The sequence below is a fragment of the Streptomyces sp. NPDC044571 genome (genome assembly GCF_040647115.1).
GTDB lineage: Bacteria > Actinomycetota > Actinomycetes > Streptomycetales > Streptomycetaceae > Streptomyces.
This window is the reverse complement of sequence record NZ_JBEZBN010000017.1, coordinates 43,651-98,765: the sequence shown is the minus strand read 5'-3', so window position 1 is coordinate 98,765 and position 55,115 is coordinate 43,651. Positions and strand designations below refer to the sequence as shown.

At 72.6% G+C, this 55,115-nt stretch carries 52 protein-coding genes (1 of these 52 running past the window's edge); 27 read left to right on the top strand and 25 right to left on the bottom strand.

Features of this window, described 5'->3' with window-relative positions:
• The 10 genes from AB0B01_RS12020 to AB0B01_RS11975 form a co-directional block, all read left to right on the top strand.
• On the top strand, positions 1-990 hold the 3' portion of the coding sequence (locus AB0B01_RS12020) for an FAD-dependent oxidoreductase (RefSeq protein ID WP_361716214.1). Its footprint begins 204 nt before the window's first position; the window shows 990 of its 1,194 coding nt (coding positions 205-1,194); the start codon falls outside the window, past its left edge; its stop codon occupies positions 988-990.
• A gap of 45 nt (positions 991-1,035) precedes the next feature.
• Positions 1,036-1,689: a thermostable hemolysin gene (locus AB0B01_RS12015; RefSeq protein ID WP_361716211.1), complete on the top strand. Its 654-nt coding sequence runs from the start codon at positions 1,036-1,038 to the stop codon at positions 1,687-1,689.
• Positions 1,679-3,307 carry an AMP-binding protein gene (locus AB0B01_RS12010; RefSeq protein WP_361716208.1) on the top strand — a complete coding sequence of 543 codons (1,629 nt, stop codon included), beginning with the start codon at positions 1,679-1,681 and terminating at the stop codon, positions 3,305-3,307. Before AB0B01_RS12015 ends, AB0B01_RS12010 begins: the two co-directional genes overlap by 11 nt.
• Complete coding sequence (locus AB0B01_RS12005) at positions 3,304-4,212, top strand: TauD/TfdA family dioxygenase (protein WP_361716205.1); 909 nt, start codon at positions 3,304-3,306, stop codon at positions 4,210-4,212. The genes AB0B01_RS12010 and AB0B01_RS12005 overlap by 4 nt, the downstream gene beginning before the upstream one ends.
• A 70-nt stretch (positions 4,213-4,282) precedes the next feature.
• Entirely contained in the window at positions 4,283-5,794 is a 1,512-nt protein-coding gene (locus AB0B01_RS12000; protein ID WP_361716202.1) for an MFS transporter, read from the top strand.
• A 58-nt stretch (positions 5,795-5,852) separates the two neighbouring features.
• The gene (locus AB0B01_RS11995; protein WP_361716199.1) at positions 5,853-6,440 is read left to right on the top strand and encodes a cupin domain-containing protein; all 588 of its coding nucleotides are present in this window, start codon (positions 5,853-5,855) and stop codon (positions 6,438-6,440) included.
• A 106-nt stretch (positions 6,441-6,546) separates the two neighbouring features.
• Positions 6,547-7,014 carry a nuclear transport factor 2 family protein gene (locus AB0B01_RS11990; protein WP_356846248.1) on the top strand — a complete coding sequence of 156 codons (468 nt, stop codon included), beginning with the start codon at positions 6,547-6,549 and terminating at the stop codon, positions 7,012-7,014.
• A 225-nt stretch (positions 7,015-7,239) separates the two neighbouring features.
• Entirely contained in the window at positions 7,240-8,733 is a 1,494-nt protein-coding gene (locus AB0B01_RS11985; RefSeq protein ID WP_361716196.1) for a DHA2 family efflux MFS transporter permease subunit, read from the top strand.
• A gap of 143 nt (positions 8,734-8,876) precedes the next feature.
• Positions 8,877-9,479 (top strand): dTDP-4-dehydrorhamnose 3,5-epimerase, encoded by a 603-nt coding sequence (gene rfbC, locus AB0B01_RS11980; protein ID WP_361716193.1) that lies wholly within the window; start codon positions 8,877-8,879, stop codon positions 9,477-9,479.
• Positions 9,476-10,123 carry an NAD(P)-binding domain-containing protein gene (locus tag AB0B01_RS11975; RefSeq protein WP_361716190.1) on the top strand — a complete coding sequence of 216 codons (648 nt, stop codon included), beginning with the start codon at positions 9,476-9,478 and terminating at the stop codon, positions 10,121-10,123. Before rfbC ends, AB0B01_RS11975 begins: the two co-directional genes overlap by 4 nt.
• Before the next feature lie 107 nt (positions 10,124-10,230).
• Here the strand turns inward: AB0B01_RS11975 and rfbD are convergent, their stop codons facing one another.
• The 3 genes from rfbD to AB0B01_RS11960 are packed head-to-tail and all read right to left on the bottom strand — an operon-like array spanning position 10,231 to position 13,174.
• Positions 10,231-11,121: a dTDP-4-dehydrorhamnose reductase gene (gene rfbD, locus AB0B01_RS11970; protein ID WP_361716187.1), complete on the bottom strand. Its 891-nt coding sequence runs from the start codon at positions 11,119-11,121 to the stop codon at positions 10,231-10,233.
• On the bottom strand, positions 11,118-12,110 hold the full coding sequence (gene rfbB, locus AB0B01_RS11965) for a dTDP-glucose 4,6-dehydratase (protein WP_361716184.1): 993 nt from the start codon (positions 12,108-12,110) through the stop codon (positions 11,118-11,120). Before rfbB ends, rfbD begins: the two co-directional genes overlap by 4 nt.
• Positions 12,107-13,174: a glucose-1-phosphate thymidylyltransferase gene (locus AB0B01_RS11960; RefSeq protein WP_361716181.1), complete on the bottom strand. Its 1,068-nt coding sequence runs from the start codon at positions 13,172-13,174 to the stop codon at positions 12,107-12,109. Before AB0B01_RS11960 ends, rfbB begins: the two co-directional genes overlap by 4 nt.
• Before the next feature lie 162 nt (positions 13,175-13,336).
• On the opposite strand from AB0B01_RS11960, the gene AB0B01_RS11955 reads away from it, so the two are divergent.
• On the top strand, positions 13,337-13,756 hold the full coding sequence (locus tag AB0B01_RS11955; protein WP_361716178.1) for an ester cyclase: 420 nt from the start codon (positions 13,337-13,339) through the stop codon (positions 13,754-13,756).
• A 77-nt stretch (positions 13,757-13,833) separates the two neighbouring features.
• Here the strand turns inward: AB0B01_RS11955 and AB0B01_RS11950 are convergent, their stop codons facing one another.
• Complete coding sequence (locus tag AB0B01_RS11950; protein WP_361716175.1) at positions 13,834-14,799, bottom strand: Gfo/Idh/MocA family oxidoreductase; 966 nt, start codon at positions 14,797-14,799, stop codon at positions 13,834-13,836.
• Positions 14,796-16,196, bottom strand: coding sequence for an NDP-hexose 2,3-dehydratase family protein (locus AB0B01_RS11945; protein WP_361716172.1), 1,401 nt, complete (start codon positions 16,194-16,196; stop codon positions 14,796-14,798). Before AB0B01_RS11945 ends, AB0B01_RS11950 begins: the two co-directional genes overlap by 4 nt.
• Positions 16,197-16,387: 191 nt before the next feature.
• On the opposite strand from AB0B01_RS11945, the gene AB0B01_RS11940 reads away from it, so the two are divergent.
• Entirely contained in the window at positions 16,388-17,560 is a 1,173-nt protein-coding gene (locus tag AB0B01_RS11940) for a nucleotide disphospho-sugar-binding domain-containing protein (protein ID WP_361716169.1), read from the top strand.
• 292 nt (positions 17,561-17,852) lie between these two features.
• Here the strand turns inward: AB0B01_RS11940 and AB0B01_RS11935 are convergent, their stop codons facing one another.
• Complete coding sequence (locus tag AB0B01_RS11935; protein ID WP_361716166.1) at positions 17,853-19,478, bottom strand: condensation domain-containing protein; 1,626 nt, start codon at positions 19,476-19,478, stop codon at positions 17,853-17,855.
• Between the two features lie 162 nt (positions 19,479-19,640).
• Here AB0B01_RS11935 and AB0B01_RS11930 point away from each other — a divergent pair, with 162 nt between their 5' ends.
• The gene (locus AB0B01_RS11930) at positions 19,641-20,231 is read left to right on the top strand and encodes a TetR/AcrR family transcriptional regulator (RefSeq protein ID WP_361716163.1); all 591 of its coding nucleotides are present in this window, start codon (positions 19,641-19,643) and stop codon (positions 20,229-20,231) included.
• Here AB0B01_RS11930 and AB0B01_RS11925 read toward each other — a convergent pair.
• The 3 genes from AB0B01_RS11925 to AB0B01_RS11915 all read right to left on the bottom strand — a co-directional run bounded on the left by AB0B01_RS11925 (position 20,215) and on the right by AB0B01_RS11915 (position 24,755).
• Positions 20,215-20,673, bottom strand: a complete 459-nt coding sequence (locus AB0B01_RS11925) for a DUF2871 domain-containing protein (RefSeq protein WP_361716160.1) — start codon at positions 20,671-20,673, stop codon at positions 20,215-20,217. The two genes, AB0B01_RS11930 and AB0B01_RS11925, sit on opposite strands and share 17 nt — an antisense overlap.
• Positions 20,674-20,782: 109 nt before the next feature.
• Positions 20,783-21,202, bottom strand: coding sequence for a hypothetical protein (locus tag AB0B01_RS11920; protein WP_361716157.1), 420 nt, complete (start codon positions 21,200-21,202; stop codon positions 20,783-20,785).
• Between the two features lie 67 nt (positions 21,203-21,269).
• A complete protein-coding gene (locus AB0B01_RS11915) occupies positions 21,270-24,755 on the bottom strand; it encodes an AMP-binding protein (protein WP_361716154.1) in 3,486 nt (1,161 codons plus the stop codon).
• Between the two features lie 1,264 nt (positions 24,756-26,019).
• On the opposite strand from AB0B01_RS11915, the gene AB0B01_RS11910 reads away from it, so the two are divergent.
• Positions 26,020-26,145, top strand: coding sequence for a hypothetical protein (locus tag AB0B01_RS11910; protein WP_361716151.1), 126 nt, complete (start codon positions 26,020-26,022; stop codon positions 26,143-26,145).
• Between the two features lie 87 nt (positions 26,146-26,232).
• Here the strand turns inward: AB0B01_RS11910 and AB0B01_RS11905 are convergent, their stop codons facing one another.
• Together AB0B01_RS11905 and AB0B01_RS11900 are read right to left on the bottom strand one after the other, a co-directional pair.
• Positions 26,233-26,556, bottom strand: a complete 324-nt coding sequence (locus AB0B01_RS11905; protein ID WP_361716148.1) for an acyl carrier protein — start codon at positions 26,554-26,556, stop codon at positions 26,233-26,235.
• A gap of 165 nt (positions 26,557-26,721) precedes the next feature.
• Positions 26,722-26,931 (bottom strand): hypothetical protein, encoded by a 210-nt coding sequence (locus tag AB0B01_RS11900; RefSeq protein ID WP_361716145.1) that lies wholly within the window; start codon positions 26,929-26,931, stop codon positions 26,722-26,724.
• 382 nt (positions 26,932-27,313) lie between these two features.
• On the opposite strand from AB0B01_RS11900, the gene AB0B01_RS11895 reads away from it, so the two are divergent.
• From AB0B01_RS11895 to sigJ, 5 genes are all read left to right on the top strand, one after another.
• A complete protein-coding gene (locus tag AB0B01_RS11895) occupies positions 27,314-28,537 on the top strand; it encodes an aminotransferase class V-fold PLP-dependent enzyme (protein WP_361716142.1) in 1,224 nt (407 codons plus the stop codon).
• Between the two features lie 120 nt (positions 28,538-28,657).
• Positions 28,658-30,232 carry an acyl-CoA carboxylase subunit beta gene (locus AB0B01_RS11890; protein ID WP_361716139.1) on the top strand — a complete coding sequence of 525 codons (1,575 nt, stop codon included), beginning with the start codon at positions 28,658-28,660 and terminating at the stop codon, positions 30,230-30,232.
• Positions 30,229-30,447 (top strand): acyl-CoA carboxylase epsilon subunit, encoded by a 219-nt coding sequence (locus tag AB0B01_RS11885; protein WP_361716136.1) that lies wholly within the window; start codon positions 30,229-30,231, stop codon positions 30,445-30,447. Before AB0B01_RS11890 ends, AB0B01_RS11885 begins: the two co-directional genes overlap by 4 nt.
• Before the next feature lie 389 nt (positions 30,448-30,836).
• Entirely contained in the window at positions 30,837-31,223 is a 387-nt protein-coding gene (locus AB0B01_RS11880; RefSeq protein WP_361716133.1) for a hypothetical protein, read from the top strand.
• 63 nt (positions 31,224-31,286) lie between these two features.
• Positions 31,287-32,171: an RNA polymerase sigma factor SigJ gene (gene sigJ, locus AB0B01_RS11875; protein ID WP_361716130.1), complete on the top strand. Its 885-nt coding sequence runs from the start codon at positions 31,287-31,289 to the stop codon at positions 32,169-32,171.
• A gap of 123 nt (positions 32,172-32,294) precedes the next feature.
• Here sigJ and AB0B01_RS11870 read toward each other — a convergent pair whose 3' ends face one another.
• Positions 32,295-33,458: a hypothetical protein gene (locus AB0B01_RS11870; protein ID WP_361716127.1), complete on the bottom strand. Its 1,164-nt coding sequence runs from the start codon at positions 33,456-33,458 to the stop codon at positions 32,295-32,297.
• Between the two features lie 155 nt (positions 33,459-33,613).
• Here AB0B01_RS11870 and AB0B01_RS11865 point away from each other — a divergent pair, with 155 nt between their 5' ends.
• Positions 33,614-34,366, top strand: a complete 753-nt coding sequence (locus AB0B01_RS11865) for an HAD family hydrolase (protein ID WP_361716124.1) — start codon at positions 33,614-33,616, stop codon at positions 34,364-34,366.
• A gap of 81 nt (positions 34,367-34,447) precedes the next feature.
• On the opposite strand, the gene AB0B01_RS11860 is transcribed toward AB0B01_RS11865, so the two are convergent.
• Entirely contained in the window at positions 34,448-35,461 is a 1,014-nt protein-coding gene (locus tag AB0B01_RS11860) for a ScbA/BarX family gamma-butyrolactone biosynthesis protein (protein ID WP_361716121.1), read from the bottom strand.
• Positions 35,462-35,577: 116 nt separating this feature from the next.
• Here AB0B01_RS11860 and AB0B01_RS11855 point away from each other — a divergent pair, with 116 nt between their 5' ends.
• The 3 genes from AB0B01_RS11855 (at position 35,578) to AB0B01_RS11845 (ending at position 37,902) form a co-directional block, all read left to right on the top strand.
• Positions 35,578-36,213, top strand: a complete 636-nt coding sequence (locus AB0B01_RS11855; protein ID WP_361716118.1) for a ScbR family autoregulator-binding transcription factor — start codon at positions 35,578-35,580, stop codon at positions 36,211-36,213.
• 67 nt (positions 36,214-36,280) lie between these two features.
• On the top strand, positions 36,281-37,051 hold the full coding sequence (locus AB0B01_RS11850) for an SDR family oxidoreductase (RefSeq protein WP_361716115.1): 771 nt from the start codon (positions 36,281-36,283) through the stop codon (positions 37,049-37,051).
• A gap of 242 nt (positions 37,052-37,293) precedes the next feature.
• The gene (locus AB0B01_RS11845) at positions 37,294-37,902 is read left to right on the top strand and encodes a sigma-70 family RNA polymerase sigma factor (protein ID WP_361716112.1); all 609 of its coding nucleotides are present in this window, start codon (positions 37,294-37,296) and stop codon (positions 37,900-37,902) included.
• A gap of 64 nt (positions 37,903-37,966) precedes the next feature.
• Here the strand turns inward: AB0B01_RS11845 and AB0B01_RS11840 are convergent, their stop codons facing one another.
• Positions 37,967-38,572 carry a TetR/AcrR family transcriptional regulator gene (locus AB0B01_RS11840; protein WP_361716109.1) on the bottom strand — a complete coding sequence of 202 codons (606 nt, stop codon included), beginning with the start codon at positions 38,570-38,572 and terminating at the stop codon, positions 37,967-37,969.
• Positions 38,573-39,225: 653 nt separating this feature from the next.
• Here AB0B01_RS11840 and AB0B01_RS11835 point away from each other — a divergent pair.
• Positions 39,226-39,993 (top strand): response regulator transcription factor, encoded by a 768-nt coding sequence (locus tag AB0B01_RS11835; protein WP_361716106.1) that lies wholly within the window; start codon positions 39,226-39,228, stop codon positions 39,991-39,993.
• Between the two features lie 164 nt (positions 39,994-40,157).
• Here AB0B01_RS11835 and AB0B01_RS11830 read toward each other — a convergent pair whose 3' ends face one another.
• Complete coding sequence (locus tag AB0B01_RS11830; RefSeq protein ID WP_361716103.1) at positions 40,158-41,300, bottom strand: MFS transporter; 1,143 nt, start codon at positions 41,298-41,300, stop codon at positions 40,158-40,160.
• Between the two features lie 131 nt (positions 41,301-41,431).
• Here AB0B01_RS11830 and AB0B01_RS11825 point away from each other — a divergent pair, with 131 nt between their 5' ends.
• Positions 41,432-41,830, top strand: a complete 399-nt coding sequence (locus AB0B01_RS11825; protein ID WP_361716100.1) for a MerR family transcriptional regulator — start codon at positions 41,432-41,434, stop codon at positions 41,828-41,830.
• 46 nt (positions 41,831-41,876) lie between these two features.
• Here AB0B01_RS11825 and AB0B01_RS11820 read toward each other — a convergent pair whose 3' ends face one another.
• The 10 genes from AB0B01_RS11820 to AB0B01_RS11775 all read right to left on the bottom strand — a co-directional run bounded on the left by AB0B01_RS11820 (position 41,877) and on the right by AB0B01_RS11775 (position 51,864).
• Positions 41,877-42,776 carry a fumarylacetoacetate (FAA) hydrolase gene (locus AB0B01_RS11820; RefSeq protein WP_361716097.1) on the bottom strand — a complete coding sequence of 300 codons (900 nt, stop codon included), beginning with the start codon at positions 42,774-42,776 and terminating at the stop codon, positions 41,877-41,879.
• A gap of 76 nt (positions 42,777-42,852) precedes the next feature.
• A complete protein-coding gene (locus AB0B01_RS11815) occupies positions 42,853-44,157 on the bottom strand; it encodes a pyridoxal phosphate-dependent aminotransferase (protein WP_361716094.1) in 1,305 nt (434 codons plus the stop codon).
• Between the two features lie 153 nt (positions 44,158-44,310).
• Positions 44,311-45,966 (bottom strand): AMP-binding protein, encoded by a 1,656-nt coding sequence (locus tag AB0B01_RS11810; protein ID WP_361716091.1) that lies wholly within the window; start codon positions 45,964-45,966, stop codon positions 44,311-44,313.
• Entirely contained in the window at positions 45,963-47,081 is a 1,119-nt protein-coding gene (locus tag AB0B01_RS11805; RefSeq protein ID WP_361716088.1) for a Glu/Leu/Phe/Val dehydrogenase dimerization domain-containing protein, read from the bottom strand. The genes AB0B01_RS11810 and AB0B01_RS11805 overlap by 4 nt, the downstream gene beginning before the upstream one ends.
• 65 nt (positions 47,082-47,146) lie before the next feature.
• Complete coding sequence (locus tag AB0B01_RS11800; protein ID WP_361716085.1) at positions 47,147-47,710, bottom strand: gamma-glutamyl-gamma-aminobutyrate hydrolase family protein; 564 nt, start codon at positions 47,708-47,710, stop codon at positions 47,147-47,149.
• Between the two features lie 11 nt (positions 47,711-47,721).
• Positions 47,722-48,543, bottom strand: a complete 822-nt coding sequence (locus AB0B01_RS11795; protein WP_361716082.1) for an acetylglutamate kinase — start codon at positions 48,541-48,543, stop codon at positions 47,722-47,724.
• Positions 48,540-49,598 carry an N-acetyl-gamma-glutamyl-phosphate reductase gene (gene argC, locus AB0B01_RS11790; RefSeq protein ID WP_361716079.1) on the bottom strand — a complete coding sequence of 353 codons (1,059 nt, stop codon included), beginning with the start codon at positions 49,596-49,598 and terminating at the stop codon, positions 48,540-48,542. The genes AB0B01_RS11795 and argC overlap by 4 nt, the downstream gene beginning before the upstream one ends.
• Positions 49,595-50,443: a RimK family alpha-L-glutamate ligase gene (locus AB0B01_RS11785; protein WP_361716076.1), complete on the bottom strand. Its 849-nt coding sequence runs from the start codon at positions 50,441-50,443 to the stop codon at positions 49,595-49,597. The genes argC and AB0B01_RS11785 overlap by 4 nt, the downstream gene beginning before the upstream one ends.
• Position 50,444: 1 nt before the next feature.
• Positions 50,445-50,630: a lysine biosynthesis protein LysW gene (locus AB0B01_RS11780; RefSeq protein WP_361716073.1), complete on the bottom strand. Its 186-nt coding sequence runs from the start codon at positions 50,628-50,630 to the stop codon at positions 50,445-50,447.
• Between the two features lie 79 nt (positions 50,631-50,709).
• Positions 50,710-51,864: an isopropylmalate synthase gene (locus AB0B01_RS11775; protein ID WP_361716070.1), complete on the bottom strand. Its 1,155-nt coding sequence runs from the start codon at positions 51,862-51,864 to the stop codon at positions 50,710-50,712.
• A 439-nt stretch (positions 51,865-52,303) separates the two neighbouring features.
• Here AB0B01_RS11775 and AB0B01_RS11770 point away from each other — a divergent pair, with 439 nt between their 5' ends.
• Together AB0B01_RS11770 and AB0B01_RS11765 are read left to right on the top strand one after the other, a co-directional pair.
• The gene (locus AB0B01_RS11770; RefSeq protein WP_361716067.1) at positions 52,304-53,476 is read left to right on the top strand and encodes an acyl-CoA dehydrogenase family protein; all 1,173 of its coding nucleotides are present in this window, start codon (positions 52,304-52,306) and stop codon (positions 53,474-53,476) included.
• Positions 53,477-53,497: 21 nt separating this feature from the next.
• Positions 53,498-54,721 (top strand): acyl-CoA dehydrogenase family protein, encoded by a 1,224-nt coding sequence (locus tag AB0B01_RS11765; RefSeq protein WP_361716064.1) that lies wholly within the window; start codon positions 53,498-53,500, stop codon positions 54,719-54,721.
• Positions 54,722-55,115: the final 394 nt, after the last annotated feature.

The following is a 55,115-nucleotide window of genomic DNA, read 5'->3' as shown; positions in this document are numbered from 1 at the left end:
CTGCTCAACCGAGGGCTCGCCGGACGCTACGTACGGCTGTCCTTCCACGAGTGGACGCGGATGCGCTTCCGCCACCAGGGCAAGCTGCGCATGACGCTGCCCGGCGGCTACATGAAGATGACCTGGATGCACCGGGACATCGAGGTCCCCGTCGACCGCTCCTTCCAGGACTGGGCGAGCGAGCGCTTCGCCCAGCAGACCGTCAACGAGGCCCTCGGCTTCCTCGGCCCGATCCTCTTCGACGGGGACCCCGGCCGGCTGTCCGCCGCCTTCGTCTGGGAGCGGCTGCTGCGCGTGGGCACCCCCCGCTTCCCGCTGCCGAGCCGCTACTTCATCGGCGGCTGGGGAACCGTCATCGAGCGCATGGAACGCGTGGCCAGGCGGCACGGCGTCGTCATCGAAACCGGCTCGCGCATCACCGAACTGCCCACCGACGGACCGGTGATCGTCGCCACCTCGCTGGCCTCCGCCCGCAGCCTGCTCGGGGACAGCTCGCTGGACTGGCCCAGCGGCACCGCAGCCCTCGTCGACCTGGCCGTGACCCGCTCCAAGAAGGACGGCAACGTCTCCTTCGACATGGACGAGGGCGGCTTCACCTCGCAGTACTCCGACCACGATCCCTCGCTCGCCCCCAAGGGCCAGGCACTCTTCCAGGGTGCGATGCCCCTGCGGCCGGGCGAGTCCAAGGCCGAGGCGATCAGCCGCCTGGAGAAGCTGTTCGACCTCACCACACCGGGCTGGCAGGACCGCACCCTGTGGCGCCGCGACGGAGTCTCCCGCGGCCGCACCGGAGCCCTCGACCTGCCCGGCCTCAGCTGGCGCGACCGCCCCGCCATCGACCGGGGCGACGGCGTCTACCTGATCGGCGACGCCGTGGCCGCTCCCGGCATCCTCGCCGAAACCTCCGTCAACAGCGCCCTGCGGGCCGCGGAACTCGCCGTCAGCACACAGCCGGCGGCCAGGCGTTCCGCCGCCCTGCTGGGGCGGTGAGCACTTCCCTCCGCTCCCACTCCATCCTCTAAGGCGGCGCAGCACATGAGAATCACGCTTTCGCAGCGCGGTACACCGGACTGGCAGGTCGCTGCGGACATGGCACGGGAGGTGTTCGCCAAGCAGTACCAGGCCGACATCTCCCCCGACCCCGACGGCTTCCTCGCGTTCTTCGAGAAGAACGAGGACGGCAGGGAGGAAGTCCTCGCCTGTGCGGGCCTGTCCTTCCCCGAGGGCGTCGACAGCATCCTGCTGGAGTGCTACCTCGACGCGCCGGTCGAACAGGTCATCGCCGGCGCCGTGGGAGAGGACGTCCAGCGCTCCCAGGTCCTCCAGATAGGCAACATCGCCTCCGTCCGGGCCTCCGCGGGCGCCGAGATCATCAAGTCGATCCCCCTCGTCATGGCCTGCCTCGGCCGGCCCTACGCGGTCATGACGATGACCGGCCGCCTCGCCGCCCTCATGGAGCGCCTCGGCTGCGTCTTCCACCCCCTCGCGGACGCCTCGCCCGACCGGCTCGCCCCCGAGGAGGCCGCCTCCTGGGGCTCCTACTACGACACCCGGCCGATGGTCGGCTACGCCAAGGCCGTCGACCAGAGCACCCTGCTCTTCGCGGCGATCGGCCGCTACTGCTTCGAGTCCGTCGACATGAGGCTGCTGAGCAGCCGTCCGGAGAAGGTGCTGACCCGTGCCGCCTGAGACCGCCGTCCTCTCCCTCGCCGAGGGCCTGCTGGCCCAGGCCGACAGCGACGCCGTGATGGTGCGGGTGCTCTCCGCCGACGGAGCCGCCGGCGCCACCTGGCGCTACCGCGACATCATCGGCGCGGCGCTCGTCCTCGCCGGACAGATGCAGAAGTGGGCCGCCGACCACGGCCGTCCGGCCCGCGTCGGACTCCTCGCCGAGAACTCGCCCGAGTGGGTCGTCGCCGACCTCGCCGCCCTGTTCTCCGCCGCCGTCGAGGTGCCCGTCCCCACGGCCTTCGCCGCCGACCAGGCCGCCTCGCTCCTCGATGCGGCCGACATCTGCCTGGTCGACGAGGGAGGCACCCGCGCCCTGGAGCGCTGGGCCAAGGACACCGAGCGGGGCGTCCTGCGGGCCGACTGCCCCGTGGTCCCGATCGACGTACGGGGGCTGCTCGCCCAGGCGGGCGACGGCGCGCCGCGGCCCGAGGTGCCCGCCGAGGACGCCGTCGTCAAGGTCATCCACACCTCCGGCACCACCTCCGCCCCCAAGGGCGTGCAGATCCGCCGCCACGGCCTGGACGCGCTGCTGACCTCGCTGCGCGCGCGCACCGAGCCCGCCGTCTTCGAGCGCTACCTCTCCATCGTCCCGCTCAGCCTGCTCATCGAGCAGGTCGCCGGCCTCTACATGCCCTTCCTGGCAGGCGGTTCGGTCTCCTTCCTGCCCCCCGGCACCGCGCTGGTCGGCACCGCCGCCGACGCCGCCCCCCGGATGCTCGCCCTGCTGCGCCAGGCCCGCCCCACCGCCCTGGTCGTCCCGCCCACCGTCGCCGGCCTCTTCCTCGCGCTGTGCGACCAGCACCCCGAGGAGAGCGTGGCGCAGCGGCGCACGCGCATCTTCGGGCACGAGGCCGGGGTCTTCATCGCCTGCGGCGGAGCGCCCGTCCCGGCCGAGATCCTCCAGCGCCTGGACGCGTACGGGCTCACCGTGCACGAGGGCTACGGGCTGAGCGAGAACTCCTCGGTGGTCTCCTGGAACTTCCCCGGCGAGGTCCGCTTCGGCACCGTGGGCCGCCCCCTGGACCACGTCCAGGCCGAACTCGCCGAGGACGGGGAGCTGCTCATCCGCTCCACCTCGCTGTTCGCCGGGTACACCCGCGAGGACCCCTCCAGCGTCGTCGTCGACGAGCAGGGCCGCCTGCACACCGGCGACCTCGCCGAGATCGACGAGGACGGCTACTTGCGCATCACCGGCCGCAAGAAGTCCATGGTGATCACCGCGAGCGGCCGCAACGTGTCGCCCGAGTGGGTCGAGGCCCGCTACCGGGAGATCGGCTTCATCCGCGAGGCGGCCATCGTCGCCGACGGGCTGGAGCAGGTCCACGGCCTGTTCGTCATCGAGTCCGGCCTCGAACACGGCCCCGCGCGGCGCCGTATCGAGGAGTTCGGCCGCGAACGCCTCTCCGGCATCGAGCGCGCCGCCGTGGTGCACCTGATGTCCGAGGACGACCCCGCATACGCCACCTGCTTCACCGTCACCGGCCGTCCGCGCCGTGACGTCATCCGGTCCCACGTGCTGCGAGAGCACCGGGCCGGCGAAGGCGCCGAGCCCGCCACGACCAAGGAGAGAGCATGAGCACCGCTGTGAAGACCACCGCCTACGGCACCGGTAGCGGGCTGCTGGTGGAGCCCGTCGAGGGCGGCAGCCTCGCGGACGTGGAGCCCAAGGTCCTGCGCGACCTCCTCGCCGAGGCCGGATTCCTGCTGCTGCGCGGCTTCGACTCGGACATGGACTCCTTCACCGCGCTGGTCCAGAACACCTCCACCTCCACCACCCTCGACCCCGCCCGCGACTTCTACTCCGAGGTCGCCCAGAAGGTCGACGCGGGCTTCGACGAGGTCGGCCTGCACACGGAGAACGGCAACAGCCCCTTCCGGGCCCACGTCGCCTGGTTCTTCTGCGAGAAGGCGGCCTCCTCCGGCTCCCAGACCACCGTCTGCGACGGCTACCGGGTCTGGGACGCCTTCAGCCCCGCGGCCCGCGAGGCCTTCGCCGCCCAGGACATCGTCTACAGCCGCTACGTCTCCGAGGCGCAGTGGCGCGCCATGGCCCACCACCTGCTGGGCAAGACCAAGCCCGCCGAGGAGATCAAGGTCGAGGAACTCCTCGCGCTCGCCTCCCGGCTGGACGGCACGGAGATAGTCCCCCAGGAGGACGGCGGCGTCCGCTACTCCTTCCGCACCCCCGCCGCCGGCACCACCGTCTTCGGCGAGCGGCTCTCCTTCGCCAACTCCATCCTGGGCCCCTCCTTCAACTACGAGAAGCCCACCATCACCTTCGCCGACGGCACCGCGTTCCCGCCGGAGCTGCTGGCCGAGGTCGAGGAGGTCACCGCCCGGCTGACCGAGAACCTCGACTGGCAGGACGGCGACGCCGCCGTCATCGACAACACCCGGGTCATGCACGGCCGCCGCGCCATCACGGACCCCGACCGCACGATCTACAACGCCCTCAGCTACATCGAGGCACCCGCCGCCTGACCGGCCCGTGCCCGCCCCGGCATCCAACCGGTGCCGGGTCGGGGACCGGGGCCACACCCGAGGGGACACCATGGACACCGAAAAGCGCGCGGCCCGCCCCGGCGGCGAGCAGGCATCCGCAGACAAGGACAGCGCTGCCGGCCACGCCGCTCCACCGCCCGACCCCAGGCGCTGGCGCCTGCTCGTCTTCGTCGCGCTCGCACAGTTCATGGTGCTCCTGGACACCACCGTGGTGAACCTGGCGCTGCCCGCCATCCAGTCGGACCTGGGCGCCGGCGCCACCGGCATCGAATGGGTACTGACCTCCTACGTCCTGTGTTTCGGCGGCCTCATGCTGCTGGGCGGGCGCACGGCCGACCGCTGGGGCCGGCGGCGGACCTTCATCGTGGGCGCCGTGCTGTTCACGGCCGCCTCCCTGCTGTGCGGCCTCGCCGACGGCACGGGCCTGCTGATCGCCGCCCGCGCCCTCCAGGGCTGCGGGGCGGCGTTCCTGTCGCCCGCCGCCATGTCCCTGGTCACCACCATCTTCCCGAGCGGCAAGGAGCGCACCACCGCCCTCGCCATCTGGGCCGCGCTCGCCGGTCTCGGCGCCACGCTCGGCGTCATCGTCGGCGGCCTGATCACCGACAGCCTCGACTGGCGGTGGATCTTCTACGTCAACCTCCCCATCGGGGCAGTCGCGGTAGCCGGGGTCCTGGTCCTGGGCTCGGGGCGGACCGAGGCCCGCGGCAGCGGACGCCCCGACCTGCTCGGAGCCGTCACGGTCACCGGCGGTCTGGCGGCCCTCGTGTACGCGGTCGTCAGCATCCAGGACCACGGCTGGAGTTCGCCCGCCCACGTGCTGGCCCCCGCCGCCGCGGCGCTGGCCCTGCTCGGCGCCTTCGTCCTCGTCGAGCGGCGCGTCGCCGACCCGCTGATGCCGCTCAAGCTGTTCGCCACCCGCTCGCTCGCCACGGCGGGCCTCGGCCGGGTCCTGACCAGTGCCGTCCAGGCCTCCGTGCTCTTCCTGTCCAGCTACTACCTCCAGCGGACCCTCGGCTACTCCACCCTCAAGTCGGGCTTCGCCTTCCTGCCGCTCGGGATCATGGCGATCCTGATCACGGCGCCGGCGACCGGCGTCATGCACAAGTACGGGCCCCGGCCGGTGTACCTCGCCGGAGCGCTGGGCACCGTCCTCGGCCTGGTCCTGCTCAGCCAGGCCCCGGCCCACGGCAACTACCTGCTGGACCTGCTGCCCGCCCTGCTGATCCTGGGGGCGTCCATGCAGTGCTGCGGCATCCCGGTCAACGTCCACGGGGTCTCCGACATCCCGCAGGAACAGCAGGGCATCGCCTCGGGCGTCCTGGTCTCCGCCTTCCAGGTCGGCGCCTCGCTCGGGGTGGCCACGGTCGCCACCAGCGCCCTGTCCCGCACCACCGGCGCGCTCGAAGCCGGCACCGCCCCCGCGCTCGCCTGGCTGGACGGACTGCACCTCGGCTTCTGGATCGCCGCGGGCATCGCCGTCCTCAACGTGCTCAACGCCTTCCTCGGGCTTCCCGGGCGCCGGAGCGCCGCCGCGGCCGCCCGGACCCGTACCGCCTGAGCGACCACCCCCTGCCACCGCCCGCCCGACCACCCCGTACCGAACGGAGAGTCATCCGATGGCACGTCCCGGAGACATCCTGCACCTCGGAAACGACCGCCTGACCTTCCTGACCACCGCGGCGGAGACGAACGGCGCCTACGTCGAGGTGGAGGTCGACTACGCGGCCGCCGCCGTCAAACCGCCCGTCCACTACCACCCCCGGCAGACCGAGAGCATGCGGCTGGAGAGCGGCGAGATCCACCTCCAGCTCGACGGCGTCGTGCACAAGTACAAGGCGGGCGACGAGTTCTACATCCCGCCGGGCGCCGCCCACTCCATGTGGAACCCGGGCCCGGAGCGGACCCGCATGGTGTGGCGGACCACTCCCGCCTACCAGACCGAGAAGGTCTTCGAGACCCTGTGGGGGCTGACCAACGAGGGCCGGCTGAAGCCCGACGGGACCCCCCGCCTGCAGATGCCGCTGCTCGCCCTCGCCTTCCGCGACGAGTACCGCGTCGTGACGGGCCGCCCCTTCGCCCTCGACATGGCCCTGTGCACCGTGCTCGCGCCGGTCGGCCTGGCCTGCGGGTACCGGCCCACGTACAAGCCGCCGCAGCCGCCGGCGCAGGCGCGGCCGCAGGCGCGGCTCCAGTCCACCGCCTGATCCGACCCCCCTCTGCGTGTGTTCGAGCGCCGCGCGAGGGTGCGACGAGGTGCGCGCCCTAGCGTCGGCCGCAACCGAAGACGGTCGAATGCGTGGAGGAATGGTCATGGCCATGGAGAACGAGTTCATCCTGCCCGGAGCGGACCTCCCGGCACCCGACGCCGAGCTGCGCAAGAGGCGCGAGGCGGTGGTCCTGGAGCACACCGTCGCCGAGATCGCCTGGGACCTGGACGGCGTGTTCGCCACCTTCCCGCGCGGCCCCGTCTACCGCATCCAGGCCTTCGAGGACAGCCCCTTCGTCGGCGCGGACGCCATCAAGAAGGGCTACTTCGCCGAGCTCCAGGCCGCCTTCCCCAACATGGAGCACGAGCTGCACCACGTCCACCACACACCGACCGCGGTGATCCTGGAGGCTCAGGCCCGCGGCAAGCAGGAGGCGGACTACCGGGGCATCCCCAACCGCGGCAAGTCGATCGACGCCCCGGTCGCGGTCTTCTTCCACTTCGACGGCGACGTGCTGGTCGACGAGACGCTGTTCTTCGACTTCGCCACCTTCCAGCGCCAGCTCGCCTGACCCCTCCTCCTTTGCGCAGCCGCGGGGCTCCGTACCGGCACCGGTACGGAGCCCCGCCGCGCCGGCCGGCCGGGACGCCCCGAGTCCGGTTCAAGGGGGACTTGAGTCTCGTTCCGTAGCGTCGTGAGCGCCCGGCACGTTGTGTGCCCGCGGCGGTCACCGCAAGTCAGACATGTCTCGGCGATGAGCATCTCGTACTGACAAGCCTCCAGAAAGGATGCTCGGATGAGCTCCGTCAACCCCCCAGCCACGGGCGGTGGAAAGAAGGGGGTGGTCTTATGGGCCATCCTCACCACCAGCGTCGCCTCCTTCATGGCGGGGCTGGACAACCTTGTGATCATCACGGCGCTGCCGACGATCAAGGACAAACTCGGCGGCAGCCTGGCCGACCTCGAATGGACGGTCAACGCCTACACCCTGTCCTTCGCCGTGCTGATGATGTTCGGTGCCGCCCTCGGTGACCGCTTCGGCCGGCGCAAGGTCTTCGTCCTCGGCCTGCTGCTGTTCACCCTCTCCTCGGCCGCCGGGGCGCTGGCGCCCGGCATCAACGAGCTCATCGCGGCCCGGGCCGTCCAGGGCGCCGGCGCGGCGCTCATCATGCCGCTCTCGGTGACGCTGCTGACCGCCGCCGTCCCCGCGGAGAAGCGCGGTACGGCCCTCGGCATCTGGGGCGCCGTCAACGGACTCTCGATCGCCGCCGGCCCGCTCGTCGGCGGAGCCATCGTCGAGCACCTGTCCTGGCAGTGGATCTTCTGGCTGAACGTGCCGATCGGCCTGGCCCTGGCCCCCGTCTCCTGGCGCAAGCTCACCGAGAGCCGCATCGCCGGGGCCCGTCTGGACGCCGTGGGCACCGTCCTCGCCAGCGTCGGACTCTTCGGCATCGTCCTCGGCCTGATCAAGGGCCACGGCGACGGCTGGACCTCCGCGGGGGTCCTCGGCTCGCTGATCGGCGGCGCCGTCGTCATGGTCCTGTTCGTGGTCTGGGAGACCAAGACCGAGCACCCGATGGTGCCGATGGGCATGTTCAAGATCAAGGCGTTCACCGCGATCAACCTGTCCGGCACCCTGATGTCGGTCGGCATGTTCGGCGCGATCTTCCTGATGACGCAGTTCCTGCAGAACATCCAGGGCTACTCGGCGATGGAGGCCGGCGTCCGGCTGCTGGCCTGGACGGCCATGCCGATGGTCGTGGCCCCCCTCGGCGGCATGGTCTCCGACAAGATCGGCGGCAAGCCGGTGGTCACCCTGGGCCTCGCGATGATGACGGCCGGCATGGTCTGGTGGGCCGTGATCCTCGAACCGGACACCTCCTACGTCGCCCAGCTGCCCTCCCTGATGATCTGCGGCGCCGGCATGGCGCTGTTCTACGCACCGCTGATGAACCTGACGATGGGCTCCGTCGCCGAGCACGAGCAGGGCATCGCCTCCGGCGTCACCGCCGCCACCCGCGAGGTCGGAGCGGCCCTCGGCGTGGCCCTGCTGGCGTCCATCTTCAGCGCCAACGGCGGATACGCCTCGCCGCAGAACTTCGTCGACGGCCTCGTGCCCGCGATGTGGGTCGGCGCCGCGGCGGTCGCCGCCGCGACGCTCTCCATGCTGATCGCCCCCGGCCGCAGGAAGGGGATCCACGCGGTGGCCGCGTCCGCGCCCGCCGCGGCGGCCGCACCGGCCGCGCCGGCTCCCGTGGCCGACCAGCCCGCCCCGGCGCCGGTGCGCTGAGCACCCCGCCCCTCCCGTACGCCGATGGCCCCCGCAGCCGCGGGGGCCATCGGCGTACGGGCTCCAGCCGCACCCGAGCGGGTCAGGAGAAGGTCGCCACAGAATCGAATCCGGCCTTCACGACGACAAGGAACCGAGGAAGCATGGCAATCGAGGAGATGAAGATCCGCGACGCCTTCCGGATCACGCCATCGCAGCTGTCGGACAACCGGGGCCTGTTCTACGAGGCCTGGCGGATCGGTGAGCTCACCGAGCTCAGCGGCCAGCCGTTCACCGTCAAGCAGGTCAACTTCTCGGTGTCCCGGCGCAACACCCTGCGCGGCATCCACGGCACCACCCTGCCGCCGGGCCAGGCCAAACTGGTGACCTGCGTGCGCGGCGCGGCCCTCGACGTGGTGGTGGACCTGAGGGTCGGCTCCCCGACCTTCGGCATGTTCGACACCACGCTGCAGGAGGCGGACTCGGGCATCGGCGTCTACCTGGCGGACGGCCTCGGCCACGCCTTCCTCGCGCTCACCGAGGACACCTGCATGAACTACCTCTGCTCCGAGGAGTACGTGCCCGGCACCATGGTGGACATCCAGGCGCTCGACCCGGCCCTCGGCATCCCGTGGAACACTTCCGAGCCGCTGATCCGCTCCGAGAAGGACGCGGCCGCCCCCACCCTGGACGAGGCCGTCGCCCTCGGCCTGCTGCCCACCTACCAGCAGGCGGTCGCCTCCTACGGCGGGGGCCGCACCGCATGAGCGCCGTCGCCGTCCTGGGATCCGGCAGCGTCGGCTCCACCCTCGCCGCGGGCCTGGCCCGCGCGGGGCACACGGTGCTCATCGGATCGGGCGACCCGGGCCGCCGCGCCGCGGACGCCGGCGCCCTGACCGCCGCCGGGGTCCGCTTCACCGGCCGTGCGGAGGCTGCCGGGGCCGCCGACGTGGTCTTCAACGCCACCCCGGGCGAGGCCTCCGTCGAACTGCTGAGCGCCCTGGAGCCGCAGTTGCGCGGGCGGGTCCTGGTGGACGTGGCCAACTCGGCCGTGCGCGGCCCCGAGGGCTTCCCCGTCGCGCCCCTCTACCCGGACAGCAGCCTCGCGGAGGAGATCCAGCGGGTGCTTCCGCACACCGCGGTGGTCAAGTCCCTCAACACGATGGACTCCGCGGTGATGGTGGACCCGCGGATCCTGTCCTCGCCGCCCACCGCCTTCCTGGCCGGGGACGACGCCCGGGCCAAGGCGGCCGCGGCCGCGCTGCTCGACGGGCTCGGCTGGCCGAAGGAGTGGATCCTCGACCTCGGCGGGCTCTACAACGCGCGCGCCCTGGAATGGAACTACCTGATGCTCGGGCCGTTCGTCCGCGCCCACGGGTTCGTGCCGTTCAGCCTGGCCATCACCCACTGATCCGGCCGGCCCTCCCACCGGACCGGCCGCGGCGGGCGACATCCCCCCTCGCCCGCCGCGGCCGCCTTCCCGCGCCCACCCGCCCCGGCCGGCCGGAGCGCCCCGCCTCACACCCTGGCCGGCTCCGGCCGCTCCGCCGCCCGCAGCGCCGGCATCGCCGCCCGCAGCGCCTCGCGCCAGTCGCGGATGGGTGCGATGCCCGCCGCCTCCCACCGGTCGTGGCCCAGCGCCCCGTACGCCGGGCCCCGCGCCGCCGACCGGGAGGCGCCGGCCGCCGGCCGGACCCGCCGCGGATCCGCGCCCAGCAGCCGGAACACCTCGCGCGCCAGCTCCAGCCTGCTGCACTCGCCGCCGCTCGTCGCGTGGTAGATGCCGGGCGCCGCCCCGCGCAGCGCGGCCTGCCCCAGCGCCGTGATCCGGTCGGCCGCATCGGCGCACCAGGTGGGCTGCCCGCGCCGGTCGTCGGTGACCTCGACGAACTCCCGTTCCCGCTCCAGCCGGATCAGGCGGCGCACGAAGTTGTCGCCGCCCTCCCCGTACAGCCAGGCGGTGCGCACCACGTAGCCGGTCCACGGCAGCAGTCGCAGCACCGCCCGCTCGCCCTCCAGCCTGGTCCTGCCGTACGCCGTCCGGGGCGCGGGCCAGGCGTCCTCCGCGTAGGGCGTGCGGGCATCGCCGGAGAACACGTGGTCCGTGGACACGTGCAGCAGCAGCACCCCGAACTCCCCGCAGGCGTTCGCCAGGTACAGCGGCGCCGCACCGTTGACGTGCCGCGCCTGCGTCTCGTGGCTCTCCGCCGCGTCGAGGTCGGTGAAGGCCGCCGCGTTGACCACCACCAGCGGCCGGTGCGCGGCGATCGCCGCGCGCACCGCCCGCCGGTCGCGTACGTCGAGTTCCGCGCCGGGAAGGGCGACGGCCTCGACGCCGGTCCGGGCGAGCGCGGAGCACAGATCCCGGCCGAGCAGGCTCTCCGCGCCGGTGACGAGCCATCTGCTCACAGGGCGGCCCTCTGCTTGAGCGGCTCCCACCAGGCCCGGTTGTCGCGGTACCACTCGAAGGTCTCCGCGAGGCCCTTGGCGAAGTCCTTGCGCGGCCGGTAGCCGAGCTCGGTGGAGATCTTGGTGCAGTCCACCGAGTAGCGCAGGTCGTGGCCGAGCCGGTCGGCCACGTGCTCCACCCGGTCCCAGCCGGCCCCGGCCAGGTCCAGGAGCAGGGCGGTCAGCTCCCGGTTGGTCAGTTCGGTGCCGCCGCCGATGTTGTAGACCTCACCCGGGCGGCCGCCCGCGCGGACCAGCTCGATGCCCTGGACGTGGTCGTCGATGTGCAGCCAGTCGCGGACGTTGCGCCCGTCCCCGTACAGCGGGACGTTCAGCCCGTCGAGGAGGTTGGTCACGAACAGCGGGATGACCTTCTCCGGGAAGTGGTGGTGGCCGTAGTTGTTCGAGCAGCGCGTCACCCGCACGTCCAGGCCGTGGGTGCGGTGGTAGGACAGCGCCACCAGGTCGGAGGACGCCTTGGAGGCCGCGTACGGGGAGTTGGGCCGCAGCGGGTCGGTCTCGGGCCAGGACCCCTCGGCCACCGAGCCGTACACCTCGTCGGTGGAGACGTGCAGGAAGCGGGCGCTGCCCCCGGGGCGGCGCAGCGCCGCGTCGAGCAGGGTCTGGGTGCCCAGCACGTTGGTGGTGATGAACTCGGCCGCGCCCAGGATGGAGCGGTCCACATGCGACTCGGCGGCGAAGTGCACGATCTGCTCGTGCTCGGCGACCAGGCCGGCGACGAGCGCGGTGTCGCAGATGTCGCCCCGGACGAAGCGGAAGCCCGCGTGCCCGCGGACCGGGTCCAGGTTGGCTGGGTTGCCGGCGTAGGTCAGCTTGTCGAGGACCGTGACCTCGACGTCGCCCGGCCCCTCGGGGCCCAGCAGCGTGCGGACGTAGTGGGAGCCGATGAAGCCGGCGCCGCCGGTGACGAGGATGCGTGTGGTCGTCATGAGGAGATCTGCACCTTGCTGTGGTCGCCGAGTACGAGCCGGTGCGCGGCGGGCACCCGCGGGGCGGGCGTCACCTCCACGTTGCGTCCGATGATCGAGGCCTCCACGCGGCTCGTTCCGGTGAGCGAGGAGCCGTCCAGGACGATGGAGAACTCGATCTCGCTGTCGGTGATCCGGCAGTCGCGGGAGATCGAGGTGAACGGGCCGATGTACGAGCCGCTGACGCGGGTGCCCGCGCCGATCACGGCGGGGCCCACGATGCGCGAGGCGGTGACCGAGGCGCCCTCCTCGATCACCACCCGGCCGATGATCTCGCTCTCCGCGTCGACCTCGCCGAGGTTGCGGGGCTCGGCGAGCTCCAGTACGCAGCGGTTGACCTCCAGCATGTCCGTGACGTTCCCGGTGTCCTTCCAGTAGCCCGAGATCGTCGTGGAGCGGACGTCGTGCTGCCGGTCGATCAGCCACTGCAGGGCGTGGGTGATCTCCAGCTCGCCGCGCCAGGACGGCTTGATGGCGCGCACCGCCTCGTGCACGGCGCCGGTGAAGAGGTAGACCCCCACCAGGGCCAGATCGCTCTTGGGTACCTCCGGCTTCTCCTCCAGGCCCACGACCCGGCCGTCGGCGCCGAGCTCGGCCACGCCGAACGCCCGGGGATCGGAGACCTGGGTGAGCAGGATCTGCGCCGCCGGCCGCTCGGCGCGGAAGGAGTCGACGAGTTCGCGGATGCCGCCGACGATGAAGTTGTCGCCGAGGTACATGACGAAGTCGTCGTCCCCGAGGAACTCGCGGGCGATCACCACCGCGTGCGCCAGGCCCAGCGGCGCCTCCTGCGGGATGTAGGTGACCCGCAGGCCGAACTTGGAGCCGTCGCCGACGGCCTGCCTGATCTCGTCGGCGGTGTCGCCGACGACGACGCCGACCTCGGTGATACCGGCGTCGGCGATGGCCTCCAGGCCGTAGAAGAGCACCGGCTTGTTGGCGACGGGCACCAGCTGCTTGGCGGACGTGTGGGTGAGGGGGCGCAAGCGGGTTCCGGCCCCACCGGAGAGAACGAGTGCCTTCATGGCATCCGACGCTAGGAGCGGCGACTTGAGCCGGGGTCGGGGGCGGACCGGGCCCAGGGGGTTTTCCAGGGGGGCTCGACCGGGGGTGCGGATCCTCGGGGTGGCAGCGCCCGCCCAGCGACATCAGCACCGTGATGCGAGCCCCCAGAGAGGCACTCACCCATGGCAGAGAACCACCGCGCACTCGTCCAGCTCTTCGTTGACATGATCAACAGTCATGACGCGAGCACCATCGGCGAGCACACCGCGGCCGGACACATCGACCACAACCCCATCGTCGACGACGGCATCGAGGCGAACCGCGCCTTCTTCCAGCAGATCTTCGACGCCTTCCCGGACGTCAAGGCCGTCGCCCACGACGTGATCGTCGACGGGGACCGGATCGCCGCCCGCCTGGAGTACTCCGGCACCCACCAGGGCACCTTCTTCGGCATACCGGCCACCGGGCGCACGCTGAACTTCCAGTCCATCGACATCTGGCGCGTCGAGGACGGCCTGCTCGCCGAGCACTGGGACCAGCTGGACGTGGCCGGGATGTTCCACCAGCTCGGCGCCGACTTCTACGCCCTCCAGGCCCAGTAGCGGCCCCTTCCCCCCACGCTCCGCACCACGGCCCGGCGGGTACCGCGTACCCGCCGGGCCGTTGCGCGTCCCGCCCCTCAGGCCTGCGCCGCGCGCTCGATCTCGTCCACGAGCCGGGCGTGCGCGAGGACCGCCTCGGTGTGCGGGGCGAAGTCCTCCCCCTCCAGCACCGCCCGGGCGAACACCCCCGCGATGTTGGTGAAGTGGTGGTCCCGGGCGAGCGGGATCTCGCTGGTGACGCCGCCGCGCTCGACCTGGAGCACCGGCGTGAACTCGTCGGGGGTGCTGAACGCGCGCTCCAGGCGCAGCCGCCCCTCACTGCCCCACAGGCCGTACCCGCTGCGGTAGCCGTGCTCCACCCCGTACGTGAGATGGGCCGCCACCCCCGAGGGCGCCGTCAGCAGCGCACTGCCGGCGGGCTGCGGACCGTACGGGCTCGCCGGGCGCACCTGGGCGCCCGCCACCCGCAGCCCCTCGCCGAGGAAGAGCCGGGCGGCGCGGATCGGGTACGCCGCCACCTCCGGCAGGGTGCTCGCGCGCTCCCCGCCCGGGCGCAGCGGGATCCCGAACTCCGAGGTGAACAGCTGGACCTCGCCGATCAGCCCCTCCGCGACCAGCTCGCGCACCCGGGCGTGCTGCGAGTGGTGGAGGAACATGAAGCTCTCCATCAGCAGCAGACCGCTCTCGCGGGCGAAGGACACCGCCTTCTCCGCGTCGGCCAGGGAGGTGGCGAACGGCTTCTCGCACAGCACGTGCTTGCCGGCGGCCAGCGCCCGCAGGGTCCATTCCACGTGCAGTTCGGGCGGCAGCGGGATGTACACCGCGTCGACGTCCTCGCGCTCCAGCAGCCGTTCGTAGCCGGCCACCGCGGCGCCGCCGAACTTCGCGGCGAAGTCCTGCGCCCGCTCGATCCGGCGGCTGGCGACGGCCGTCACCTCCACCAGGGGCTGGCGCAGCATCGAGGGCAGCATCCGCCGCTCGGCGATGTCGGCGCAGCCCAGTACGCCGATCCGTACGGCTCCGTTGGCTCCCGCGGCGCTCACCGTCCGTACCTCCCGTTCAGTGCCGAGACCGCGCCGAGGCCGGTCAGCAGGGTCCTGGCCTCGATGTTGAGGTAGTTGCTGTGCCGCAGCAGGCCGGTCAGCTGGCCCGGGGTCACCCAGAGGAACTCCTCCGGCACGTCCACCGGGAACTCCTCCCCGACCTCGACGAGCGCATAGCGGTTGCCGGCGTGGTGGAAGCGGCCTCCCTCCTCCGACTGGACCGTGTCGTACAGCAGCTGGCCCGGGCCCGCCCGCAGCACCAGGTCGAGGAAGCGCGGCTGCTGGGCCGCGGGCAGGGTCAGGGCCCGGCCCGGCTGGCACTGCACGGTGGGGCCGAGCTCGGCCACGTCCAGGACGCCGGCCTCGGACCGGGCCTGCGCCAGCAGGTGGGGCACCCCGCAGATCCGGCGGACCACGAAGGCCGCGAGCCCCTGTTCGGCGGGGGCCAGCAAGGGCTGGGTCCAGCTGGTCACCTCGCGGTTCGCCGCCGACACCGAAGCCGCGATGACGGTGAAGTGGTGGCCGCTCTCGTGCCCGATCTCGTACTCGGTGTGCTGCCACTGCTCGACGTCGGACAGCGGGATGGTGCTCTGCACCAGCTCCCGCATGGCCTTGATCTCGGTGAGCCGGTTCAGGAGGTGCTCGGTGGAGTGCAGCGAGGGGCCGTCCTCGGCGAAGGAGGGGATCAGCGACAGCACGGTCCGGGCGTCCATGTTGACGAGGTTGGACTGCTGCAGCAGCTGGTGGATCTGGCCGAGGGTCAGCCAGACGAAGTCCTCGTGCTCCGGCACGTCGCCGATCGCCTCGACCACCATGTTCCGGTTGCGCTTGCGCAGGAACCAGGAGCCCTGCTCCGACTGGAGGGAGTCGTAGAGCACCTTGGAGCTGACCCGGGGCGGGCGGAAGTACTCGATGTAGTGGACGGCGTTGCCCTTGTGCACGCCGGTGTAGTTGCTGCGGGTGGCCTGCACGGTGGGGGAGAGCTCCACCGTCTCGATGTTCCCGGGTTCCATCTTCGCCTGCATCAGGAAGTGCAGGACCCCGTCGAACTCCTTGACCACGATGCCCAGGATGCCGATCTCGGGCTGGTTGATGATCGGCTGCGACCAGGAGGCGCCCCGCCCCTGCCACTCCGTGCGCACCCGCAGGCCCTCGACGGAGAAGAACCGGCCGCTCTCGTGCACCAGGTTCCCGGTGGAGTCCTGGAAGTGCCAGCCGACCAGCTCGGAGAAGGGGATGCGCTGCACGTCGTAGCGGTTGGTGCGGCGCTGCTGCGCGAACCACTCCCGGAAGACCGCATTGGGCGTCACAGGGCTGTCCAGGGTCTCGGCCGACAGCGCGAAGCGCTGTCCGAGGCTCGTCGCGATGCCGGGGGGCACCAACTGGGTGATGGTCATCAGTGGACTCCTTCGCCTTCTCCTGCGTGCCCAGGGGCAGTCGGCCGCACGACGACCATGGGGGAGGGTGATCGGCTGTGGCTGGAGGACGCCTGGAGATGCCCCGTACGACGGCTCGACCGGTGAATTGTCGATGCTAGATTTCCTAGCGGCACTAGACAGGGGGCGGCGGCGCCCCTACGCTGAGGCTCATGAGAATCCTCTTCGCCAGCGTGGGCAATTTCGGGCACATCTTCCCCTTGCTTCCCTTGGCAGGGGCCGCGCGAGCAGCCGGCCACGAGGTCGCGTTCGCCACGGGCGAGCAGTTCCACCAGACCCTGCGCGAGGCCGGCTTCGAGCCGGTGACCGCAGGCCGCTCGGTGCCCGAGGCGTTCATCGAAGCAGCGGGCGGTCAAGCCTTCCTTGAGCAGCACGGCGGCGAGGTGGGCGCCCAGGACGTCCCGGCCGAGGTACTCGCGGACCTGCACATCAAGGTGTTCGGCTCGGTGCTGCCCCGCTGGGTCGCCGCCGACCTGGCCCCCGCCCTCGAACGGCTGCGCCCCGACCTGGTCGTCCACGAGGTGCTCAACCCCGGGGCCGGCTTCGCCGCCCAGCTCGCCGGCATCCCCGCCGTCGCGCACGGCGTCGGCGTGCTCTCCCAGGACCACGAGGCGGCCCGCCTCCAGCAGGAGGTGCTCGCCACCGCCGTCGAGCTCGGCGTCCGCGTGCCCGACGGGCAGGCCTTCACCCTCGGCAACACCCTCATCGACATCTGCCCGCCCTCCCTCCAGGACCCGGCCCTGCTCTCCTCGGGTCTGCCGCGCATCGAGCAGCGCCCCGTCTCCTTCAAGGAGGAGGGCGAACTGCCCGGCGGGCTGGGCCGGTCGGGCGAGCCGTTCGTGTACCTCACCCTCGGCACCGCCCTGGGCTCCGCCGAGAACCTGCGCACCGTGATCGACGGCCTCACCCCGCTGGGCCTGCCGGTCCTGGTCGCCACCGGCTTCCGGGTGCAGATCGCGGATCTCGGCGAACTGCCCGAGAACGTCGTCGCCGCGCCGTGGCTGCCCCAGTCGCAGGTGCTCGCGCGTGCCGCCCTCGTCGTCCAGCACGGCGGCAGCGGGACCACCCTGGCCACGCTGGAGGCCGGGCTGCCGCAGCTCATCGTGCCCCAGGGCGCCGACGGCCCGGCCAACGGCCGCGCCGTGCACGCCGCGGGCGCCGGCGAGGTGGTCTTCGACCTCAAGGCCGAGGCCGTGACGGAGTACGCCCGCCGCATCCTCGGCGACGACGGCTACCGGGAGGCGGCCCGCAAGATCGCCGCGGAGATCGCCTCGCTGCCCGGCCCGGACGAGATCGCCGCGAAGCTCCCCTCCTTCGCGGCCTGACCCGGCAGGTGCGGGGCGGCCCCGGCCGGCGTCCCGCACCGGTCCTCCTGCTCCCGGGCGGACGTCCCCCGCCGCCCGGGGTCACCGGCATCCGGTGCGCGCACCTTCCCGGTCGCGCGCACCGGATGAGCCGGCTTCCCCGCCGTCAGGCGAACCCGCGCCGTCAGGCGAACCCCCGGCGTCAGGCGAACCCCCGGCGTACGACGGCCCCCCGTCCGCGTGGCGTGGGTGAGTGCGGCGGGGGACCGTCGGCTTGCGGGCGTCGCAGGTCTCGTACGGGAGTCGTACGGGCCTACGACACGGGCACCGGTGCGAGGGGGACCAGGTCCAGCGGCGCGGGCAGCAGGTCCTCGACCGCGGCGGCGGGCCCGGCGGCCGCGAGGGCCTCCAGGGCCGCGGCCACCTCCTGCGCCAGCCCCGCGGCCTCGGCGCGGGTCAGCACCGAGGAGGCGAACTCCAGGGACAGCAGCGGCTCCTCCCGCCAGCCCAGTACGGCCAGCTCCGCGTCCGCGGTGGCTCCGCCCAGGTGCCCGTGGTGGAAGCGCGCCGTGAGCGGCCCCGCCTCCAGGCGCGCCGGGAGCAGCTCGTCGTGGGCCGCGAAGGCCACCTGGGTCAGGGCGGTCCGCGACCGGTCGCCGCGCACTCCGAGCTCCCTCGCCAGCGCCGCCGGGTCGAGGTCGGCGTAGCGCAGCCCCTCGCTGAACGCGCAGGCGATGCCGCGCAGGAAGTAGTCGGTGCCGCCCTCCAGTTCGCAGCAGACCGGCACGCGCACCGTGCACGGTGCGACCGTGCGCAGCAGGGCCGCCGTGGGGCGGCGCGGCATCTCGGCGCCCACGAGCAGCCACTCGCGCCCGGCGCGCCGGCCCACGGCCAGCGCCCAGGCGCCGAGCACCACCGCGGTGTGCGGTACGCCGGCCCGTGCGGCCGTCGCGTCGACCGCGTCGCGCAGCCGCGCGTCGAGCCCGAACAGCAGCCGCTCCCCCCGGAAGTCGAAGACGGCCGGCCGCCGCGCGGGCGCCGCCAGGTCCACCACCTCGGGGAACTCCCGCAGCCGCCCGACCCGTTCGGCCGTCAGCGCGCGCAGCGCACCCGAGCGGTCCAGTGCGGCGGCCCGGGCGGCGACCGCGTCGGGCCCGGGTGCGGGCGCGAGGTCCAGCGGACGGCGGCGGACCGCGCGGGCGTAGTCGGCGAGCAGCTCCCGCCAGACCAGGGCCGCGGACCAGGCGTCGGCCACGGCGTCGTGGTACAGGAAGGCCAGCAGGTGCCGGTCGGCGGCCAGCCGGGTCAGGACGAAGGCCAGCGGCGGCCGGCCGGGGTGGCCCACCAGGCGGTCCACGTCCGCGGCGATCCTCGACTGCACCGCGGAGACGGCCTCTTCGCCCTCGTACGCCTGCGGCGTCGACATCAGCGGCACCGTCCAGTCGTCGAGGACGCGGCGTACGGGGCCGCGCGCCGAGGAGGCGAAGGCCGTCCGCAGCCCCTCGTGCCGGGCGCCGAGTGCGCTCAGCGCCGTACGCAGCGCGGCCATGTCGAGGGGGCCGGCCAACTCGGCGGAGAGCATGCGGTGGACGGCCGCGGCGCCGGTGTACGGCTGGGCGGTGAGCGCGGCCAGCTGGGAGGGCAGGAGGTCCTGTGCCGCGGACGGCTCCGGGAGCGGGAGCGGCCGGGGGGCCGGCGGTACGGGAAGGGCCCGCGCCAGTACGTCGGCGAGCGGGGCGGGCCCCATCAGCCCGGACAGGTCGAGCGCGAGCCCGAGCCGTTCACCTGCGCGGCCCTGGAGCCGCATGGCCTGCCCCAGTCCGCCCCCGAGCGTGACGAACGGCGAACCCGCGGCTGCGGCGTGCAGCGTGCGCCGGTCGCGGCCCAGGGCGTCCGCGGCCAGGTCGAGCAGCTCCTCCAGGGGAGTCGGGGTCTGCATGGGGGTGGCCCTCTCTGTGGGCGGTCTTGCCCCGCATGCTGCCGACCGTGCCTCGAAGGCCACTTGAGGTCCGCCAGCGGCGTGTTCACCGGGGGGCGGACCGAAGCGCAGGATTCTATCACTGCTAACTAAAATTTCGCCGAAAGTGCTAAGGTGGGCGGCATGACTCCCCGAGAGCGCCGCCTCCGCGAGCAGGCCCAGCGAGGCCGGCTGATCCTCACCACGGCCCGCGAGATGGCCGAGGCCGAGGGCTGGGACTCCGTCACCACGCGGCGCCTCGCGGAACGCATCGAGTACAGCCAGCCGGTGCTCTACCAGCACTTCAAGAACAAGGACGCGATCGTCCACGCGGTCGCCCTCGAAGGGTTCGCCGAACTCGCCGCCGAACTGCGCGCCGCACGCCTCGGTGCCGGCGACCCGCACGCCGCACTGGACGCGGTCGCCCGCACCTACCTCGACTTCGCGGCCCGGGGGCCGGTCCTCTACCAGGCCATGCTCACCCTCGACGTGGGGCTCGAACACGCCGGCTCCGACACCCCCCAGCCGCTGCTCGACACCTTCGCCGAGATCCGCGATGCGGTCGGGCCCGTCGCGGGCGAACGCGACCCGGAGGTGCTGGCCGAGGTGCTGTGGAGCGCCTGGCACGGCCTGGCCACCCTGTCCTGGGGCCGCCGGCTGCGCCCCGGGCCGGCCCAGGAGCGGCTCGCCGCCCTGACCGGCCTGGTGACCGGACCGGTCAGGCAGCGGTCCTGACCTGCTCCGGCTCGGTGGGCTTGGCGGGCTCGGCGTTCGCGGGCTCCTTCAGCTTCTTGCCGAGCAGCACGAACAGCAGGATCAGACCGACCGTCAAGACGATGTGGCCGATGCCGCCGACCAGCGAGAAGAGTTCGGGTACCTCGTTGCCCAGCACGGTCTGGGTGCCGCGGTAGAGCATGCTCGCGCAGGTGATCGTCAGACCCGTGTTGTAGAACCAGAAGAAGTAGGTGAACTGCTTCGTCCCGGACAGTCCGAAGACCTTGTCCAGCCCGAGGACGATGAGGAACACGAGCATGCCCAGCGCGAGCAGGTGGGTGTGCAGCACGGCGAGCTGGGTCTCGCCCTCGAAGTCATTGATCTTGGTGAGCTCGCGGTAGTACAGCCCGGAGATCACTCCCACGATCATGTAGACGTGTGCCGCGTAGTACGACTTCCGCATCTCCGCACTCGCTCCCTGATGATCCGATACCGCCCCTGACGGGGCCCATTCAAGCACTGGGAGTGGGCAGTTCATCGCCCCTTCGGATCATCACTCAAGCGGAGCTCGACTACGCCTCGACCAGTTCCCGAGCGGCCGGCGAGAGCTGCGGCAGGTCGACCAGCGAGGCGAAGGCCCCCGCGGTCTGCTGGAGTTCCCCGTCGGGGTTGTAGAGGAACCGGGGCCGCGGAAGGCCCTTGGTGCCCTTGACCCAGCGCAGGTAGCGGGCCGCCTCGTCCATGAGCGGCGCGGCGGTGTCCAGGGTGAAGACGGGGAGGTCGGCGGTCCGCGCGAGGTACTCGGCGCTCAGGTGGACCGCGTCGTGGTCGAAGCGCAGCACCATGACCTCGACGCCGTCCCGGCGCAGGGCGAGGTCGGCGGAGGGGGCCAGCGGGCTCTCCACGAGCAGGACGGCGGAGGGCGCCGGACCGGGGGCGGAGTGCGGGGCGGCCGGGGCGGTCAGGATGCTCAGGGGGGTCATGACGGTCATGACGGGCTCCTCGGAAGTCGTGGGCGAAGGCAGGGGCGGCCGGGGTCGGCGGCCGGGCGGGAGGGCTTCAGAAGCGGTCGTTCAGGTGGTCGTTGAGGTGGTCGAGGCAGAGCTCGTACACGTCCTCGGAGTGCGTCTCGTGCCAACCGGCCACGAGCGGGACGCGGGCCGGCCACAGCGCGCGGTGCCCGGCACCGTCCGCGACGACCACGAAGGTGGCGAACTCGTCCGCGAACGGGTCGTCGGCGCACGGGTGGTCCAGGACGTGCAGGCTGCCGTCCTCGTCCACGCGGGCGGCGTGCCCGGTGCGCCACATACGGGCCGCCGCGTCCCCCGGCCCGGCGAGCGGGTCGGGCAGGAAGCGCTCGCCGGTGGCGCCGGGCAGACCCGCGTACCCCTGGGCCACGCCCACCCCCCCGATGTACAGCGCGCCCACCGCCCCGGCCGCGACCGGCCGCAGCTGCGCATCGAGCACGTAGGCCCGGTAGCCGGGAGCGGGCCGGGTGCGGCCGCCCGGCGTCCGCTCGACCAGCAGCCGCCCCTCGGGCCAGCCGCTGCTGACGGTCAGCGCCGTGTCCTGCGCCCGGGCGAGCGCCACCAGCGCGTCGTCCGCCGGGCCGAGCACCACCGAGGCGCCCTGCTCGCGCAGCCACTGGAGCACCTCGTGCGGGGCGCCGTGGGTGAGGGCCGGGCCGGGCAGGTGCACCCGGGCGCCGCCGACGAGCGCACGCAGCAGCCCGAGCGCGGCCTCCGCGTCCGGGTAACCGGGCACCAGCCAGGCGGCGTCGGCAGCAGGCCCCGGGCCGGCCGCGGCGGCGCTGAGCCGTTCCCCGCCGATCGCGATGGTCGCGGCGGTCGGGATCGTCGCGTGGGCGGTGTGCGCCAGCAGCACCGGGGCGTCGGGGTCGAGCGGCCGCGTACGGTCGGCCGCGCGGACCGGCCAGCTGCTGCCCGCCGGCAGCTGGTCGGCGGCCGCGGCGCGGACCAGCCGGACCGCCCGGGGCACCGGCGCCAGTGCCCTGTCAGCGGCCTCGTCGAGCAGCAGGACCGCCGGCCACACCGCGGCGGGCAGCCCGAGCGCCGGATCCAGCGGCATGCAGGCGGCGCCCGCCTTGGCCACGGCGAGTGCGGCGACGGCGAAGCCGGTCGGGGAGGCGATGGCGGTGACCACGCAGGTGCCGGGCCCTGCCTCGTGTTCGAGCAGGACGTGCGCCAACAGGTCGGAGCGGGCGTCCAGTTCCGCGTAGTCCATGCCGCCCAGGGCGGCCGCCCCCGGGGTGCGGGCCACCTGCTCCGCGAAGAGCGAGGCCACGCTCTGCGCGGGCACGGCCGGCAGCTCCCGCCCGACACCGCTCCACAGGCCGACCGCGTCCACCGGCTCCGCGCCGGGCAGCAGCCGCAGTCGGCTCAGTGCGCTGTCCGGGGTCTCGACGGCCGCCTCCAGCACCGCGACCAGCTGGCGCGTGAGCGAGGCGGCGGCGGCCTCGCCGATCGCCTCGTACGGGAAGGCCGCCGCCCCGGCGATCCCCGCGGGCTCCCCCTCCGGGTCGTGACGCTCGGTCAAGGTCAGGCCCAGGGACGCCGTGGGCGAGGGCAGGCGGGGCTCGGCGGCCTCCACCGTCAGCGCGCCGGCCGCGAAGGCGCCGGCCGTCTCCTGCAGCACGGTCAGCGCGACCCCGCCGGGCAGCGCCAGGGCCGCCTCCCCGTCCCGGTACGCCGCGAGGTCCGCGGCACGCACCCGCCGCAGCAGCTCGGTGAAGGCGGGATCGCCGGAGGCGTCCACGGACAGGGCCAGCACCCGCCCGTACGGTCCGACGGCCCGGCGCAGGGCAGCGCTGTCACGGGCCGGGACCGGCGCGGCCACCGTGACCACGGGACCCGCGCCGAGGCGCGTGAGCAGCGCCGCGAGCGCGGCGTGCACGAGCATGAAGAGGGTCACCCCCTGCTCGGCGGCCAGCGCGGCGAGCTGCGCGTGCAGGCCGGCGTCGAGCGCGAAGGCCAGGTGCCCGGCCTCCGCATCGCCCGCGTACGGGCCGCTGCCCGGGACCGCGGTGGGCTCGGCATCCCCGAACAGGGCCCGCTGCGCACCCTGCGGCGCGGCCGTCGGCCAGCGCGGGGCGTCCCCGCGGGCCCGCGCCCCGTAGGCCAGGGCCAGTTCGGCGGCCAGCGGCGCGTGCGACCACAGGTCCACCGCATCGCCCGGCAGCATCAGCTCCAGCAGGTGCTCGGCCGCGGCCAGGGACCGCAGCCGGGTGCCGGCCGAGCCCAGCCGGCTGTTGCGCAGCGCCTCGTGACGGCGGCCCAGGTCCTTCAGGGCCTCGTCCAGGGCGTCCGTGTCCAGCGGGCCGCGCAGCCGCAGGGGCAGTACGGCGCTGCCGGCCGCGGCCGCCCGCCCCGGTCCGGTGGCGGCCGCGGGGCCGTCCCCGACCAGCGCGGCGAACAGGGCCGGGGTGGGGGCCCGGCCGAGGGCCCCGCCGCCCGGGTCGGCGTCCAGCACCTCGCGGGTCCGCGCCAGCAGGCGGGCCGCGGCCGCCGGGCCGCCGCCGAGGCGGAAGAAGTCGCTGTCCGCGTGCACCGCGCTGCGCGGTACGCCGGCGGCCTCCGCGAAGAGGTCCCGCACGATCTCCTGGACCGGCGTGCCCGGCGGCGTCGCGGGCGGGGCCCCCGCACAGACCGCGTCGGGTGCGGCCGCCTCGTGCCAGGCGGCCGGGGTCCCGTACAGGTGCAGCAGCCGGGGCGCGGAGCCGGCGCGGTGCAGGACCTGCCGCAGCAGCTGCGGGTCGCAGGCCGCCGGACCGCCGAAGGCGAGGGTGTGCAGCGGGTCGAAGGCCGCTGGCCGTTCGCGGGCGGTCCGCTCGAAGTCCGCGCCGGGCAGGAGCAGGACGCTCACCTCCCCCTCCCGCAAGGCCGCCTCCAGCCGCCCCGGGTCGGCGACGGTGTCCGCGTCCAGCCCCACCAGCCGGGCCCCGGCCGTCAGGGCCGCCCAGACCTCCAGGGAGGCGGTGTCCTCGTCGGGAGCGGCGACCTGCCCCACCCCCTCGCCGGGCCGCACCCGCAGCGGACCGTCCGGCCCGGCCAGGGCGAGCACCTCGCGGAGGTACGCCGACTCCTGCGCCTGCGCCTGCGCCTGCGCCGCCACGCCGGGCAGGGCCCCGGGCCGGGCGGCGATCTGCCCGGCCTCGGCGTCGAGGGCGACGACCTCGGCGCCCAGGCCCGCGTACTCGGCGGCCCGGCGCCCGGAGGTCACCACGGCGCGCACGGGGCCGCCCGGCAGACCGGGGCGGGCGCCGGGGTCGAGCGCCACGTACGAGGCGCCGGCCCGCAGGACCGCGAGCCAGGCCGTCACCAGCTCGGGGCCGGCCGGCAGCACGGTCGCCACCCGGTCGCCGGGGCGGACACCGCGGGCGACGAGATGGGCGGCGAGCCGGTTGGCCGCTAGGCTGAGCTCCCGGTAGCCGAGGGAGGTCCCTCCTGCGCCGGGGGCGCCGTAGGTGAGGGCGATGGCCTCGGGCCGCGCGAGGACGTGCTGCTCGATGAGGCCGGAGATTGACATCAGGGCTCGCTCCTTCGACGGCGGCTCGGCTTGTTTGGCAAAACCTTGCCTAGATGCTGGCAAGCGGAAACTGAGGCTCTGTCTCGAACCGCTGGAGATTCACTCGACCTCGCCGACCCTCCTACCGCCACCTGCCCGGGCCCCACGCTCGGCGCCCTGCCCATCGGCCCACCCGGAGCCGGACAAGCGGCCCCGCCCGGTCATGCGCGGGGCCGCGCCCCCGCGCACGAGCCCAGCGCCCGGCCCCCCGGTACGGGCCCGGCCAGCGGCCTCCGCGCAAGAGGCGCAGGGCTGCCCCGCGTACCGGCGGCGGCCCCGCTTACGTGGCGGCGGCCCGGGTGACAGGCGCCGGGCAGGCAGCCCGGGGCAAGCGCCCGGCCTGGCCTGGCGCAGGCACCCCCGAACGGGGGTCCGGCGCCCGGCCCGCGGGCCCGCGGGCACGCGTACGTGGCGGCGCCCTCGCGCCCGGCCCCGGGGCCCGGCCCCGCGTAGGGGTCCCGCATGCCGCCCAGACGGCGGCCCCGCGCCCGCGTGCGTGGTGGCGGCCCCCGGGTGAGAGGTGCCCGGTCTGGCGTGCGCAGGACGCGCCCTCCGAACGGGGTTTCGGCCCGCGGGCATGCACAGGGGCGCGGGCCGCGTGTACGGGAGGGTCCGGCGCCCGGCCCGCGGGCCCTGCGGGCATGGGCAGGGCCGCGCGACTCCGCGTACAGGTCCGGCGTCCGGCCCCGCGTACGGGGCGGGCCCCGGGACGCCGCCTGGTCGGCGGCTCCCGCAAGAGGCGCTGGGCTGCCGCGGCGTACGGCCGGCGGCCCGGCGTCCGCGCCCGCGTGCGTGGTGGCGGCCCCCGGTAAGAGGCGCCGGGCAGGCGCCTGGGGCAAGAGGCGCCCGGCCTGGCGTGCGCAGGACCTGCCCCCGAATGGGGGTTCGGCGCCCGGCCCGCGGGCCCGCGGGCCTGCGCAGGGGCGTGGCCCCGCGTACGGGCGGAAGCCCGGCACTCCGGACGCGCGTACGCGGCGGCGGCCTTGCGCAAAGGCTCCGGCCGGGCATGCGCAGGACCCGCGACCCACATACAGGCGGGCCCGGCACCCGCCCCGCGGGCATGCGCAGGACCGCGACTCCGCAGGAGAGGCGCCGCTCCGCGTACCGGCCGCGGCCCCGGACCGCGTACCGCGGGGGCCCGCCCGCCGCCCCGGGGCGTTCGAGGCCGCTGCGAGGCGGCCCTGGCACGCTGGTCCCCCGTTCCCTGCCACCGTGGAGGCCGACCATGGGCACACGCATCCCCCAACCGAAGCCCGACCGCGGCGAGGCCCCCGAGGTCTCCGCTCAGGCCGAGTCCGACGAAGCCCCCGCCACCTCGCGCACCGTCCTGTCCCACATCTCCAGCCTCTGACCCGCTCCGCCCGGAACGGTACGGGCGGCGGAAACGACCGAAGCCCCCGCCGAAGGCGGGGGCTTCAACGGTTGTACGGGCCGTTCGTCAGGCGACGGCCCACGGGGAGGCGCTGCGGATGCCGCCGACCGGTTCGGCGCGGCGGTCGTCGGCCCACACCGGATGGAGGGCGGCGGACAGGATGCCCCAGAGCTGACCGGCGGTCAGGGTGCGGACCGGGATCACCACCTGGCCGGCGAGGCTGACGCGGAACGCCGACTCCAGGCTGCTGACGATGCCGATGAGCGCCATGGAGTCCAGGCCGTACGCCTCCATCGGAACGTCCGCGGCCGGCGCCTCGCCCCGGCCCAGTCCGGGAAGTCCCTGGCGCAGGAGGTTCTCGAACTTCGCGTTCCACGGTGCGTGGGCCATCGGTGGACTTCCTTCCGGGACGGGCGACGTGGTGCCCCTGCACCGTGCCGCATCCCGCTAGAGCCGCCGTGGACCCCTTCTCGCTCCCCGAGCACGGCGGACCGCGATGAGCCCGCCCGGCGAGCCACCCGGCGCAGGAGAACGGCGCAGGAGGAACGGCGCCGGTTACGGCCAGTCGATCTGCCCGGCGGCCGGGCCGGTGGAGGTGCCCGGGGCGACCGGCCAGTCGATCTGGGCGCCCGCCGGGGCGGCGGAGGTGCCGGGGGCGACCGGCCAGTCGATCTGTCCGCCGTCGGCCTGGGCGACACCGCCCGCAGTGAGAACGGCGGCGGAGACGAGAGCGGCGGTGGCGACGGCGCGGGCGATGGTCTTCATGGTGACTCCTCGGTGGCAATTGTTTGTTTCGGCTTGGCAAGTCCTCTGCCAGAAGATTGGCAACCCCTCCTCGGGATTCGCTCGGAAATCGCTCAAGATGCCCTGGAGGCGGCGCCCATTTCTCGCACACAGGGGCCGCCGCGCCCCATTCGGAACTCGCGACACCTGCCCCGACCTGCGACTTTCCTGATCCGGCAGGAACGGCAATACGAGTTGCCAAAAGTTGCCAGAAACCCGCTGACTTGAGCCTCGCCGGAGCGGGGTTGCCCGGATATTGCCAAGACGGCCCGACGTTGGGCAATGTCTTGCCAAGCGAGTTGGCAATTCTTGGTACAGCAGGGCCGGGTACCCGCCGGGCCCCACAGCGGAGGGAGGCCCCTCGATGAACGCGCCGACGCACCAAGGGCAGCGAACGGCCCACCTGGACACCGCGGGCACCGGCCGGATGCCGGCCGCCGTGCAGTCCGTCCTCGCCGACTGCACCGCCCGCGACGACCGCTTCGGGACGCACGCCCTGGAAGAGGAGCTCGGCGCCGTCCTGCACACGGGGATCCACGAGCGCCTGGGCGGCCTGCTCGGCGTCCCGGCCGGCCGCACCGCCCTGGCCGCCGGCGCGGCCGACGCCTTCCACGCCTACGTGTCCCGCCTCGACCTCGGTCCGCGCGACCGGATCTGGACCACCCCGCACGAGGGCGTGGCCCACCTGACCACCCTGTACGGCCTGCGCGAGCGCACCCGCTGCCGGCTGGAGGTCGTCCCGCTGCGCGCGGACGGCGACCTCGACCTGGAGTGGATGCTGGAGCACATCGACGAGGACGTCGCCCTCGTCTCCGTCGTGCACGTCTCCGCGGTCTGCGGAACCGTCAACCCGGTGGAGGCCGTCGGCCGGCTCCTCGCCCCGCACCGGGCCCTGTACGCGGTCGACGCCTCACACGCGGTGGGCCGGCTGCCCGTCGACGCCGCGCGCATCGGCTGCGACCTGCTCACCGCGGACGGCTGGAGGTTCCTGCGCGGACCGCAGGGCATCGGCTTCGCGTACGCAGGCCCCCGGTCGGCCGAGGCGTTCTCGGCGCCGCCGGCCCCGGCCGCCGTCGCCGCCCTGCACACCGCGCTCGGCCACCACACCGCGGCCATGTCCCTCCCGCACCCGGAGCTCCTGCCGCGCCTGCGCAGCACCGTCGCCCGGGCGCCGGGGATCGAACTGCTGGCCGCGGGCCGGGTGCAGGCCGGGATCGTGGGCTTCCGGCACGGTGAGGTGCCCGCCGCGCTGATCCGGCGCGCCCTGGCCCGGCGCGGGATCGTCGTACGCAAGACGGTCGCGCAGGAGCACCCGCTGCACCCGGCAGGGCGGGAGGCGCCCACGGCCCTCGTCGCCTCCGTCCACTACGACAACACCGCCGAGGACATCGACCGCCTCGGGACCGCCCTGCGCGAGGCACTGCACGAGATCGTGCGCGAGGAGCGGAAGTTCGCCGCCGTCTCGGCGATACGGGTGCTCGCCGCGGCCGGAGCCGCCCCCGTGGGCCGCCCGCCCGTGCGGCAGGACCCGTACCACCGCCCGGAACCCGTCCGGCGCGGCCACCTCACCCTGCACACGACGTACTGAGCCCCGCGCGACGACCCGGTCCCGACCCCGTATCGCGGGGGGTTCCAGCGGACTTCGACGACATCTTGAGCCCCGCCCGCGACGGTGGCTGCAATCCGGCCTCAGACCTGGAGGATCCACATGACCATCATCGACGCGCCCCTCATACCGGTCCTGGACCGTGCCGCGGAACTGGCCGACATCAAGGCCCAGGCCGTCGCCGGACCGGATGAGCGGGCCACGCAGCGTCAGCACGACAAGGGCAAGCTCACCGCCCGCGAGCGCATCGACCTCCTGCTGGACGAAGGCTCGTTCCACGAGATCGAGGCGCTGCGCAGACACCGCGCGAGCGGTTTCGGACTGGAGGACAAGCGCCCCTACACCGACGGTGTGGTCACCGGCTGGGGCACGGTGGACGGCCGTACCGTCTTCGTCTACGCCCACGACTTCCGCATCTTCGGCGGCGCGCTCGGCGAGGCGCACGCCGAGAAGATCCACAAGGTGATGGACCTGGCCGAGTCGGCCGGCGCCCCCCTGGTCTCCCTCAACGACGGCGCGGGCGCCCGTATCCAGGAGGGCGTCTCGGCGCTCGCCGGGTACGGCGGAATCTTCCAGCGCAACACCCGCGCCTCCGGGGTCATCCCGCAGATCTCCGTGATGCTCGGCCCGTGCGCGGGCGGTGCCGCGTACAGCCCGGCCCTGACCGACTTCGTCTTCATGGTCCGCGAGACCTCGCAGATGTTCATCACCGGCCCCGACGTCGTCCGCGCCGTCACCGGCGAGGAGATCTCCCAGAACGGCCTCGGCGGCGCCGACGTCCACGCCGCGACCTCCGGGGTGGCCGCCTTCGCCTACGACGACGAGCAGAGCTGCCTGGAGGACGTCCGGCACCTGCTGTCGCTGCTGCCGGCCAACAACCGCGAGACCCCGCCCCGCGAGTTCACCAACGACCCGGCGGACCGGCGCACCGAGGCGCTGACCGGCATCGTCCCCGTCAACCCGCAGCAGGCGTACGACATCCGCAAGGTCATCGAGGAGGTCGTCGACGACGGCGAGTACTTCGAGGTCCAGCCCGCGTGGGCGACCAACGTGGTGTGCGCGCTCGCCCGGATGGACGGACACGTCACCGGCTTCGTCGCCAACCAGCCCGCCAGCCTCGCCGGGGTGCTCGACATCCACGCGAGCGAGAAGGCGGCCCGCTTCGTGCAGTTCTGCGACGCCTTCAACATCCCGCTGGTCACCCTCGTCGACGTCCCCGGCTTCCTGCCCGGCGTGGACCAGGAGCACGGCGGCATCATCCGCCACGGCGCGAAGCTGCTGTACGCGTACTGCAACGCCACCGTCCCGCGCATCTCCCTCGTCCTGCGCAAGGCGTACGGCGGCGCGTACATCGTCATGGACTCCCGCTCCATCGGGGCGGACCTGGCGCTGGCCTGGCCCACCAACGAGATCGCGGTCATGGGCGCGGAGGGCGCGGCGAACGTCATCTTCCGCCGGGAGATCGCCGCGGCCGACGACCCCGACGCGATGCGCGCACAGAAGATCAAGGAGTACACGACGGAGCTGATGCACCCGTACTACGCCGCCGAACGCGGCCTGGTGGACGACGTGATCGACCCGGCCGAGACCCGCTCGGTGCTCGTGGGCGCGCTCGGCATGCTCCGTACCAAGTACGCCGACCTGCCGTCGCGCAAGCACGGCAACCCGCCGGTATGAGGGCCGCGGAGGGCGGGGCGCCGCCGCAGACCTGGCGGATCACGGGCGGCAACCCCGACGCGGAGGAGACGGCCGCCGTCATGGCGGTCCTCACGGCCCTGCTGGCCGGTGCGGCCGAGGCCGAGCCCGAACAGCCGCCCCGCAAGGGCCGCGCGGGCTGGGACCGCACTCCGGCGGACGCGTTCCGCACGACCGGCACCTGGCGCCGGCACTGACCGGCCGCCGAAGCCGCTGAAACGCCTGCCTGCCGAAGCGTCGGCCCCGCTGACGGCGTTAACGGCGTTAACGGCGTTAACGCTGCCCACCCGTCAACGCCGCTGACGCCCCAGCGCCGCCGGGCCCCCGCCAGGGGGTCCGGCGCAGGCCGGCTCCCTGGGCAGCGTCTTCGGCCTGCGTCTGGCCCGCAATCACCCCGAGCTGTACGCGGCCTACGTCGGCACCGACCAGAACGTCCTGGACGCCGGCCGCGACACCTCGGCCCACGCGGCCCTCCTCGCCCGCCTGCGCGCCACCGGACGGCACAAGGACGCCGCGGCCGTGGAGCGGATGGGTCCCGACGCCCGGCAAGAGCGCCGCACAGCGGGCCGCGTACGACAAACTGCCCGTGGCGAGCGACCCCTTCACCCTCGACAACCTCAAGCGCGTCGTGCTGCGGTCCCTGTGGTTCTCCCCGCTGCACACCCTGGGCGAGATCGGGCAGTACTTCGCGGCCATGACGTTCTCCGGCGTGCTCACCCCCGAGACGGCCGCCTTCGACGACCGCGCCGACGGCACCCGCTTCGAGATCCCGTTCTTCGTCTTCCAGGGCGACCGGGACGTCATCACCCCGGCCGACCGCGCCCGGCGGTTCTTCGACGAGGTCGAGGCCCCCGTCAAGGAGTTCGCCCTGATCGAGGACGCGAGCCACTTCGCCTCGTTCCGCCGCCCCGAGCAGTTCCTGCACCTGATGCTCACCCGCGTCCGCCCGCTCGCGGCCACCCCGGCCGGCTGACACGGGCCGGGGAGCCCGTCATGATCACAGAGCGGAACTCACGCACGAAAGGACACGTGCCCGGTGTACGAGAGCTCATGGCCGACCGACCGCTTCGAGCAGGAGAGGACCCGGCTGCGCGCCGTCGCCTACCGGATGCTCGGCTCACTCGGCGAGGCCGAGGACGCCGTCCAGGAGGCCTGGCTGCGCCTGGAGCGCACGGACGCCGCCGAGATCGAGAACCTGCCCGGCTGGCTGACCACGGTCGTGGCGCGGATCTGCCTGAACATGCTGCGCTCGCGCGAGACCCGCCGCGAGGAGCCCCTCGAACTCCGCATACCCGACCCGGTCGTGACCCCCGAGGACGTCATCGACCCCGAAGCCGAGGCGCTGCTGGCCGATTCGGTCGGCCTGGCGCTGATGGTGGTGCTCGCCTCGCTCCGGCCCGCCGAGCGGATCGCCTTCGTCCTGCACGACATGTTCGCCGTGCCGTTCGACGAGATCGCCCCGCTGATCGACCGCACGCCGGCGGCCACCCGCCAGCTCGCGAGCCGTGCCCGCCGCCGCGTCCAGGAGCAGGCCCCGGCGCCCGACCCCGACCTCGCCCGCCAGCGCGAGGTCGTCGACGCCTTCTTCGCCGCCTCCCGCGACGGCCGGTTCGACGCCCTCGTCGCCGTCCTCGACCCCGACGTCGTCCTGCGCTCCGACGGCGGCGTCGCCCGCGCCCGCCACACCGTCGTCCTGAACGGCGCCTCCACGGTGGCCTCGCAGGCCCTCACCTTCAGCCGCCTGAGCCCGTTCGTCCGCCCGGCGCTGGTCAACGGCGCGGCCGGAGTCGTCGTCATCGCCGACGGCCACCCGCTGTCCGTCATGGCCTTCACGGTCACGGCGGGGTGCATCACCGCGATCGACGTGGTCGCCGACCCGGAGCGCCTGCGCGCCCTCGACCTGACGGACTTCACCGGCTGACGGCCTTCGATCCTGACGATTTCACCTGCGGCAGGGGGTGTCCGGCCGCGATCCGCCGGACACCGCCTCCCCGGCCCGACGTGCGGCCCGGCCCGGCTCGCACGTCGGGCCGGGAGCCGCGGATCAGCGCCGCCCGGCCACCGAGTTCAGCACCTGGAGCCGCTGCTGCGTCAGGTGCAGCAGCCGCGGCTCCAGCGACGGCAGCGCGCCGAGCAGGCGCAGCAGTTCGGGCCCGGCCTCCCGCGCCGCGGCCTGGTCCTTGAGCTGTGTCCAGCAGTACAGCGCCCCCGCCCCGGCGGCCAGCACCTCCGGGGCGTCCGGCGCATGCCGCTCCAGGCGGGTCGTCCCGGCCCGGATCCACAGCCGGGTCGCCAGCCGGTAGTCGCCGGCCATCCGGGCGAGGTCGGCGCGGATCTCCGCCCAGTGGGCCGCCTCCGACGAGCCCCGCCCGCAGGCCCGCAGCGCGTGCTGCTCCCAGGCCCGGGCGAGCGCGGCCGCCTCCTCGTGGCGGCCCACGGAGGCCAGGGCGTGGATGTGCGGCCGCGGATCCTCGGCCGACTGCGACTGCGACTGCGACTGCGACTGCGACTGCGACTGCGCGGGCCGGTCACTGAGCGCGCGCGTGGCCGGCAGCACCAGCGTGCCCGGCGGCAGCGCGGCCGCCCCCACCGCGAAGGCGTGCACCTGTACGTTGCCGGGCCGGTGCGGGCCGCGCCGCAACTGCTCCACCCAGTGCCGCGTGTACGGGCTCACGCCGTCGGGCCCGCCGGCGAACGCGGGCGGCACGACCACCCCGTACACCTCGGCGGACGGCGAACCGGGCAGGCTCCCGTACTCGTGCAGCACCGGCCACGCGCTCTTGTCGGCGACCAGGTCGAGCACCACCGTGGTCAGCCCGGCCGACCGCGCCCGCAGCTCGGTCCCCAGCCACTCCCACGGGAACGCCGTATAGCGCACCGACGACGCCGTGGTCCCCGCGAGCGCCAGATGCAGGTGCCGCCCGCGCCGGTCGAGCGTGAGCCGCCCCGACAGGTACACCAGCAGCGGCCCGGAGGTGGCGGCGGCCGCCCGCAACCGCAGCAGCACGGTGTGCGGATCACGGGCCCCGTCCAGATAGGTGGTGTCGCTGGGCACCTGACTGCCCAGCAGCACCGCGGGCGGCACCGCCGCCACCGCCGCCACATTGGCACTCGGCGCCACCTGCACGGCCCGCCGCCGCACGGCGGCATCCCCCGCTATCAGAAGGACATGCCCCCGCTGCGGCGCGCCCAGCTCATCGATGTGCATGCACAGACGGTACTCACGTCTTTCCCGGCCGGGCCCGCGGGGCGAGGACGGGGCGAGGCCCCGGGAGCACTCCGGGAACCGTTTTCGCTGCTTGTCCGCCCCTGACCGGTTGTGTGATCTTGTCCCCGACCCCCTCCCACGGAAGGCACGACACGATGACCACGACCGCCCTGCCCACGGCCTCCGCCCGGGCCGCCGAGGCACCGCGCGCCCGCGAGACCGGGACCGAGGCCGAGTCCTCCGAGCCGGTCGAACTCGTCATCTTCGACTGCGACGGGGTCCTCGTCGACAGCGAGCCCATCGCCGTCCGCACGCACGTCGCCCTCGGCGCGGAGCTGGGCTGGCCGCTGACCGAGGACGAGGTCATGGAGCGCTTCGTGGGCCGCTCCACCACCTCCATCGGCGAGCAGATCGCCGCCCGGCTCGGCGCCGGCACCGCCCGCGTCTGGGACCAGCGCTTCCGCACGCTGCACGCCGAGGCGGTCGACGCCGGCCTGCAGGCGGTCGACGGCATAACGGAGGCCCTCGACGGCCTTCGTGCCGAGGGCCTCGGACCGCAGCAGTGGTGCATCGCCTCCAGCGGCAGCCACGACAAGATGCGGCACACCCTGGGCCGGGTCGGACTGTACGACCGGTTCGCCGGCCGCATCTTCAGCGCCCAAGAGGTCGAGCACGGAAAGCCCGCCCCCGACCTGTTCCTGCACGCCGCCCGCTCCCTGGGCGTGGACCCGGCCCGGTGCGCGGTCGTCGAGGACAGCCGCTTCGGCATCCAGGCCGCCGGCGCCGCCGGAATGCGCGGCTTCGGCTACGCGGGAGGCCTCACGCCCGCCGCATGGCTGGCGCTGCCCGGAACGGTGGTCTTCACCGACATGCGCCGGCTGCCGTCCCTGATCGCCCCTCACCTCTGAGGCCCGGGCGGTCGACGGCCCGGCTTCCCACGCGGCTCGCGGCCGGCCGGGGCCCGCGTCACCGCCGGGCCGGGATCCGCGTCACACGGCCGCCGGCTCGGTGTCGTAGGGGCCGGCTCCCTGTGGTTCGAGGGTCACGATGCACGAGAAGGCGATCCCCCCTCGCTGCAACGCGACGACGTCGACGCGCGGCCGGCCCCGGTGGTCGGGCAGCGTAGGCTCCGCCGCGATCCGGCACGGGGCGTCGAACTCCACGTACTGGAAGAACGTCGAGTCGAACGCGACGGGCAGCGCACGCCGCGGGCCGACGCGGACCAGCGCGGCCTGGCGGGCCGCCTCCAGCAGCAGCATGCCCGGCACGTGGTCCACCGGGTGGTCGAAGAGGACAGGATGCGAAGTGTCACTGCGCAGCAGCCAGCGCGCGGGGGCGTCCGCGACCGACAGCACCACGTCCGCCTGCCGCAGGCGCCCCACGGCGGCGGCGGGTATTGGGGGAGGCACCGGCCGGGCCGCGGCCATGGCGGTGAGCGGGTCCGCGTACCCGGCGCGCAGGCGCTTGTAGATGGCGGGCGGGTTGCTGGTGAACCGGGCGCGCGCGGAGCCGAGCTCCCTGCCGCCCGCGAACGCCGTGACGTCCATGGTGATCGCGGCCATGCGGGCGGCGCGCCGGACGATGTCCGAGCAGATGATGCGCAGTTCGAGGACGGCCGGGCGGTGCTGGATCCGCAGGGCGGCCGGGTCGACGCTGTAGGTGAAGTACTCCCAGATCAGCTGGTGTCCGAGCGGGACGTCGTAGGCGACGTGGGAGAGGAACGGGATGCTCTGGCGCACCGTCTCCGCGAACAGCAGCGGATCGAAGGCGCCCAGGGACCGCTCGTAGAAGGCGTGCGAATCGGGCCAGCGGGCGGTGACGGTGAAGTCGTCGGATCCCCGCCGCTGCAAGCCGGTGAGGAGCACCTCGGCCGGTCTGCGTTTGTGCACCAGGAGCTGGATCGCCTCCGCCGAGGTGGGTCGGCGTAACGGCTGGCCGGGAACGGTGGAGCGGGTGGGCGGGGCGGCGGCGGAACGGACTTGCGCAGGCTGGACGTTGATCACTGATTCACTCCAGGTACGGCGAGCAGGCCTCGTTGTAACCTCAGTCGCGGGCGGTGGGGGGAACCGAGAGTCATAAAATAACGTGTGTTCTTTTTGTTTGTCGATGGAGATACTCGATGCACGAGCCGAAGCAGGAACGCGCCGCCAAGACGCGCGACCAGATCCTCCGAGCGGCGGCGGCGCTGCTCGAAGAGCACGGCTACCGTGGTACCTCCATGAGAGCGCTGGCCCAACAGGCCGGAGTCACGCTCGGAGCGGTCTACTTCCACTTCCCCAACAAGGAGGCGCTGGCCCGCGCCGTCATGAACGCGCAGCCCGACACGATCGTCCCGTACCTCGGATCGGCGGGCCTGCAGCGGCTGGTGGACATCACGCTGGTGTGGTCCTGGCGGCTGCGCACGGACCTGCTGCTGCGCGCCGGCGTGCAGCTCGCCGTGGAGCAGCGGGCCCTGGGCGTACGCGACGACACCTCCTTCCGCGACTGGCAGGAGATCATGGAGGGCTGCCTGGAGGAGGCCGTGGCCAGGGGTGAGCTCCTGGAAGGGGTCCAGCCCTCGGAAGTGGCCGAGTTCATCGTCGGTACGTGCACCGGGACCCAGCTGCACTCGCAGCTGATGTCCGGGCGGGCCGACCTGACGGACCGGGTGATCCGCATGTGGCGGTACCTGCTCCCCGGCCTCGCCCCGGCCGCGGTCGCGGCCGCCATCGACCTCGACCCGCAGCGCGGGAAGGCGGAGTCGCGGGTGGGCTGAACGGGCCGGCCGCCTTGTGAGAAGGATCATGCGGAGGGGCCCGAAAGTGCGTGGTTGAATGCGCAACATGCGAGTTGAGGGGTTACTCCAGGGCAAGGCTGTCATGATCACCGGCGCATCCAGCGGCATCGGGGCCGCCGCTGCACGGCTCTTCGCCGCAGAGGGCGCGGACGTCGTCCTGATGGCGCGCAGGAAAGACCAACTGACCGCAGTGGCACGGGAGATCGCCGAGGCCGGGGGCCGGGCGACCGTACTGGCCGGGGACGTCACCGACCCCGGGGACGTCGAGCGCGTCGTGGCCGGCGCGGTGGAGGCCTACGGCCGCCTGGACGGGGCGTTCAACAACGCGGGCTGGGCGACGGCCGGCACCCCCCTGCACGAGACCGACGACTCCGTCTTCGAGCGGGTCATCGACGTGAACCTGCGCGGGGTCTGGCACTGCGTGAAGTACCAGATACGCGCCATGCTCGCCGCCGGCTCGGGCGGCTCCATCGTGAACACGGCCAGCGTGGCCGCCGTGCTCGCGACGGGGGCCACCGCCTCCTACATCGCGGCCAAGCACGCGGTGGTGGGGCTGACGAAGGCCGCCGCCGACGAATACGGCGGCCAGGGCATCCGCGTCAACTCGCTGGTGGTGGGCAGCACCCTCACCGAGCTCATGCAGGAGGTGCTCGCCGACATCCCCGCCCTGGAGGAGCCCTTCACCTCCCGTTCCATGCAGAAGCGGATGGCCGAGCCCGCCGAGGTCGCCCAGGCCGCGGCCTGGCTCCTGAGCGGCCGGGCCTCCTTCGTCACGGGGACGGCCCTGCCCGTCGACGGCGGGTGGACCGCCAGGTAACCGCAGCGCCGCAGTCGTGTCAGCGCCGGGCGCCCGCGAGGGCGGCGCCCGGCGCTTTTGCGTGTCCGCCTGCAGTCCTCGCGGCGCCGCCACAGGCCCAACTTGCCAAGACCGTCGCGGATGTTCGCCGCACCGAGAAAAACGAACGCTCGATATGTAACCTGTGCGTACCCACACAGTCCTCCGCCGGATCCACCTGTACTCCCGTGGTGCGGCGGGCGTACAGGAGCGCAAGAACACCCATGACGGACACGACCACGGTCCCCGCCGCAGAGACGGACGAGCAGCGCTCGACTCGCTTCGAGCGCGATGCCGTCGGCTACCGAACCCTGCTGTATGCCCACGCCATGCGGCTGACCCGCAACCCGCCCGACGCGGAGGACCTGGTCCAGGAGACGTACGCCAGGGCCTACCGCAGCTTCCACCAGTTCCGGCCCGGCAGCAACCTGCGGGCCTGGCTGCTGCGGATCCTCACCAACGCCTTCCTCACCGACTACCGCAAGCAGCAGCTGGAGCCGCGCTGCGCACACACCTCGGACATCGAGGACTGGCAGCTCGCCAGCGCCGCCTCCCACACCTCCAGGGGGCTGCCCTCCGCGGAGTCGCAGGTCATGGACCGGATCCCGGACCCGGTGATCAGCGAGGCGCTGCGGGCGATACCGGGGGACTTCCGGACCGTCGTCTACCTCGCCGACGTCGAAGGCCTGCCGTACGAGGAGATCGCCGCTCTGGTCGGCATTCCCAACGGCACCGTCAACTCCCGCCTGCACCGCGGGAGAAGGCGGCTGCGGATCCTGCTCGACGGACACCTGGGGTACCGGGCCGACACGGGCACCCAAGTGGGGGAGTAGACGCTCCGCACCGCGGGCGGCGGCGGTGGCGGGGTCCGCGTGCTGTCGGGCCCCGCCTGCCCCGTCAGGGCGCGGCCCTGTCCCCACACGCGATTGCGGGCAGCACCAGGTGCCAGATGCGCGTGAGTTGCTGCTCGGCGCTGTCACCCTGGTCTTCAGGGGACTTGGCGCGGCTGCGGGCGTACGTCTCGGCACCGGTGACGAGGTAGGCCACCAGGGCGAGCACCGTCTCGTGGTCCGCGTCCGGGCGCAGTTCGCTCGGCGCCGCTCGCGCGAGCAGGCGGTCGAGGATGGGCAGCCAGAGGGGGCACCAGGCCGCCGCGCCGTCCACGCGCTCGCGCGCGAGCCGCGCAGCGGCGCGGACGGGGGGTTCCTCCTCCAGCAGCCTCGCGATCTCGATGGTCAGGGCGACCATGGACTGGAGGGGCACTTCCTCGCACACCGCCACCCGGTCCGCCGCGGCCCGCAGAGCGGACTCGCCACGCGCCTGGACGGCGTCCGCCAGTTCGTCCTTCGACCGGAAGTGGAAGGTGAGGGCCCCGATGGAGATGCCGGCGGCGTTGCTGACCCGGGCGAGTGTCGTGGCCTCATACCCTGCGCAGTCGAACGCCGCGGCGGCGGCCTGCACCAGAGCCTCCCTGGTACGGACGGCTCTCTCTTGTTTCACCATGGGCATTCTCCGGATTCCACCCAGCGTGCATGGGGGTCTCTTCGGTCACGTGGTCGACCAACGGTGAGCCCATGATGGCCCCGCTGGTTGAACGGATGGGGGGCTGCTCCCGGGCCGTGGCGCATTCTCGCCGGGGCGGGCTGGAGCCCTGGACTGGACGCATGGGTGCGGGCCACATGTCACCTCCATCGCCGGCATGTTGGCTTCCGCTTCGTCTGCGGTTCCGGCACCAACGCAACTGGCGAGGGGTGACTCGCCTTCCCGGATCGCCACGATTCAACCGAAAGTGGCGGGTTCTCACCCCCCCCGTGAAGTGGTCGGCGTCCGGGCGAGTCCGTACGGGTGTGCCGGCCGACCTGGTCTGCGTGTCGACGCCGGGAACGGAAACCGCGTAACCCGTGGCCGCCGTGACCAAGGCGTGGACATCGACGGTCGAAAAAAAGAGAACGTTCGTTATGCTATGAGGGACGGTCACGCCAGGGAGGGGGATGCAGCATGGCGGGAAACCGAGCACGTCGAACGCCGGGGCCGGATCGCGAGAAGCCGGCCTCCTTCTTCGCCGAAATGCTGGTCGACCGGCTGCCGCAGGCTGACCAGCGGCGCACCCTCGCCCCAACCGGTTATGAGGGGGAGCAATGACTCAGGGGGCCACCTTGCGAACCGAGGAGGCCGGCCGGACGCAGATCGCGCCTGCCGGATCGCGGCCGCAGACACCGCCGATCTCTCGCTTGCAGCTGAGAAAGGTCATCACGTCGCCGATGGCCCGTGTCCTTGTGGTCGAGGACGACGCGGCTGAAGCTGAAACGAGGGTGCGGGACCTGCGTCGGCAGGGGTACTCGGCGAGCAGTGTCGACACCGGTGCCGAAGCGCTGAGAACGCACCAGCACTCGGACCTGGTCCTGCTCGACCTCGACCTGCCGGACATCGACGGCCTGGAAGTCTGCCGGTTGATCCGGGAGGCGGGGGACAAGCCGATCATCTCCGTCACCGCTCGCGACACCGAACTGGACCGGGTCCTCGCCCTGCAGGCCGGAGCCGACGACTGCGTCGTCACCTCGTGCGGCTTACGTGAGATGACGGCTCGTATCGAAGCCGTGCTGCGCCGGGCCCATCCGCAGCCGGAGCCGACACGGATCATCTCCCTCGATCCGCTCCACATCGATGTCGGAACCCGAGAAGCCCGCTTGCACGGCGAGCCGGTGAACCTCACCGGAAAGGAGTTCGATCTGCTGCACACCCTGGCTGCGAACCCCGACGGCGTCGTGTCCCGCAGGGAGCTGATGGCCCGGGTCTGGGACACCAGTTGGGCGCATTCCAGCCGAACCATCGACACGCACGTAAGCAGCCTGCGCGCGAAATTGGGCGCCAGCAGGTGGATCATCACGGTCCGCGGTGTCGGCTACCGCATGGGCCGAGGCTGACCTCCCGTGGAAACCGGTATGCGGACGCGGCCCCCGTGTGATCAACGGCTTCAGACGCCTTGATCACACAGGGGCCGCTGCTCGGTCCGGCAGTCCCGTGCTCCACCCACCCCAAATCCGGGATGAACGCGGCCCACGGCCCTGTCGTGCCGTCCGGCGATGCGTCAGGCCGAGTCCGGCCGCTTGGCGGGGAAGCCGTGCGCACGGGCGCCGACCACGACGAGCAGCACCGGCACGAGGAGGACCAGGACGCTCCACGGGAAGGAGGTGGGGCTGAGCGCGGAGAGCAGGAGGCCGCCGACGGCCCCGCCACCGGCCATGAATGAGTTCCACGTGGTGACCAGCAGAGCCTGCCCGCGGTCGCCCCCCGCATCGGTGACCGCGGTCTGCAGGAGGGTGGCGACACCTCCCCAGCCGAGCCCCCACAGCACCATCGCCACATAGACCACGAGGGGATGCTCGGCCACCAGGGCCAGCAGGACTGCCGCCACGATGAACAGGGCGGTGCTACCGATGGTCAGCGCGCGCAGCCGGCGGTCGACCAGTGCTCCGGTGATGAAGATGCTCACCATGGAGGCGATTCCGAAGACCAGCAGCACGAGGTCGCGGGAGCCGCCCATGTCGTACTCGTCGAGGAACGTGGCGATGTAGGTGTAGAGGATGTTGTGGGCCAGCACGTAGGCCGCGACCACGAACAGGACCGCCACCACGCCGGGAAGGCGCAGGGCCTTCAGGATGGGCTCCCGGTTCTCCGGCCGCTGCCCCGGGGAGTCCGGCACCGACGCGAGGATCCACACCACCAAAAGGACGGAGACCACGCTCACGAGGCCGAACGTCAGCCGCCAGCCGAACAGTCCGCCGAGGAACGTGCCCAAGGGGATGCCCAATGACAGGGCGAGCGGGATGCCGGCCATGGTGATCGCAATGGCCCTGCCCTGCAGGTGAGGCGGGGCCAGGCGGCGGGCATAGCCGACCAGCTCCGCCCACACCACGGCCGCTGCGACGCCGGCCACCAGGCGGAACGCCATCGTCAGGGCGTAGCTGGACGAGATGGCCGTGACCAGGTTGGCAACGGCGAACACCACTACGGCGAGCAGGAGCAGCTTCTTGCGCCGCCACCCTGCCGTGGCCACGGACACGGGGATCGCCGAGAGGCCCGTGGCGATGGCGTAGATCGTCAGTGACTGCCCCGCCGCCGACTCGCTGACCGAGAGGTCACGGGCCATCTCGGGCAGCACGCCGGCCGGCAGCGCCTCGGTCAGGATGCCCATGAAAGCGGCCGTACCCAGCGCCAGCAGCGGCGACATGGGAAGTTTCCTGTTGTCGGTCGCGGGGGGAGAAACGTTCGGTGACTCAGTGTGGGAAGTCGTCATGACTTGTATCCTCAAACCCTTACATAGATGTGAAGGTCAAGATGATCCGATGTGGGGTGGGTCACATGCTGATCGGGCAGTTGTCAGAGCGCACCGGCACCTCCCGCCGGCTGCTGCGCTACTACGAGGAGCAGGGCCTGATCCGGTCCCGTCGCTCCCTGAACGGGTACCGGGAGTACGACGAGGACTTCGTGGACCGGGTCCTCCAGATCAGAGGACTGCTCGCCGCCGGGTTGCCGACCCGGGTGATCAAGCAGGTCCTGCCGTGTCTGGACACGCCCAGGGCGATCCACGTCTCCGGCGCCACCCCGGAGACGATCGCCGCACTCGAACTCGAGCGCGACCGGATGACCGAGCGCATCCGGTGCCTGGAACGCAACAGGGAGGCCATCTCCGGCTACTTGGCAGCCGTGCGCCGCGCCTCCTGTGAGAGGGCCCCCGCGGAGGCGGCCGCGACGGCCTGACCGCACTGGCGCGCGCCGGTCGGGGCGGACCCGGCCGCCCCGACCGTCAGGCGGCCTCGACCGGGCGGACGTACTCGATGACGTTGGACAGCACGACGCCGTGGCTGGCCACGTCGATGGTCACCCGGTCGCCGTCGGCGATCCGGAACCCGTCGTGATAGCTGGCCTTGTCGGCCCCGAGCAGTACGTAGCTCACCAGTCCCGGCCGACGCATCACCGGATACGAGAACAAGTGGCCGACCATGTCCTCGACCCGGTGGTACAGGGCGTCCGCGCCGCACGAGAAGTCGCCCTTCCAGGCCGCCGCCCCCTCGCGTTCGATGGTGATCCGGCCGGTCACCGTACGAGGCGGTTCGCCGAGGAACAGCCACGGCGTCATGGACGTTTCGCAGAGCTTGGAGTAGGGCGTCCATCCCCACGGGTTCTTCAGGTGGTAGCCGATGTCGTTCAGGTCATTGGCGAACGTGTAGCCGACGTAGCGCGGAGTGCCTGCCTCGTCGTTGACGTAAACCAGGGCGACCTCCGGCTCCTCCAGCAGAGCGACGGTCGACGCGGCGGCGGCCAGCGGCTCGTCCGGCATGCGCACCCAGGAACCGAAGCCCTTGATCAGCCAATTCGGCGGCCTGAACTCCGCTGCGGGGTCCGGGGCGTCGGCGTACTTGGACCGGTGTGTCCCCATGAAACCGGTCAGGAGGGCGTCCCCGCCGGTCGTGGGCAGCAGCGGCGGGAGGAGGCGCACCTCCGGGTCGCCGGCTGTGACAGTGATCGTCTCGGCCCCCTCGGTGACGGCGGCGATCACTGCCTCCGGGCCGCCGCCCGCGAGGAAGGCGGCTCGGAGCTGCCCGTCGGTCACCCGGTACAGGGTCTTGGTCTCGCCGGCGACCGCCTTGCCGAGGCCCGCGTACCGCAGGCCCTGGTACTCGCATTCGAAGAGGATGATGGACATGGTGGTCAGAGACCTCCTGAGTTGTGGGCTGACCCGCGTGCCGGGGCGGGCCCCTGCGCGCGGCGGTGATGAGTGGTTACGGTCGCCCGCTCAGCGTGTTCCGGGCGGCGAACGGTTCGGTGAGGTCGGTCAAGACCTCCGCGATGCGGTCCAAGGACGCTCTGATCCAGGGCAGTCGCAGCGGGTCCGCGGCGGTCAGGGCGGCGGTGCGCTGGGCGTCGGTCTCACCGTAGAGCCGGCTGGTTGCGGCCCGGATCCGCAAGGCGCGCTCGGGCTCCCCGAAGGCAGTGCCCGGCAGCAGGCCGACCCCGTACCGCTCCGCGAAGAGGGCCGCGAGGTCCCCGCCGCCGTGTACCCCGTGCACGCGGCCGAGTTCGTCCCGGAGCGGCTCGAAGTCAGGGTAGAGGTAGGAGGTTGCCCGCACGGGCGCCAGTTCGGCGCCGACGGCGGCGAACCGATGAGACACTGCGCAGACCACCTTCTCGTGCAGCCGTCGGCAGGAGGCGACGTGCGCGAGGACCTCGGGCGGCTCCGCGAAGGCGTACGCCGCGGCGGCCTGCACGGGGGCCGCGGTGCTCGACCAGATCTGGCTGGCGACGCCGATCAGCCGGGTGTGCACCTCGCGCCCGATCGGGCTGTCGGGGAGCCGGGCGACCCCCATCCGCCAGCCGCCGAGAGCCAGGCTCTTGGTCAGCCCTGTGGTGACCACGGTCCGCTCGGGCGCGAAGGAGGCGGGGGAGACCGCACGGTGGGCCGGATCGAAGACGAGGTCGCAGTAGATCTCGTCGGAGATGACGACCAGGTCGAGCTCCCGCGCCGCGTGAGCCAGGCGCCGGACGGTTCCCGGCCCAGCGATGGTGCCGGTCGGGTTGTCGGGCAGAGTCACCACCACGCACCGCGGGTTGCGCCCGGCGGAGCGGGCGAGGGCCACCGCCTCACGCAGCGCCGCCGGGTCGGGCACCCCGCCCTCGCCCGGCAGGGTCGGTACGGGAATCGGCCGCGCCCCGGCCAGTTCGGCCTGCGCCGCGTAGCTGACCCAGCTCGGCACCGGCACGACCACGTCGCCGCCGACGGCCAGCATCAGGGCGAAGAGCAGCGGCTTGCTCCCCGGACCGCAGACCACCAGCCCGGGATCAGTGGGAAGGCTCCTGCGGCCCCAGTAGCCGGCGGCCGCGGTGCGCAACGCAGGACTTCCCGCGACGGGGCCGTAGGCGTTGCGGTCCGCAGCCCCGGCGAGCCGCTCCCGCAGCGACGGGAGGACCGGGAGGCCGATCTCGCCGCTGGCCAGCGAGAGGACCTGCTCCCCGGCACGGCGGCGGCGGTCCAGCTCCTCGTCGGCGGCGAGGGTCGCCGACATGGTCACCGGCGCGGGTGCGGGCATGAGTTTGCCTCCAACTGATCGGGCTTCGGCGGTCGCGGAGTGGGGGAACGGGGCTTCGGGGGGTGACACGGGGGCGGGTCACCCCCCGAAGCGGGGTACCGGGGGTGGCGGGGGAGTGGTCACCCCCGGGGCATCGCTGCCGGAGGGCGGGGGTCACCCGCCGGCGTACAGCTCCCGCAGCTCGACCTTTCGGATCTTTCCGGTGAGGGTCTTGGGCAGGGCCTCGACGACCTCGAGGCGCTCCGGGAAGAACCGGGGGTCCTGGCCGGCACCTCGCAGGTGTTCGCGGATCTCGGCCAGCGTGGGGTGGTTCTTCCCGCGGGGGACGGCGACGGCGAGGATCGGGTCGTCGACCGTCCCGTTGGGGCCGACGAGGGTTGCCTCGACCACCTTGGGGTGCCGAGAGATGATCGCCTCCAGCTCCGCCATGGGGACGACGATGCCGTCACGCAGGATGGTGTCCCTGGAGCGGCCCAGGATGCGGATGCCCCCGCGCCCGTCCTCGCGCGCCACGTCACCGGTGTCGAACCAGCCGTCTGCGGTGAGCTCGGCGTCGAAGGCGTCCTGCTGCTTGTAGTAGCCGAGCGCTTGTGACGCGCCGCGTACCCGCAGCCGGCCCACCGGGGCCCGCTTGCTGGGGTCGTGGCACAGGTCGATGCGGATCTCCATGGAGTCGATCGGCCGCCCGTGGCTGTGCGCCGCCCAGTCCTGGTTGTAGTCCAGCCGGCTGATGGTGACCGGACCGAACTCGGACATGCCCCACACCGAGTACGTGCGGGCCCCCAAGGTGTTGCGCAGCTCGTCCACCAACTGCTGGAGCACCGGTGCCGCGCCGGTGACCGTGTGGCGCAGGCTGGAGACGTCGTGCGGATCGACCTGCTGGGCCCGGGCGACACCGGAGAGGGTGGGCGGCGGCCCGTAGAGCAGGGTGGCGCCGTACCGCTCGACCAGATCCAGCATGCCGGCGTGGTCCTGGCCGTCCTGGAAGGCGATCGTCCCGCCGAGCATCACCCCGGCGAGGACGCCTTGGCCGAATCCGGAGTAGTGCACCAGCGGGGTGGTGACCGCGATCACGAGGTCGTCGCGGAGCAGGAAGGTGTCGACGTAGCCCCGCACGCCCGAGTGGACGGTGTTCTGGCTGTGCACCACGCCTTTGGAGTAGCCGGTGGTGCCGGAGGTGAACAGCACCACGAACGGCTCGTCGGGCCTGAGCTGGCGGCCCTCCAGATCGCTCGACCGCTGCTTTTCCCAGTGCGCGGCGACGAAGTGGTCGTGGAAGTCGGTCGCGCCCTCGGGGGCGTGCCCGCCGACCACCACCACGTGCTCCAGAGGCAGCTCGGACTGCAGCGCGCGGACGGTGTCGGCGAGCGGGTAGCCGTCCCAGTCCGGCACGGTGATGTACACCCTCGCTTCGGTGAGTGCGAGGCGGTGGCGCAGCTCGTCCTCCTGGCAGACGGGGGCGATCGGACAGATGATCGCGCCGACGGCCATGCAGGCGAACATCAGGGGCACCATCTCCCACCGGTTGGGCAGCTGTACGGCGACGACGTCGCCGCGCTGCACGCCCAGTTCGAGCAGGGCCCCCGCGAACCGGTCGGTCAGCCGGGCCAGCTCGGCGTAGTCGAGGGTGTCGGTGCGGGCATCGTCGAGGCGGCGCCCGGCGACGGCCAGTTTGCGGGGCCGTTCGCGCGCTTGACGGCGCAGGTCGTCGAGGAAGGTCTCGTCCCGCCACCAGCCGCGCCGGCGGTACTCGGCCATGCGGTCGGCGGGCGACCCCGCGGCCAGGATGGCGGAGGTTGTCGAGGTCATCGGCGTTCCTCGCGGCGGGTGGCGAGCAGCTCCGGCAGCGGGTCGCCCGCGCCGGCGGCGGCGATCTGGAGAAGGTCGCGGGTGTTGCGGCGCACCCGGTCGCCGACCCAGTCGAACACCCAGGCCTTGCGGGCCTCGGCCTCCAGGCCGAAGGGGACGACGCGGGTGACGGCCAGGGCGGCCGAGGCGGCCCCACCAATGTTGGCGATCACTCCCGGGACCAGGACGGCGCCCGAGGCCCGCACCTTGTCCTTCGCCTCGGCGCTGGAGCTGAGGTTGCCGCCTTCGACCACGAGGCCGGCACGGAGCCGGTGCGCGTTCTCGGCGCTCAGCGCGTACTTCTGCGCCGCGAGGATCAGCAGGTCGGCGTCAACGTCGAGCCAGGCGTCCGGCTCACCGGACACGGTGACGTGCTGCGGCAGCCGGGAGCGATCGATCCGTCCGAACTCGTCGGTGATGGCGACAAGGTCGGCCACCGGCAGGCGGTCCGCACTGATGGTGCCCTCGATGTCGGCGATGCCGACGATCACGTGCCCGCGGTCCTCCAGGAACCGTGCGACCGCCCGGCCCACCGCACCGAAGCCCTGGACGACGACCCGGGCCGGCTCGGTCCGGCCGCTTGCCTCCAGGGCGGTGACGGCCGCCACCCCGACGCCGTGTCCGGTGCAGTCGATCAGCGGCTCGTAGTACGTGCGCCAGTCGATGGGCATGTCGGGAGCGCCGAGCCTGTACCGCGGGTCGTAGCCGGCCTCGGCGAAGAAGACGGCGCGGTCTGCCGGGGTGACGCCCATGTCGATGCCGAGGTGGATGCCGCCGTGCAGCAGCGGCTTGACGGTCCGCCCGAAGGTCCGGAACGTCTCCTCGCGGTTGGTGCCGTCGGAGACGATGCCGGCCTTGGCACCGCCGATGGGCAGGCCGGCGAGGGTGAACTTGTGCGTCATGTCACGGGCGAGCCCGGCCACCTCCGCCTCGGTGACCCCGGTGGTCATCCGTGTGCCGCCCATGGCCAGTCCGTCGTACAGGGAGTCGACGACGACCCAGCCCCTGACCGTGCCGCCACTGCCGTTCAGGTGGACGGTGAACGCGGGGTCCTGTGGGTTTTCCAGATCACTCATTGCCAAGTCCTTGCGTACGTAGATGTGTTCATATGACTGCGTGCGCTGGGTTCACGCGGCGAACGTCACTGGTAGAGCTGCGTGAAGCCCCGGAGGATCTCCAGGCCGTCGCTGCGGAATTCGAGGTGCGCCTGCGAGCCGAGGATCCGGCCGTCGTCGGAGCGCATGAATTCCACGGGCGCGAGCTCGGAGCGGCCGATGGAGCGGAAGCCTTCCGGGGCCTCCTGGAGGTAGAGGGTGTGGCGGTGGAAGACCGTCACCGTCGGCTTCACGTACGTGAAGAGCTGCTCCTCCTTGTCCACCTGCACCTCGTAGCCGCCGACCCGCTGCGGTCCCTCGGCGAGCCGGCCGCCGGCTGCGACTGCGAGGATCTGCATGCCGCCGCAGATCCCGAAGACCGGGACGTCGGCGCCCATGACGAGGTCGATGAGCGGCTTGTAGTAGTCGCGGTCGTAGGCCCTCACCTTGGTGCCGCTCAGGACGATCGCCTGGTGGCGGCCGTCGAGCCGGGCCGGCACGGACGCCGCGTCGACCACTTCGGTTTCCGAGCCCAATTGCTCAAAACTCTGCTGCAGCTGCTTGAGGGACAGCGTTCCGTTGTTGACGACCAGTACACGGGGTTGCGCCACGTTCTTGCTCCTCACGTTCGCGTGATGACGGTGCCGGTGCGGGCCGCGAGCAGATCCGTGACGTGCGCGCTGCCGATCACGACGCGCTCCGCACCCCGCTCCAGGGCCTCGCCCGCGGCCCGCAGCTTCTTGCGCATGCCGCCGGTGGCGCCCTTGTCCCGGAACCTGGTTGCCGCCTCCGCGGTGATGCGGCGCACCGGCTCGCCGTCGATCAGCAGGTGCGCGACATCGGTGACGAGGACCAGGTCTGCGGCGCCGACGGCGCCGGCGATGGCGGCGGCGGCCCGGTCGGCATCGGTGTTCACCTCCTGGCCCGCTGCGTTGCGGGCCAGCGGCGTGACGAGGTAGGCGTGGCCTGCCTGCAGGTTCTTCAGCGGTGCCGGGTCCACACCGGAGATCGGCCCGACCAGGTTGGCCAACTCGACCAGCTGCTTGCCCTGCCACCACCAGCGCTCGCCCTCGCCGGCGCTGATCAGGCCGTCGCTGCCGAGCAGCCGCTCCGCGGTGATGCCGCGCGGTTCGAGCAGCTCGAAGACCTGATCGCTCAGCGCAGCGCTGACGGTCTTGATGTCCTCGATGACCTCGGGCGTGGTCCAGCGGCTCTGATTGCCGTACCGGTCGCGCAGGATCGCGGACGGCTCGCTGTAGCGCGGGCTGAGCTGTTTCAGGGGTTTGGACCAGCCGTGCACCAGGATCAGGGGGCGGTCCCTGCCGTACTCGGCGAGATCGTCCCACCAGGCGCCGTCGAGGTCGTCGAGGCAGCTGCCGCCGAGTTTCACCACCGTCGGGGCCGGATGCTGCTGCTTCTGCAGGTTCTTAAGGGTGTCACTCATGCGGGCATCACCGGCTGCATCGTCAGGCCCGTCTCCTCGGGCAGCGTGAATCGCTTGTTGGCGGCCTGCACGGCCTGGCCCGCGGCTCCCTTGACGAGGTTGTCGAGGGCGGCGAGGACGACGATGCGGCCGCCCTCCTCGTCGTGCAGGACGGTCACGTCGCAATAGTTGGAGCCCAGGACGGCTTGCGGATCGGGTACCGGGATCAGCGTCTCGGTGTTCCGCCGCACCCGCACGAAGCGGTGCTCCTTGTAGAAGCGCAGGTAGGCACGCTGCAGCTCCCGGCCGTCGACCTCGTCGTCGGTGAACACGTAGGCGCTGGCGAGCAGCCCGCGCACGTGCGACACCCCGTACGCCGACATGGTCAGCGAGCCGACGCTGCCGGGCTTGCTGCGCTCCAGGAAGTCGCCGACCTCGGCGGCGTGCCGGTGCCCGGTGGGCGCGTAAGGTGCGATGGCGCCGTTGCGCAGCGGATGCAGGTCCGGGACGCGCAGCTGTACGCCGCCGCCGCTGGAGCCGCTCTTGCCGTCGATGACCACCGTCTTCAGGTCCAGGCCGAGGCCGAGGGTCAGAGGGGCGAGCCCGAGCGTGATCGCGGTGGCGTAGCAACCGGGGACTGAGATCAGCGGGGCGCCGACCAGTTGGTCCCCGACCAGCTCCGGCACTCCGTAGACGAAGCGGTCTGCCAGTCCGGTGCCCCGCCTGGCCTTCGGGTACCAGCGTTCGTGCAGTTCGGGGGTGCGGATCCGGAAGGCCCCGCTCAGGTCGATCACGCATTCGACTCGGTCGGCGAGGAGCGCGGCGAGCTCGGCCGAGACCGGGGCGGGCGTGGCGAGGAACACCACGTCGCACCGCTCGGCGATCGCCTCGGCCGTGACGGGCTCGATGGTCAGGCCCAGGTCGAGGCGGAGCCCGGGGTGCAGCTGGGCGGGGCGCTTGCCGGCGCTGGAGTTGCCGCCGAGGAAAGTCAGCTTGAATTCGGGATGCTGGTTCACCAGCCTGATCAGTTCACCGCCGGTGAAGCCGGAGGCGCCGACGATTCCCACTCTGATCATGCGAGTATCTCCTGCAGGTGACGGGCGACGGCCGACGGGATGTCCACTTCCGTCGTCGAAGCCACTCCCCGCCAGGCGGGGGCGTGGTTGACCTCGTTGACGAGGTAGCCCGAAGGGGTCTTGAAGAGATCGACCCCGTATATGCCGGCGCCGAGCTGGTCCACGACGCCGTCCACGATCTTCTGTACCTCGGGGTCGTGGGCGAGGGCCCGGCTCTGGTTGCCAAGCGCCGCATTGCTGCGCCAGTCGACGCCTGCGCTCTCGAACTCCGCGGCCGCGACGATCTGTCGGCCGACGACCAGGCAGCGGATCGAGCCACCGCCGAGGTACGGCTCCACCAGGCAGGCCTGCTCGAAGGCGTGGCCGAGGTCCTCGACATAGTCGTAGACGGAATGCGCCAGGTCGGAGTCGCGGACCAGGGTGACGCGCTTGCCCATGCCGCCGTAGACCGGCTTGAGCACCACGGGCAGGCCCAGTTCGGCGAGCGCCTTGTCGAAGTCGCTGCGGGAGAGGACGAGCCGGTAGTCCGGCACCGGCACGCCGGCGGCGGACAGTACGGCGCGCAGCACCAGCTTGTTCTCGCAGGCGTGGATGGCCGCTGCGGAGTTGAGGGCGGTCACTCCGGTCGACTCGGCCAGGGTGGCGAGCAGGCCACCGCGGGTGTAGCTGCGGCTGCGGACGAGCAGGGCGTCGTAGCCCTCGATCGAGGGGGCCTTGGGGTCCCCGAGGCACAGGGACTCGTCATTGATCCAGTCGATGTGCAGGCCCCATTCCGGTGCCGCCTGGATGAGCTGGCGTTCCTCCCAGCCGACCCGGTCAGCGACGATGGCAATGCGGTTGCCCATCTCACTGGCCCCAGTCGCGGAGCTGTACTTCGACCATCTGCAGGCGCAGCTGACCGTCCTGGATGTCCTCGACGCGGAGCGTGAGCATGCACTCGGGGCAGGCGATGGTCTCGCCCTGGACGATCGGCGGCACGGTCAGGTCGGTTTCGCACTCGGGGCAGACGCCGGTGAAGGTGGCGGTGGACATCGGGCAACTCCGTATGTTGTACGTGGTCTGGGTGTGAAAGGAGGGGCTGATCTGGGCCCCGACTCTGTCGGGAGGAGGCTCAGACAGCCTGGAAGTCGATGGCGGCCTTGCGTATCGCGTCCCGGTCGAGCAGCGGGCGGCCGTCCCGCTCCTGCCGCTCGATGAGCCACGGGGTGAAAGCGTCGACGTCCACGTCGACGCCCGACTCGGCGAGCGCCCACGTGACGAGGGGGGGAGTGAGGCGCGTGCGCACACAGAGCTCACGGGTGTTCCCGACGAGCTCGGCCGGCAGCGTCTCGTACGCCTCTGGGTTGTTGAGCTGACCCGGCAGCTCGTACGCGAAGGCATGTGGCGTTGTCGGCCCCGACTGAAAGGCGTTGCCGAGGCCGGCGCCCCTGAGTGCCACCCGTGACAGCTCGGTGAGGTGGGTCAGGTCGAAGCGGGTGTCACCGTGGATGACGCGCAGGGAGGTGAGCAGCTCGGCCAGCGGGGCGTTGCCGCCGCGCTCACCGATGCCGCCGACGGTCGCCGAGATCCACTGGGCGCCCGCGCGGATTGCCGCAAGGGAGTTGGCGACGGCCATGCCCAGCATGTTGTGCGAATGGATTTCGATCTCTGAGCCGTCGATCGCGGTGAGGTCGGCGATCACTTCCTCCATCTGCCAGGGCGACAGGTACGCGACGGTCTCCGCGAGGCGGAACCGGTCGGCCCCGGCTTCGAAGCCCGCCGTGACGTAGGGGACGAGCCGCCCCTTGGGTGTACGGGCGCCGTCCTCGCCGCTGAAGGTGACGTGGAAGCCGCGCTCCTTGGCCTGCGAGATCGCCGAACGGGCCAACACCTGAAGGTACTTGGGGCTGGGAGAGCCGAGCTTCAGCCTGGCGTGCTGCTCGGAAGTGGGAATGGAGTACATGATGTGGCGCACGCCCAGGCGCTCCGCCTCATCCAAAGCCTTCGTGACCTGCTGTCGGTCCTGCACCACCACGAGCGTCATGCTGCGTTCGGGACCGACGGCTTCGTGGGCGGCGAGGACCAGGTCGGCGTCCTTCGAGTTCGGGCCGGAGATCATGCCCACCTCGACCAGGTCGATGCCGGTCTTCACCAGCAGGTCCGCGATGACCGCGGCGTCCTTGGGGCCGAACTCGACGCCCGCCATGTGCGCGGAGTCTCGCAGGGTCGCGTCGGACAGGTGGGGCAGTCCTTTCGGAAGACTTCCCTCGTGCTCTGCTATCGCCATTGCGTTCCCTCCTTTTTCAGAACCGGTTTCCGTGTTTACCCGGCCGGTTCTGCGCTTAATTCTCGTCGCCTGGTGCAGGTGAGCGGACAACGCCAAGAGCAAGGCGATGTGGGGCGCTGCCGAATATGTTGGCCGACTCGCCGTGCAGGTACAACGGCCCCCATGTCAGAACTGTGTCAAGGACTGTGATGGAAGGTCGGGGCGGGTGAGGTATGCACATGCTCCGCTGATCGGATGCCAAATATCCGCAGGCGCCCTTAGATGTGCAGGGGATCGCCGGATACGCTGTTCGGGTCCATTTCGATAAAAGGAGTGGAGTAATTGATTCGAAGTTCCGAAAGTCCTTCGATCGCCGCGATGTCAACGAGATGTCCGCAGACCGATCTGTGTCCGCGGTCTCGTACCAGACTCCGTTCAAAGGGAAGAGAAAGGGAATCCGATGGCGTTTCCGCGTTCCCCCGTCGACGCCGGCGGTGCCGAGCCGATGCTCGCTGAGCGGGCTCGGGAGCTCGCCGACCGAGTGGCGCGACCGACGGTCATGGACCGCGACCGCGACCGCCGGTGGGACCCCGGGCTCTTCGCCGAGCTGGCCGATGCCCGGACCGGGCTGGGCCTCGCCGGGCCGCTGGTTCCGCGCGCCCTGGGCGGTGGCGGCCTGTCCGCCATGCAGACGTGTGCCCTGCTGGAAGGTCTGGGCGAGGGCGCCCGCGACCCGGGCCTCGCCCTCGCGGTCAGTGTGCACGCGGTCCTGGGCACCGTGCCCATCCGGGCATTCGGCAGCCCCCGGCAGCGCGAGCGCTACTTGCCCCGTATGGCCTCGGGCGACTGGATCGGAGCGGTGTCGCTGCGCCAGACGCAGGGCGCTGCCCTCGCTCCCGCCATCATGGCCAGGCCCGCCGCGGCCACGGCAGGCGGCTGGGAACTCACTGGCGAACTGGACCTGGTGGCGTGCGGTCCCGTGGCCCACCACTTCCTGGTCATCGCCGCGCACGACGACGGCGGCCGCACTGCGTTCGTGGTGGACCGCGCCACACCCGGGCTGCTGATCAACGAGGCCGGCCCGGCGGCCATGAGTACCTGCCCGTGGGGGCGGCTGGCGCTGGACGGCATTCAGCTTCCGGACGACGCGGTGCTGGGCAGCGTCGGCGGCGCCGCAAGCGAGGTGGAGCCGCTGCTGGCGGCGCTCGACTGGGTGTTCACCAGCGCACCCTGGCTCGGCGTCATACGCGCGCTGACCCGGGACGCAGTCGACGGCGCCCGCGAGCGCCGCCTCTTCGGCCGGCCCCTGGCCCACGACCAGTCCGCCCGACTCATGCTGGCGGACCTGGGCACGCGCTGCGAACTGGCTTCTGGGCTGCTCCACCGGGCCGCCGGGCAGTTCGACGCCGGCGGTCGTCCCTCGCAACAGGACGCGGCCGCCGCCCGGCTCTTCGTGGCGGAGGCCGCACGAGCGGTCACCAGTGGTGCGGCGACCCTGTCCGGGCCGCTCGCCTCCACCGGCGACCACCTGATCGAACGGGCACACCGTGACGCGCTGTTCTTCGCGGGCACCGGGGGCGGTACCGAGGTGCTGCGGCCGGTGATCGCGGCATCCCTGCTCGGACTCGGCTGAACGTAAGGACTGCACACTGACATGAATGGCGGACAACGCGGCACCGACACCGCGCCGAGCTTCCCGGGCATTGCCGCCCGGGCCACCGAAACCGACGCGACGGGAGATATACCACCGCAGAACTGGAAGGACCTCATCGACAGCGGCTACCTTCGGCTGTTCCATCCGCCGGAGCTCGGCGGCACCGGCGCTGACGGCCCCGCCTTGGCCGAGGCCATGGAGGCCCTGGCCGGGGCCTGTTCGAGCACTTACTGGTCGGCGACCGTTTCCGCCCTGCTGTGCGGCAAGCTGATCTCCACCTACGGCGACCCCGGCAAACATCGGCGGCTGCTCGACCCCCTGCTGGCCGGGGAAAAGCTGGCCGCCTTCGCCATCGTCGAGCCGGCCGCAGGCAGCGACGCCAGTACCTACCGCACCACTGTCCGCCCCGCCGGGCCGCCCGGCAGCGGCTTCGTCATCAGTGGTGAGAAGGCCCGCATCACCAACGCCCCGGACGCGGACCTGGCCGTGACGCTCGCCCGGCGGGAGAAGCCCGCCGGGGACGACGGCCCCGACTGGTGCTTGGCTTTCGTGGACCTGCGGCAGCCGGGCGTCCGCCGGTACGAGATTCCGCACATGGGTCTGCGGGGTATGCCCTGGGGCGGCATCGTCTTCACCGACGCCCACGTCTCCGAGGACGACGTGGTGCCCGTGCCCTTCACGGAGCTCGCCGAAGGCATGACGTGGGGGTGGCTGCTGGTTTCGATCGCAGCCATCGCCACCGCTGAGTCCGCGCTGGCCGCCTCGGTGCGGCACGCCCGGGAGCGGGTCTCGTTCGGCCGGCCGCTGGCGCACATGGAAGGCGTACACGCGCAGCTGGCCGAGTCCCGTGCCCAGATCGACGCAGCGCGGTTGCTGGCCCGACGGGCGGCGTGCGAGCGCGCCTCGGGCCGGTCGGCCAAGGACCTGATCGGCATGCTCAAGATCTACGCCACAGAGATGGCCGTCGAGGTCACCGCGCGCGCCGTGCAGATCCACGGGGCGGCTGGTGTGACGCAGGGCCACGAAGTGGAGCGCCACTACCGAGACGCCCAGATGAACGTCATCGGCGCGTTCGCCACCAACCGGCTGCGCGAACAGGTCGCCGAGGGCATGGGCCTGGGACCGGCGGTCTACCGGTCCTTCGACTGGGTGACGCCCACCGGCCTGACCCGGGACTCGGCGGGCCTGGACGGTTTCCCCCGCCCCGCGGAAACCGTGTCCTGACTGCGGCGGCGGACGGCGTCGGCGCCCGACTGGCCTGCTCAAACGGACGAAGCTCCTGGCAACGGGCGATCTCGGTCGTCCGCCTGTGCCAGGGCATCGGCGCCGTCCGCCGCGTCCCGCAGCGCCCTCGGGACCCGCCTGGGCCTCCAGGCGGTCGCCCCGCTCGCCCGCATGGAGATCACCGAGGCGCCGCCCGCGCTCGCCGCCGGCTCGGGGCGTGGTCCGTCACCGGCACCCTCACCGGGCGCCCCGCCATGGGGATCACCGACCCGAACGAGGTCCACCTGCGGTTCGGCTGCCCCATCCGCCTCCCCGCCGCCGGGCACCCCAGGCATCCCCACCGGTCACCCCTTCGAAGCGCCGTGTGCCGTCGTCCCCGCGGGGACGACGGCAC

Bases quoted from the DNA above. Each gene is read 5' to 3' on its own strand.
- AB0B01_RS11960 (WP_361716181.1), bottom strand. From the start codon at position 13,174: ATGAAGGCACTCGTTCTCTCCGGTGGGGCCGGAACCCGCTTGCGCCCC.
- AB0B01_RS11995 (WP_361716199.1), top strand. From the start codon at position 5,853: ATGGCACGTCCCGGAGACATCCTGCACCTCGGAAACGACCGCCTGACC.
- AB0B01_RS11985 (WP_361716196.1), top strand. From the start codon at position 7,240: ATGAGCTCCGTCAACCCCCCAGCCACGGGCGGTGGAAAGAAGGGGGTG.
- AB0B01_RS11945 (WP_361716172.1), bottom strand. From the start codon at position 16,196: ATGACCATCACCCAGTTGGTGCCCCCCGGCATCGCGACGAGCCTCGGA.
- AB0B01_RS11915 (WP_361716154.1), bottom strand. From the start codon at position 24,755: ATGTCAATCTCCGGCCTCATCGAGCAGCACGTCCTCGCGCGGCCCGAG.
- AB0B01_RS11785 (WP_361716076.1), bottom strand. From the start codon at position 50,443: ATGGGCAACCGCATTGCCATCGTCGCTGACCGGGTCGGCTGGGAGGAA.
- AB0B01_RS11795 (WP_361716082.1), bottom strand. From the start codon at position 48,543: ATGAGTGACACCCTTAAGAACCTGCAGAAGCAGCAGCATCCGGCCCCG.
- AB0B01_RS11930 (WP_361716163.1), top strand. From the start codon at position 19,641: ATGACTCCCCGAGAGCGCCGCCTCCGCGAGCAGGCCCAGCGAGGCCGG.
- AB0B01_RS11855 (WP_361716118.1), top strand. From the start codon at position 35,578: ATGCACGAGCCGAAGCAGGAACGCGCCGCCAAGACGCGCGACCAGATC.
- AB0B01_RS11975 (WP_361716190.1), top strand. From the start codon at position 9,476: ATGAGCGCCGTCGCCGTCCTGGGATCCGGCAGCGTCGGCTCCACCCTC.
- AB0B01_RS11820 (WP_361716097.1), bottom strand. From the start codon at position 42,776: ATGTCCATCATCCTCTTCGAATGCGAGTACCAGGGCCTGCGGTACGCG.
- AB0B01_RS11900 (WP_361716145.1), bottom strand. From the start codon at position 26,931: ATGAAGACCATCGCCCGCGCCGTCGCCACCGCCGCTCTCGTCTCCGCC.
- AB0B01_RS11925 (WP_361716160.1), bottom strand. From the start codon at position 20,673: ATGCGGAAGTCGTACTACGCGGCACACGTCTACATGATCGTGGGAGTG.
- AB0B01_RS11780 (WP_361716073.1), bottom strand. From the start codon at position 50,630: ATGTCCACCGCCACCTTCACCGGCGTCTGCCCCGAGTGCGAAACCGAC.
- AB0B01_RS11920 (WP_361716157.1), bottom strand. From the start codon at position 21,202: ATGACCGTCATGACCCCCCTGAGCATCCTGACCGCCCCGGCCGCCCCG.
- AB0B01_RS11940 (WP_361716169.1), top strand. From the start codon at position 16,388: ATGAGAATCCTCTTCGCCAGCGTGGGCAATTTCGGGCACATCTTCCCC.
- AB0B01_RS12005 (WP_361716205.1), top strand. From the start codon at position 3,304: ATGAGCACCGCTGTGAAGACCACCGCCTACGGCACCGGTAGCGGGCTG.
- AB0B01_RS11885 (WP_361716136.1), top strand. From the start codon at position 30,229: ATGAGGGCCGCGGAGGGCGGGGCGCCGCCGCAGACCTGGCGGATCACG.
- AB0B01_RS11770 (WP_361716067.1), top strand. From the start codon at position 52,304: ATGGCGTTTCCGCGTTCCCCCGTCGACGCCGGCGGTGCCGAGCCGATG.
- rfbC (WP_361716193.1), top strand. From the start codon at position 8,877: ATGGCAATCGAGGAGATGAAGATCCGCGACGCCTTCCGGATCACGCCA.
- AB0B01_RS11825 (WP_361716100.1), top strand. From the start codon at position 41,432: ATGCTGATCGGGCAGTTGTCAGAGCGCACCGGCACCTCCCGCCGGCTG.
- AB0B01_RS11830 (WP_361716103.1), bottom strand. From the start codon at position 41,300: ATGTCGCCGCTGCTGGCGCTGGGTACGGCCGCTTTCATGGGCATCCTG.
- rfbB (WP_361716184.1), bottom strand. From the start codon at position 12,110: ATGACGACCACACGCATCCTCGTCACCGGCGGCGCCGGCTTCATCGGC.
- AB0B01_RS11845 (WP_361716112.1), top strand. From the start codon at position 37,294: ATGACGGACACGACCACGGTCCCCGCCGCAGAGACGGACGAGCAGCGC.
- AB0B01_RS11775 (WP_361716070.1), bottom strand. From the start codon at position 51,864: ATGGCGATAGCAGAGCACGAGGGAAGTCTTCCGAAAGGACTGCCCCAC.
- AB0B01_RS11865 (WP_361716124.1), top strand. From the start codon at position 33,614: ATGACCACGACCGCCCTGCCCACGGCCTCCGCCCGGGCCGCCGAGGCA.
- AB0B01_RS11850 (WP_361716115.1), top strand. From the start codon at position 36,281: ATGCGAGTTGAGGGGTTACTCCAGGGCAAGGCTGTCATGATCACCGGC.
- AB0B01_RS12015 (WP_361716211.1), top strand. From the start codon at position 1,036: ATGAGAATCACGCTTTCGCAGCGCGGTACACCGGACTGGCAGGTCGCT.
- AB0B01_RS11935 (WP_361716166.1), bottom strand. From the start codon at position 19,478: ATGCAGACCCCGACTCCCCTGGAGGAGCTGCTCGACCTGGCCGCGGAC.
- AB0B01_RS11870 (WP_361716127.1), bottom strand. From the start codon at position 33,458: ATGCACATCGATGAGCTGGGCGCGCCGCAGCGGGGGCATGTCCTTCTG.
- AB0B01_RS11815 (WP_361716094.1), bottom strand. From the start codon at position 44,157: ATGCCCGCACCCGCGCCGGTGACCATGTCGGCGACCCTCGCCGCCGAC.
- AB0B01_RS11905 (WP_361716148.1), bottom strand. From the start codon at position 26,556: ATGGCCCACGCACCGTGGAACGCGAAGTTCGAGAACCTCCTGCGCCAG.
- AB0B01_RS11890 (WP_361716139.1), top strand. From the start codon at position 28,658: ATGACCATCATCGACGCGCCCCTCATACCGGTCCTGGACCGTGCCGCG.
- AB0B01_RS11840 (WP_361716109.1), bottom strand. From the start codon at position 38,572: ATGGTGAAACAAGAGAGAGCCGTCCGTACCAGGGAGGCTCTGGTGCAG.
- AB0B01_RS11895 (WP_361716142.1), top strand. From the start codon at position 27,314: ATGAACGCGCCGACGCACCAAGGGCAGCGAACGGCCCACCTGGACACC.
- AB0B01_RS11910 (WP_361716151.1), top strand. From the start codon at position 26,020: ATGGGCACACGCATCCCCCAACCGAAGCCCGACCGCGGCGAGGCCCCC.
- argC (WP_361716079.1), bottom strand. From the start codon at position 49,598: ATGATCAGAGTGGGAATCGTCGGCGCCTCCGGCTTCACCGGCGGTGAA.
- AB0B01_RS11805 (WP_361716088.1), bottom strand. From the start codon at position 47,081: ATGAGTGATCTGGAAAACCCACAGGACCCCGCGTTCACCGTCCACCTG.
- AB0B01_RS11955 (WP_361716178.1), top strand. From the start codon at position 13,337: ATGGCAGAGAACCACCGCGCACTCGTCCAGCTCTTCGTTGACATGATC.
- AB0B01_RS11765 (WP_361716064.1), top strand. From the start codon at position 53,498: ATGAATGGCGGACAACGCGGCACCGACACCGCGCCGAGCTTCCCGGGC.
- AB0B01_RS12000 (WP_361716202.1), top strand. From the start codon at position 4,283: ATGGACACCGAAAAGCGCGCGGCCCGCCCCGGCGGCGAGCAGGCATCC.
- AB0B01_RS11810 (WP_361716091.1), bottom strand. From the start codon at position 45,966: ATGACCTCGACAACCTCCGCCATCCTGGCCGCGGGGTCGCCCGCCGAC.
- AB0B01_RS11990 (WP_356846248.1), top strand. From the start codon at position 6,547: ATGGCCATGGAGAACGAGTTCATCCTGCCCGGAGCGGACCTCCCGGCA.